Annotated in this window: 46 protein-coding genes (1 of these 46 running past the window's edge); 28 read left to right on the top strand and 18 right to left on the bottom strand. The window is 44.5% G+C overall.

Going from position 1 to position 57,671, the window contains the following annotated elements:
• Positions 1-120 precede the first annotated feature (120 nt).
• The 6 genes from B5D35_RS09435 (at position 121) to B5D35_RS09455 (ending at position 3,685) form a co-directional block, all read left to right on the top strand.
• Positions 121-666 (top strand): ABC transporter permease, encoded by a 546-nt coding sequence (locus tag B5D35_RS09435; RefSeq protein WP_078752336.1) that lies wholly within the window; start codon positions 121-123, stop codon positions 664-666.
• 9 nt (positions 667-675) lie between these two features.
• Complete coding sequence (locus B5D35_RS09440; protein ID WP_198557107.1) at positions 676-1,488, top strand: ABC transporter permease; 813 nt, start codon at positions 676-678, stop codon at positions 1,486-1,488.
• Positions 1,485-1,673, top strand: a complete 189-nt coding sequence (locus B5D35_RS24550) for a hypothetical protein (protein ID WP_198557108.1) — start codon at positions 1,485-1,487, stop codon at positions 1,671-1,673. The genes B5D35_RS09440 and B5D35_RS24550 overlap by 4 nt, the downstream gene beginning before the upstream one ends.
• Positions 1,674-1,676: 3 nt before the next feature.
• Positions 1,677-1,991: an L-rhamnose mutarotase gene (rhaM, locus tag B5D35_RS09445; protein WP_078752337.1), complete on the top strand. Its 315-nt coding sequence runs from the start codon at positions 1,677-1,679 to the stop codon at positions 1,989-1,991.
• A gap of 5 nt (positions 1,992-1,996) precedes the next feature.
• A complete protein-coding gene (locus tag B5D35_RS09450; protein WP_078752338.1) occupies positions 1,997-3,376 on the top strand; it encodes an FGGY-family carbohydrate kinase in 1,380 nt (459 codons plus the stop codon).
• A 123-nt stretch (positions 3,377-3,499) separates the two neighbouring features.
• Positions 3,500-3,685, top strand: coding sequence for a hypothetical protein (locus B5D35_RS09455; RefSeq protein WP_078752339.1), 186 nt, complete (start codon positions 3,500-3,502; stop codon positions 3,683-3,685).
• A 125-nt stretch (positions 3,686-3,810) separates the two neighbouring features.
• Here B5D35_RS09455 and B5D35_RS25490 read toward each other — a convergent pair whose 3' ends face one another.
• From B5D35_RS25490 to B5D35_RS09490, 6 genes are all read right to left on the bottom strand, one after another.
• Positions 3,811-4,089 carry a S24/S26 family peptidase gene (locus B5D35_RS25490; protein WP_078752340.1) on the bottom strand — a complete coding sequence of 93 codons (279 nt, stop codon included), beginning with the start codon at positions 4,087-4,089 and terminating at the stop codon, positions 3,811-3,813.
• A gap of 18 nt (positions 4,090-4,107) precedes the next feature.
• A complete protein-coding gene (gene sodN, locus B5D35_RS09465; RefSeq protein WP_078752341.1) occupies positions 4,108-4,608 on the bottom strand; it encodes a superoxide dismutase, Ni in 501 nt (166 codons plus the stop codon).
• A gap of 219 nt (positions 4,609-4,827) precedes the next feature.
• Positions 4,828-5,232, bottom strand: a complete 405-nt coding sequence (locus tag B5D35_RS09475) for a hypothetical protein (RefSeq protein ID WP_078752343.1) — start codon at positions 5,230-5,232, stop codon at positions 4,828-4,830.
• 139 nt (positions 5,233-5,371) lie between these two features.
• On the bottom strand, positions 5,372-5,815 hold the full coding sequence (locus B5D35_RS09480; protein WP_078752344.1) for a hypothetical protein: 444 nt from the start codon (positions 5,813-5,815) through the stop codon (positions 5,372-5,374).
• A gap of 158 nt (positions 5,816-5,973) precedes the next feature.
• Complete coding sequence (locus B5D35_RS09485) at positions 5,974-6,651, bottom strand: DUF3334 family protein (protein WP_078752345.1); 678 nt, start codon at positions 6,649-6,651, stop codon at positions 5,974-5,976.
• Positions 6,652-6,854: 203 nt separating this feature from the next.
• A complete protein-coding gene (locus B5D35_RS09490) occupies positions 6,855-10,106 on the bottom strand; it encodes an ATP-binding protein (protein ID WP_078752346.1) in 3,252 nt (1,083 codons plus the stop codon).
• Between the two features lie 284 nt (positions 10,107-10,390).
• On the opposite strand from B5D35_RS09490, the gene B5D35_RS09495 reads away from it, so the two are divergent.
• From B5D35_RS09495 to B5D35_RS09510, 4 genes are all read left to right on the top strand, one after another.
• Positions 10,391-10,735, top strand: a complete 345-nt coding sequence (locus B5D35_RS09495) for a DUF3802 family protein (protein ID WP_078752347.1) — start codon at positions 10,391-10,393, stop codon at positions 10,733-10,735.
• Between the two features lie 92 nt (positions 10,736-10,827).
• A complete protein-coding gene (locus tag B5D35_RS09500) occupies positions 10,828-11,544 on the top strand; it encodes a tRNA-uridine aminocarboxypropyltransferase (protein WP_078752348.1) in 717 nt (238 codons plus the stop codon).
• Between the two features lie 150 nt (positions 11,545-11,694).
• Positions 11,695-12,606, top strand: a complete 912-nt coding sequence (gene nagK / locus B5D35_RS09505) for an N-acetylglucosamine kinase (RefSeq protein ID WP_078752349.1) — start codon at positions 11,695-11,697, stop codon at positions 12,604-12,606.
• Positions 12,607-12,807: 201 nt separating this feature from the next.
• Entirely contained in the window at positions 12,808-14,070 is a 1,263-nt protein-coding gene (locus tag B5D35_RS09510; RefSeq protein WP_244556549.1) for a GGDEF domain-containing protein, read from the top strand.
• A gap of 52 nt (positions 14,071-14,122) precedes the next feature.
• Here the strand turns inward: B5D35_RS09510 and B5D35_RS09515 are convergent, their stop codons facing one another.
• From B5D35_RS09515 to B5D35_RS09530, 4 genes are all read right to left on the bottom strand, one after another.
• Positions 14,123-15,205, bottom strand: a complete 1,083-nt coding sequence (locus B5D35_RS09515) for a ketoacyl-ACP synthase III (protein ID WP_078752351.1) — start codon at positions 15,203-15,205, stop codon at positions 14,123-14,125.
• A 253-nt stretch (positions 15,206-15,458) separates the two neighbouring features.
• The gene (locus tag B5D35_RS09520) at positions 15,459-16,829 is read right to left on the bottom strand and encodes an SLC13 family permease (protein ID WP_078752352.1); all 1,371 of its coding nucleotides are present in this window, start codon (positions 16,827-16,829) and stop codon (positions 15,459-15,461) included.
• A gap of 237 nt (positions 16,830-17,066) precedes the next feature.
• Entirely contained in the window at positions 17,067-17,744 is a 678-nt protein-coding gene (locus tag B5D35_RS09525) for a SanA/YdcF family protein (RefSeq protein WP_078752384.1), read from the bottom strand.
• A 124-nt stretch (positions 17,745-17,868) separates the two neighbouring features.
• Complete coding sequence (locus B5D35_RS09530; protein ID WP_078752353.1) at positions 17,869-19,560, bottom strand: NAD-dependent malic enzyme; 1,692 nt, start codon at positions 19,558-19,560, stop codon at positions 17,869-17,871.
• 393 nt (positions 19,561-19,953) lie between these two features.
• Here B5D35_RS09530 and B5D35_RS09535 point away from each other — a divergent pair, with 393 nt between their 5' ends.
• Complete coding sequence (locus B5D35_RS09535) at positions 19,954-22,302, top strand: helicase-related protein (protein ID WP_078752354.1); 2,349 nt, start codon at positions 19,954-19,956, stop codon at positions 22,300-22,302.
• Between the two features lie 42 nt (positions 22,303-22,344).
• Here the strand turns inward: B5D35_RS09535 and B5D35_RS09540 are convergent, their stop codons facing one another.
• Together B5D35_RS09540 and B5D35_RS09545 are read right to left on the bottom strand one after the other, a co-directional pair.
• On the bottom strand, positions 22,345-22,827 hold the full coding sequence (locus B5D35_RS09540) for a YajQ family cyclic di-GMP-binding protein (protein ID WP_078752355.1): 483 nt from the start codon (positions 22,825-22,827) through the stop codon (positions 22,345-22,347).
• Positions 22,828-22,869: 42 nt separating this feature from the next.
• The gene (locus B5D35_RS09545; RefSeq protein ID WP_078752356.1) at positions 22,870-23,943 is read right to left on the bottom strand and encodes a 3-deoxy-7-phosphoheptulonate synthase; all 1,074 of its coding nucleotides are present in this window, start codon (positions 23,941-23,943) and stop codon (positions 22,870-22,872) included.
• A 373-nt stretch (positions 23,944-24,316) separates the two neighbouring features.
• Here B5D35_RS09545 and B5D35_RS09550 point away from each other — a divergent pair, with 373 nt between their 5' ends.
• The gene (locus tag B5D35_RS09550; RefSeq protein ID WP_078752357.1) at positions 24,317-25,120 is read left to right on the top strand and encodes a putative PEP-binding protein; all 804 of its coding nucleotides are present in this window, start codon (positions 24,317-24,319) and stop codon (positions 25,118-25,120) included.
• 195 nt (positions 25,121-25,315) lie between these two features.
• Positions 25,316-26,152 (top strand): CvfB family protein, encoded by an 837-nt coding sequence (locus B5D35_RS09555; RefSeq protein ID WP_078752358.1) that lies wholly within the window; start codon positions 25,316-25,318, stop codon positions 26,150-26,152.
• Positions 26,153-26,377: 225 nt separating this feature from the next.
• On the opposite strand, the gene rsmF is transcribed toward B5D35_RS09555, so the two are convergent.
• The 3 genes from rsmF to B5D35_RS09570 form a co-directional block, all read right to left on the bottom strand.
• Positions 26,378-27,805 (bottom strand): 16S rRNA (cytosine(1407)-C(5))-methyltransferase RsmF, encoded by a 1,428-nt coding sequence (gene rsmF, locus B5D35_RS09560; protein ID WP_078752359.1) that lies wholly within the window; start codon positions 27,803-27,805, stop codon positions 26,378-26,380.
• Between the two features lie 132 nt (positions 27,806-27,937).
• Complete coding sequence (locus B5D35_RS09565; RefSeq protein ID WP_078752360.1) at positions 27,938-30,562, bottom strand: MlaD family protein; 2,625 nt, start codon at positions 30,560-30,562, stop codon at positions 27,938-27,940.
• A complete protein-coding gene (locus B5D35_RS09570; RefSeq protein WP_078752361.1) occupies positions 30,546-31,766 on the bottom strand; it encodes a paraquat-inducible protein A in 1,221 nt (406 codons plus the stop codon). The genes B5D35_RS09565 and B5D35_RS09570 overlap by 17 nt, the downstream gene beginning before the upstream one ends.
• 372 nt (positions 31,767-32,138) lie before the next feature.
• Between B5D35_RS09570 and B5D35_RS09575 the strand changes: the two genes are divergently transcribed.
• The 4 genes from B5D35_RS09575 to B5D35_RS09590 all read left to right on the top strand — a co-directional run bounded on the left by B5D35_RS09575 (position 32,139) and on the right by B5D35_RS09590 (position 36,188).
• Positions 32,139-32,597: a GAF domain-containing protein gene (locus B5D35_RS09575; protein WP_078752362.1), complete on the top strand. Its 459-nt coding sequence runs from the start codon at positions 32,139-32,141 to the stop codon at positions 32,595-32,597.
• A 114-nt stretch (positions 32,598-32,711) separates the two neighbouring features.
• Positions 32,712-33,368 (top strand): RNA chaperone ProQ, encoded by a 657-nt coding sequence (gene proQ, locus B5D35_RS09580; RefSeq protein WP_078752363.1) that lies wholly within the window; start codon positions 32,712-32,714, stop codon positions 33,366-33,368.
• 17 nt (positions 33,369-33,385) lie between these two features.
• Complete coding sequence (gene prc / locus B5D35_RS09585; protein WP_078752364.1) at positions 33,386-35,392, top strand: carboxy terminal-processing peptidase; 2,007 nt, start codon at positions 33,386-33,388, stop codon at positions 35,390-35,392.
• Between the two features lie 139 nt (positions 35,393-35,531).
• Complete coding sequence (locus tag B5D35_RS09590) at positions 35,532-36,188, top strand: lipocalin family protein (RefSeq protein ID WP_078752365.1); 657 nt, start codon at positions 35,532-35,534, stop codon at positions 36,186-36,188.
• A 53-nt stretch (positions 36,189-36,241) separates the two neighbouring features.
• Here the strand turns inward: B5D35_RS09590 and pncB are convergent, their stop codons facing one another.
• Entirely contained in the window at positions 36,242-37,402 is a 1,161-nt protein-coding gene (pncB, locus tag B5D35_RS09595; protein ID WP_078752366.1) for a nicotinate phosphoribosyltransferase, read from the bottom strand.
• Between the two features lie 304 nt (positions 37,403-37,706).
• On the opposite strand from pncB, the gene pepN reads away from it, so the two are divergent.
• The 10 genes from pepN (at position 37,707) to rmf (ending at position 54,578) form a co-directional block, all read left to right on the top strand.
• Entirely contained in the window at positions 37,707-40,316 is a 2,610-nt protein-coding gene (pepN, locus tag B5D35_RS09600; protein ID WP_078752367.1) for an aminopeptidase N, read from the top strand.
• A 59-nt stretch (positions 40,317-40,375) separates the two neighbouring features.
• Positions 40,376-40,603 carry a DUF2835 domain-containing protein gene (locus tag B5D35_RS09605; protein WP_078752368.1) on the top strand — a complete coding sequence of 76 codons (228 nt, stop codon included), beginning with the start codon at positions 40,376-40,378 and terminating at the stop codon, positions 40,601-40,603.
• Positions 40,604-40,758: 155 nt separating this feature from the next.
• A complete protein-coding gene (locus B5D35_RS09610) occupies positions 40,759-45,576 on the top strand; it encodes an NAD-glutamate dehydrogenase (protein WP_078752369.1) in 4,818 nt (1,605 codons plus the stop codon).
• A 59-nt stretch (positions 45,577-45,635) separates the two neighbouring features.
• Positions 45,636-46,646 carry a quinone-dependent dihydroorotate dehydrogenase gene (pyrD, locus tag B5D35_RS09615; protein WP_078752370.1) on the top strand — a complete coding sequence of 337 codons (1,011 nt, stop codon included), beginning with the start codon at positions 45,636-45,638 and terminating at the stop codon, positions 46,644-46,646.
• 137 nt (positions 46,647-46,783) lie between these two features.
• A complete protein-coding gene (locus B5D35_RS09620; protein ID WP_078752371.1) occupies positions 46,784-47,332 on the top strand; it encodes a cell division protein ZapC in 549 nt (182 codons plus the stop codon).
• 728 nt (positions 47,333-48,060) lie between these two features.
• Positions 48,061-50,196 carry a bifunctional 23S rRNA (guanine(2069)-N(7))-methyltransferase RlmK/23S rRNA (guanine(2445)-N(2))-methyltransferase RlmL gene (rlmKL, locus tag B5D35_RS09625; RefSeq protein WP_078752372.1) on the top strand — a complete coding sequence of 712 codons (2,136 nt, stop codon included), beginning with the start codon at positions 48,061-48,063 and terminating at the stop codon, positions 50,194-50,196.
• A complete protein-coding gene (locus B5D35_RS09630; RefSeq protein WP_078752373.1) occupies positions 50,196-50,450 on the top strand; it encodes a glutaredoxin family protein in 255 nt (84 codons plus the stop codon). The genes rlmKL and B5D35_RS09630 overlap by 1 nt, the downstream gene beginning before the upstream one ends.
• The gene (uup, locus tag B5D35_RS09635; RefSeq protein ID WP_078752374.1) at positions 50,437-52,356 is read left to right on the top strand and encodes an ATP-binding cassette ATPase Uup; all 1,920 of its coding nucleotides are present in this window, start codon (positions 50,437-50,439) and stop codon (positions 52,354-52,356) included. The genes B5D35_RS09630 and uup overlap by 14 nt, the downstream gene beginning before the upstream one ends.
• Entirely contained in the window at positions 52,356-54,242 is a 1,887-nt protein-coding gene (locus B5D35_RS09640) for a DUF3466 family protein (RefSeq protein WP_078752375.1), read from the top strand. Before uup ends, B5D35_RS09640 begins: the two co-directional genes overlap by 1 nt.
• Positions 54,243-54,407: 165 nt before the next feature.
• Entirely contained in the window at positions 54,408-54,578 is a 171-nt protein-coding gene (gene rmf, locus B5D35_RS09645) for a ribosome modulation factor (RefSeq protein ID WP_078752376.1), read from the top strand.
• Positions 54,579-54,789: 211 nt separating this feature from the next.
• Here the strand turns inward: rmf and fabA are convergent, their stop codons facing one another.
• The gene (gene fabA / locus B5D35_RS09650) at positions 54,790-55,308 is read right to left on the bottom strand and encodes a bifunctional 3-hydroxydecanoyl-ACP dehydratase/trans-2-decenoyl-ACP isomerase (RefSeq protein ID WP_101210165.1); all 519 of its coding nucleotides are present in this window, start codon (positions 55,306-55,308) and stop codon (positions 54,790-54,792) included.
• Between the two features lie 63 nt (positions 55,309-55,371).
• On the bottom strand, positions 55,372-57,042 hold the full coding sequence (locus B5D35_RS09655; protein WP_078752385.1) for an AAA family ATPase: 1,671 nt from the start codon (positions 57,040-57,042) through the stop codon (positions 55,372-55,374).
• A 264-nt stretch (positions 57,043-57,306) separates the two neighbouring features.
• Between B5D35_RS09655 and matP the strand changes: the two genes are divergently transcribed.
• On the top strand, positions 57,307-57,671 hold the 5' portion of the coding sequence (gene matP / locus B5D35_RS09660; RefSeq protein WP_078752378.1) for a macrodomain Ter protein MatP. Its footprint extends 85 nt past the window's final position; 365 of the gene's 450 nt are visible here — the first part of the coding sequence; the start codon lies at positions 57,307-57,309; its stop codon lies off the right edge, out of view.

Raw genomic sequence — 57,671 nt, forward strand, 5'->3', positions numbered from 1 at the left:
CTTACAGGACTGGGTATGCCTGAAACTCAGTATATTGCTTAAGAACCGAACAACTTTAGGCTGCCATGTCTTCCAACCGAATTAAGCAACAAAGCCGGTGAGTGGGTAAATGCCCATGAGATGAACGCTGTGTTTATCAATACACCGCGTACAGAAATAATGGGAGTCCAGGGTTTTGCTTGGATTTCTCTTGTCATTATTCTTGTCATGTGTTTTTTCACAGAGTATTTGTGCAAAGGCCGTGAAATGTATGCTGCTGGCAATAGTCCAACGGCCGCTTTTTACACCGGCATTGATGTGGGGAAAACACAATTCATTGCGTTTACTATTTCTGGGATGCTTGCCGGATTGTGCGGTTATCTCTGGATTGCACGTTATGCGGTGGCTTATGTCGATGTGGCACTGGGCTTCGAGCTTCAGGTTGTTGCAGCGTGTGTTATCGGGGGAATAAGCATTATGGGAGGGATAGGCTCCGTGCTTGGATGTGTGCTTGGCGCATTGTTTATTGGTGTGATTAACAATGCGCTACCTGTGATAGGTGTATCTCCTTTCTGGCAAATGGCGATTTCTGGCGCTGTTATTGTAATTGCGGTCGTTACCAACTCTAAGGCAGAGCGAAAACAAGGCCGTCTTATTTTGCGTAAAGCCGTTGGAATGAAGGATTAGGAGGCAGCGATGAGTAAACTCAATTCTTCTGAACAATCGGAGACGGCAGTTAAGGGCATTACCTTCAGTGCTAAATTTAAAAGCTGGGAATTCTTTCTGATCGTTATCACAACGATTGTGTTTGTCGTGAACAGTTTCACATCACCTTATTTCTTAGATCCATGGAATCTATCAGATGCCACGTTTAATTTTACTGAGAAAGCGATCGTTGCTTTGCCACTGGCATTATTGATTATTTGCAGAGAGATTGATCTATCCGTTGCTTCAAACATCGCTCTCTGTTCTGTTGTCATGGGACTGGCAGCCCAATATGGCTGGCCGCTGCCAATGATCATTGCTTCAGCATTAGTTGTCGGAACTCTGTGTGGTTTTGTTAATGGTTATGTCGTTACGAAATTTGAAATTCCATCAATCGTTGTGACTATCGGTACGATGAGTTTTTACAGAGGAATTACCTACATCATTTTGGGTGATGAGGTGTTGAAAAATTACCCTGCTAGTTTTGAATTCTTTGGCCAAGGTTATGTCTATTGGATTTTTAGTTTCGAGTTCATCTCTTTTCTCGTTTTAGCGGTAATCTTTTACATTCTGTTGCATCGCACAAACTTTGGTCGACGTACTTACGCCATCGGAAACAACCCGATGGCGGCTTTCTTCTCCGGGATTAACGTTAATCGTCATCGACTCATCCTGTTCAGTCTGGTTGGATTGTTTTGTGGGATCGCCTCATTGATGCTGACTTCTAGGCTGGGGAGTACTCGCCCGACGATCGCGCTTGGGTGGGAACTCAGCATCATTACTATGGTCGTGCTTGGGGGGTGAATATTCTAGGTGGGTCGGGAACCATCGTTGGTGTATGTATCGCAGTGCTTTTAATGGGGCTCGTAACGTTTGGTCTAGGACTTTTGAATGTGCCAGGTATTGTCATGTCGATCGTGATTGGTTTCATGTTGATTGCTGTCATCGCTATTCCAATTTTGTATCGCAAATACAAGGAGCTTCGCTAAGACATGTATCAAGCATTCGTTATGTATTTGAATCCTGATTCCAAGGATGAATACAAAAAGCGCCATGATGAATTATGGCCAGAGTTGGCAGCTCTACTAAAACAACAGGGTATTTCTAATTACCATATATCCCTTAACGAGCAGACTTTACATTTATTTGGCAGCATGGAAGTGCCAGATAATTTCGACGCGGAGAGGCTAAAGCAGGAGCCCGTTATGCAGCGCTGGTGGCAATATATGGCTCCTTTGATGCGTACCAAAACGGGTTCTAACGAGCCTCTTTCAACCTCGCTTACACCAATGTTTTTTCTGGAGTAGCGTCTATGCATCCGGTCATTGTTGTGTTGGATATAGGGAAATCTAATATCAAGGTAAGTGCTGTGTCCATTGAACGTGGGCAATGCATTGCTGTAAAGAAGCGCGAAAACAAGCCTGTATACGGGTATCCCTATCAACACGCTGATATTGATGCTATCTGGACTTGGTTCTGTGAGCAGTTGGCTGAGATGGGTAAGCAGTTTTATGTGAGATACATAACGTGCACGACACATGGAGCGACGGCCGTGTGTTTGTCTCAAGAACAGGTTGCACTTCCTGTACTTGATTATGAATATGACCTGGACAGCAATACAAATACAAAGTACGCCGAGATTCGGCCGCCATATAGCGAAACGCGCTCACCCAATTTAAGTGTCGGACTGAATATTGGGCGCCAGCTTTTTTGGCTATCGAGACAATTTCCTGCTGAATTTAAGAATGTCGATACCATCCTGACCTTTCTACAATATTGGTGTTGGAAACTGTCAGGCGTCGCTTGCAGCGAGGTGACATCGCTAGGGTGCCACACTGATCTATGGAACCCAGAGTCTTCAACACTGTCATCGTTGGTTAAAGGGTTGGATTGGGAATCACTGTTTCCTCCCATGTTAAATGCCGGCGAATCGTTAGGAAAGATTCTGCCTGTTTTATCCAAAACGTTAGGGCTACCTGTTGAGTGTGAAATCTTAAATGGCTTGCATGATAGCAATGCATCCTTAGTACCTTACCTTCTTCGTTGTGAAAGGCCATTTACCGTGATGTCTACGGGCACGTGGGTTGTTATTGCTAATGTAGGGGGCGCAACGGGTTCACTGAGTGAAGACCAAGATATGTTGTGTAATGTGGACGCATTTGGTGAACCTGTGCCCTGTATCCGATTTATGGGAGGGCGAGAGTGGGAGATTCTGCATGCAGCAAATACGGCTGACTTATCCGACTTGAAACAGGTACTTGATAAAGGGGTCTACTTGCTCCCTAGTTTTTCAAGCCAAGGGGGACCATTTCGACATCATAATGGAAAAATCATTGGCGAGTCAGATAGCTTAAATGCACGAGAGAAGACAGCGTTAGCCACAATTTACTGCGCTTTAGTCTCTGATTATTGCTTAACGCGTTTAGGTTGTTCTGGACCGATTCACATCGAGGGCAGCTTTTCGAATAACCCGTTATTCGCCGAACTTCTGTCTGTATTTCGGCAGCATCAATCCATTTACACCAGTAGCGATCAAACAGGCACAACACTTGGCACAGCGAGCCTGTTATCGGAAATAGCCAAACTGAATATGTTATCGCTGAACACGTTCTCTTCCTCTGAAACACTCCCCGTAGAGCAACTATCAGCGTATCGAAAAGCGTGGTTTGAAATGATCAAATCACTGATCTAATCGTTGTTACCACTCAACCACTATTCCGAAAGACGTGGTTTCAGCATGAAATTAATGGGCTAAACGCACATTGATATTTCAATCATTGTTGATGCGTTAGCCTTGTATTAAGGAGTTAGAAAAATGGACGAATTAATTAGCAATAAGAAACATGAAGCGTTGGACGAACGAGAAGAACTCTGCGACGAGATTGATGCATTAATGGATTTGATGCACGTTGAAGGAGAGCTTTCGGAAGGAGCAAAAATTATGATGCGTCGCACACTCGTGAAGTTGGCCAATGCACTCGATGTTCGTCATCAACATTGATGCTTAGATGGCGATTATTCGGGACGTCAAGGGCCATCTTCCAAACCTTAATTCAATTAGCGCCGACAGGGGAATCCTACGCAAGTGAGTCGTATTGATTGTTCGTGGAAAGACCACTTGTTAATTTATTGACATCGAAATACAGACAAAACACGAAAAAGAAGCGTTTTGTCAGAGATAAGACCGATTGCTTTTGGGGAAACGCTTAGCGAGTTTTCCCCGACAAATGTCATGCCTTTATTCGAGGCATGGGTTTGAAGCTTTTTGATAATCCACCCGAAGCGCGGATGATGAAAAAGATAGATGGAGCCCGTCTTTTTGGGCCACCACTGTGGTTCACTGGCGGCGAATACAATGTCGCGGTGACAAATATTGGGAGACATAGAGTCCCCCTTGACTCGCATTATTTTGAACTTAAACACTTAGGACTTGAGGTTAGGATACACAGTTGGCAGTGAAGGGAGATAGGGACAGTCAGCGGTGTAAACCGCAATGTTCTTGGTCGTCCAAAATATCTCAGCAAAGCGATTAACTTTGTCCAACAAAACTAACGCATCATCGCGATTGAGCGTCTGCTTTGCTTTTGAGGCCAACAACATGATCTCGTGGGCCAGTGTATGTATTTCAGGAAACTGATCGAATTGCGGTTGTTTGAAGTAGTCTCCCCAAATGACACATATTTCCTCTTTCACTTTTTTTCCATGAGATTCTTTCTGATCAATTAAACGGCAAAGCATGGATTGCTGGCTAACCGTTAGATTACTGTCTGGTAAATCATCAATGAGATCTATCATGCGAATAATCGATAATGTGGCGACTTGAGCATGAATAGGGTCATATATTTTGCAAGGGATATCGCAATGGGCGGAAACGCTTGGCAGATCAACGTGCTTATCTAATAGCTTGACCAATGAATGCAACATACTATTGACCTCCTGATGTGTTCTTTATATCCATGTAATTGATGATAAGTACGATAATGATGGCCCCAATGGCAAACGGGGCGATCCAGAGGAGATGTATAAATCCAGATAGCCAATGGGAATGGTCATGGCCTTCATGTGAAAACGCAGTAGAGCTGTAAACAAATAATGGAAGAAGAAAGAGTAATCGTGAGTCCATAAGGCTGCTTTCCCTAGATTTTAAGCGGTGTCTTCTAACATTTTTTTTTCGAAAATGTAGAGTTCATTGAGTCCCATCTGATATGCCTTTAACAGCTCAATAAAGAACAATTGCTCAGGAGGCGTGTTATTCAACTGATGCTCTATAGCTGTCAATGGCGTTTCTAGATGGAACCGCGCCAATGGAGCTTGATTTGCGAGCTTATAAACAACAGATAGATTGTGATGACAAGCTAACCACCCAAAAAGTGCGTCTTTCTGGCGAAACACTAAACTTGGTTGGTCATTCAGCATTGTTAACGCGTCGAAATAGCTATCTTCGGCCTCGTTAAAATCTTTCTGTGAGAAAAACAGGTTTCCCGTTCGTATCAGGTGATGCCAATCATTCATAGTGACGGTATTCATGCAAATGATAATCAATATCATTATTGATCGTAATTGGGGAAAGTAAAGTAAATTTTTCGCATACCAAAAAGTAGGGTGTGTAGATTTTCTTGCGGGATAGAGGGGGGAGACTCTGTCAGTCTATGTTCTATGTTCTATGTACGTTTAAAGTAGCTAGGGGTTAGCTAACGTTTAAGTTTGATTGACCGAGCATAAAAGAGATATGTAGCTCAACCAGCATTTCGCTTTCTTTAAGCCAATCGTCAGAACCTTGTTTCTGGCAGAACTCCATCATTGCAACGATCACTTGATCGAGTTTTTTAATACTCCAACGACGGACGTCGACTTCGGAAGAGGAGTGAGAGGCGAGCTGTTGTAATTTAGCGTAGCTAAAATGCAGATAACTGTATGCGGAATCCGTATTAAGTTGAGATTCCTCGTGACGGTGTAACTTAAAGCAGGCGTCGAAGAAGTAGGCCAGTGAGTCACTCTTTTCTGGGGATACTGGAGATGAAAATAACTCCGCGGGTGGGGATTTTATCAGTTGTGCTAATACTGGGTATTGAAGGTTTTCATTGTCATACCAAGCGCTAATGTCTTCGAGCCAATTATCTATGGAATGCATAATGAAGTTCCTCAATGGTAAAAGAGGGATTCTAGAAAACAGTCAGACTTTACTGCTTTGTTTTAATACTGCGCGGCACGAGCTTAAAAGGAAAGAAGCGGCTCCGGCGAAATTGCGAAGAGCCGACTTTAACGTCGTAAATGTTCTAAATCGCTGATTTATATCCCTAGGTCATCGGTAAGAGACGTGGATGCATTGGCGGGAGACTTTGCGGAATTCCCATCGTTTTGTTTAGCGACTTCAGTTTCAAGAATAGAATCAGGATTAACTTCATCACCTTCTTCAAACTCTTCTAGCTGAATGAACTCAGTGCGTTCCATTGAAAGCTCAAGATAGAAAATATTGTTGTTCTCTGTACTAAAGCTGACTCGCCTTGCCTGAGGTCTGTCTATATTGCTGTCGACGGTAACATTGATGTTTTTGTTAATCGCCATCATTTTAGGCTGGTTTTGAGTGATATTTGTATGAAGCGACCGCCTCACTTTACCAGTGAAGTCGCCGACAATTTGGTTCATCAATTCACCGAGAACATCGGCCACTTCGTCAGACGTATGCAAGGTGGCTAACTCTTCCGCGGGAATACCCATATGCGACATGTATTTTTGATAAACCTCTAGCGCAGCTTTAGCTTCAAAATTGATAACAACTAAACCTGAAAAACCGCCATCAAACAAAACAAAACACCCAAAGTCAGGCTTTAGACTTGTTTTGGTGATCTTTTGGACCATCGCGGAGTGGTGTATTGACGTATCAGTAGCTTTTGACAGAACCCCAGTTACTGACTGGCACAGCTTTAGCAAAATGTCTTCTGAAGTGACGATCTTAGTTTTTCTCATAGTTCTTCCACTTGTCTCTAGTATTAGCGTATCGATATAAGTGTGGCACTAAATGTTAAACGCTGCCGAAATATGGAAAATTTCACGCTATTTCAACGAAAATAGAGAGTTATGGATAGAAAGAGGCCATGTTGTTTGGTGGAAAAAAGCGAAGCGACGAGAAAAATCAGCATCGCTTCAATTCTTGGCTATGCCTAGCCGTTTTATTGTTGATGGGTCTCGCTGGCACTTTCTTTTGCCAACGCTTCCTTTAATTCCTTTTGTTTCTTTTCGATGGCATTGATGGATACGGTAAGCTCAATACTTAACCTAATTAGTTCTCGTCCTACACGATTGTCTTGTTCAGAGCTGGCTTGTTCAATTTCAGCACAAATGTCTGACAAGGTACGAGCTCCAATGCTCCGTGATGATGTTTTTAGCTTGTGTGAAGAAGCTTTAAGCTTTTCGAACTCGAAGGGTGCTGATGAATTAGAAAGCTCTTGTAGCTCAGGTAAGCAATGATGGTTGAACTGTTCTAGGACATCGAAATAGGTTTCCTTATCGCCCCAAAATAGTTTTTCAAGGACTTCTGGTTCAAGCTCAGCATTATTTTGTGGCGAAATTTCGGAAAGTGGTTTTGCATACACACTTACCATTCGGTCTGGGCCGACTTTGGGTGTGTTATAAGGCTTGGTTTGAGATATCCATTTATCAATGACAGATTGAATAACATCGATTTCAACGGGTTTCGCAATGAAATCGTTCATCCCTGTTTCAATGCAACGCTCTGCTTCACCAACGAGTGCGTTTGCAGTCAGAGCAACGATAGGTACAAATTCACCTCTATCAGCCTGAATTTCACGTATAGCTCGTGTCAGCTCGTAGCCATCCATATTGGGCATGTGGCAATCTGTTAAGACGAGCGAAAACGCTTCTTTACGATAGGCGCGAAGTGCCTCTTGGCCATCGGATGTCATAACAACGCTATAGCCTAAATAGGTCAGCTGCTTCTCAATAACAACTTGGTTGGTGACATTGTCTTCTGCGACGAAAATAGTGCCACTATTGCAGTTGGATCTTTCTATAAAGTCTTCTTTTCCTTTTGTGTCTAATACGGGGTATTCAGGGCTTTCAAGTCCTACACAAATTCGAAGTCCGCTGAGCAGCATGGACAGTTTCAATGGTGAAGCGTAGATCGCAAACACATCAACACCACCGTAGCGACGAACTGGCAAGCTCATATTCAATTCTAAATATCGAACGTTGGCACTCTTCGCGTGGTTTGGTGGCATAAGTTGGCGAGTTCGTAAATAGTCTCTACAGATGATGACGTGTTTCTTGCTTTCATTCATGAATGATTCGGTATGCAAGTTTTCGAGATTCACGTCGGTGTAGGGAATATTCAGCTCTTTTAAATAAGCATCGATGCTGGTTTTGAGTGCGCCGTTCTCTAGTGTGTTGAGGCAAACGATGTTTTGAAGCGATTGTGCTGCCGCCTTCAACGATTCAATTTTACTGATTTCGGGCGCACTTTGGTCATTGGCGAGACTCAGCACAAAGGACACCGTAAAGGTCGAGCCTATGCCTTCTTCACTTGTCGCCTCTATTTTTCCGCCCATCAACGTTGCTATATTTTGGCAAATCGCAAGACCTAATCCAGAGCCCCAAAAACGGCGGGTAGTGGAGTATTCTGCTTGTGTGAAAGGTTTAAAAATTGCTTGTAACTTATCTTGGCTGATCCCAATACCGTTATCTTTGATAGAAATGGAGAGTGCTCTCTTATCATCAGCGACACGGGATGCGGCAATAGAAACATACACTTCACCTCTATGTGGTTGCCCACCGGAAAACTTAATACCATTACCAATAAGGTTGAAGAGTATTTGCCGTATTCTGGTCGGATCGCCCAAAAGCGAACAAGGTACATTGGGGTGCACGAAGAGTATCAGCGACACATTCTTTTCATTTGCTTCACTGGCTAAATTGTCCATGACCTGTTCGGCAACATTACGCACGCTTAGAGGCACTTTATCTAAGCGCATCTTTCCGGCTTCGATCCGAGAAAAGTCGAGAATGTCATTGATTATGGAAAGTAAAGAGAGAGCGGATTCTCGTACCGTTGTGGTAACACTGAGTTGTGTGGTGTTGAGGTTAGATCGACGAAGAATATCAATCATCCCGATGACCCCATTCATAGGCGTACGGATCTCGTGGCTCATTGCTGCAAGAAATTGAGCTTTTGCCTTCGACGCGGATTCGGCACGCTCTTTTTGATACAGCAGTTGTTCTCTTGCTTGATTCCGAGAAATGATATGGTCCCGAAACGAACTTAACGCATGCGAAATTTGCCCGACTTCGTCAGAGCGATCTTTGTAGTGAATTGGAATTTCGGTGTTTCCATCGGATAGCTTGAGCATGGTATCTGCCAGTCTTGCGATTGGCTGAGTAACCTTTTTATAGATGTACACCGTCAATGCAACGCTGGATAAAATCATGACAGCAAATAGAGCGAAAAAGGTAAGCTGGTTGGTTTTCAGTATTTTGTGAAGACCTGCCATTGAGTTGGCTGCACGGAAACTGGTTTCGCGAGAGAACTCAGTCAACGATGCTTCAAGCTCTTTGTATGCACCGTCATTAATCCTTTGCAGGCTGTTTGTCACGGTCTCTTTGTCATTGGGGTTGTAGCGTTCAAGCACGAAATGAATACGGGAAATTAAGCCTCGGCTTAACTGCTGAATGTGCTTTAGCTGTGCTAATTCTTTCTCATTGATATAGTTGGTAGTGAGGTAACTTAGCGAGTTATAGAAACTACTTTCGTTTTGTGCAAACTCACTCTTGCTTGCGGAAGTATTGGAGAGATAGTAGAAAAGAAGGCCAATCATATCATCGGCTTCTTCTTTCAATAGCAAGTAGTGGTAGCGTCTCTGGTGCGTGTCCAAACGAATATCTTGAATATTATTTTGGTACAGCTTTTGTATGGCTTGATCGAGCTCAGGAGCGAGAACCGTTGTAATGGTGCGTTTCTCTACCATTGCCCATTTTTCTAAGGTTGGGTCGAATTCATTTATAACACCACGCTCTATTTTTCGAACGAAAATATCATAGTTTTCGCGGATACGTTTCAAATGGCTGGAGTCTGGGCCATGAATACGCCTTAATTCACCCAAGGAAGCATCAAATTGGTTTTTATTGTAATGGTAAGAATCGAGAGAATCAGGCTCACCTAACGCAAAACTGAACATGCTACGGTTCATTTCACCGGCATACCTCAGCATGGACACAGAAAGCAAAGCACTCGGGATTTCGAGTTTACTGGTTTTGGTTGTATCTGCACTAGCGCTGTCGTGCATGATATAAGCGGATACCGCCAGTGCCATCGCAATAAGTGTCATTAGCCCCATGATAAGGCCAACTTTACCTACAATGCTTTTGGGGAAAGGAAATTGATTAGCGCGCTCGATCCTTCGCTCTCTCATTACTCGTCCTTGAACTACATCTAACATCGCGCGTGATTTCATCGTGAACAGTGTCTGCGAGAAGACTTCTCTTTCGGTCAAAACACGCTTTTTCTATGAAACGGTTGCTGGTTGCCAGTGGGCTAATCTGCATGCTTCGGCAGAGCATTTATACTGTAGTAGGAGGCGTGCCAAAAGGGGGACTTAAGCGTTAAAAAAGAGACATGCGACGAAATAATGGGTGTTATTATATAAATAAAGACAATATCATAGTTGAAAAGACCTTCTGTGTTTTGGAGAAATAAATGGTCGTTGAATCAGATGGCTACAACGCTCTTATCGAGTATTTTATTGATAACTTGTCCGTATTTTCATCAAAAGATGAAAGAGTGGGTTCTGAAACCATCGATGAACTGGTTCACGAACTTGTTGCCAGCCAAATCATGGCTATCTGTGATCAGAACCAGCGTATGCCTCAGTCGATGAGATTTGAGGTGATGAGTGAAGCTGACAAAATTGTCGCTGACCTAGAAGAGGTGCTTAGCTCTGTATGGAATCAAAAACCCACATACAAGCAAGTGTCTGTTTTAGAAAAGTATATTGGTCTGGTGAAAAATTTATTCGATGCCGCTGTCTCTGAGTGTGCTTAAAAACAACGATTAGCTTTTGAAATCATCTTTAACGCTTGCACCGTAAACTCCCCTGATTACAATGCGTCTTTACATTTCCAAAGGCGCAATTCATGAAACTTCATGCTGTTCATTCCCTATATGATCAACGTCTCGCAGCTTCTACGAAACCTTTTCGTGCTCGCGGAGCTAGCGTAGAAAGATGTAAGTTATGCATGTTGGTGACATCTCTTTGTGTCTGCGAAGAAAAAGTGACTTTAGATACGCTGTCGGGGTTTCTTCTTGTTATGTATGACGATGAAGTCCTAAAGCCTAGTAACACAGGTCGTCTGATCGCTGATACTGTCAATGACACCTACGCATACATTTGGTCTCGCAAAGAACCCAATCAAGAGATGCTAGCTTTGGTTCAAGACCCTAAGTGGCAACCTTTTGTTGTTTTTCCTGCGCAATATGCGGAGAAGGAGCGGGTGGTGTCCTCGGTAAATGTGGTGGAAGGAAAAAGGCCACTGTTTATTATGATCGATGGGACGTGGCAGGAAGCGAAAAAAATATTCAGAAAAAGCCCGTGGATGGCAGATGTTCCGGTACTGAGTATAAAAACATCTGAAGGTTCAAGGTACGGCGTTAGAGAGGCTGCAGGCGAGAGTCAACTGGCAACCGCTGAAGTGGCAGCTAAAGTACTCTCTCTAGCGGGGGATAATCACGCAAGCCAATGTTTGGACGCGCTGTTTGATGTTTTTCGAGAGCATTACATTACTGGAAAAAAACAGAAAACGTTGCCCATCCCCGGAGCACTAGCTCACTACAGAGAGATCGTGAAGCGCTAGCTCGGTGGGTTTTTGCGATCTACCCATCATTTGTGGTGGGAGTTTGAGGTGATTCAAATAGGGACTTTGTCTTGTATCACATTCAATTCCCATATAAAACGCGATAATGCGCACATCGAAAATATGTATTTTGGAACAATGGAGTAAAGGATGTATTACGGCTTTGACGTGGGTGGTACTAAGATCGAATTTGGTGCGTTTGACGAGAAATTGGAACGTCAGGCAACAGAGCGTGTACCAACACCGGGAGACGACTACCAAAAGTTAATCGAGATCCTCGCGGAACTGGTGGCAAAGTATGATGAACAGTTTTACTGCGAGGGGACCGTTGGTATCGGTATTCCTGGGATCGAAAAAGCAGAAGATGGTACGGTGCTGACGGTGAATGTTCCCGCTGCAAAAGGACAAACACTGCGAGCAGACCTTGAAGCGAAAATCGGCCGTAAGGTTGCTTTGAATAATGATGCCAATTGTTTCGCACTTTCCGAAGCGTGGGATGAAGAGTTACAAGACGAAAGCGTCGTACTAGGATTGATCCTTGGCACGGGTTTTGGCGGTGGCATCGTTATCGATGGTTCGGTTGTGTCTGGTAAAAACAACGTTGCGGGTGAGTTAGGGCATATACGAATGCCGATCGATGCTTGGCTACAGTTGGGTGACAATGCACCAATTTTCGATTGCGGCTGTGAGAAGAAAGGCTGTATCGACAATTATTTGTCTGGACGTGGTTTTGAAATGCTGTACACGCATTTCAATGGTGAAAATAAGAAAGCGATTGAAATCATCACTGCGTTTTATGATGGTGAAGAAACCGCGACTAAGTTTGTCGATAATTACTTGGAAATGTTGGCAATGGTCTTTGGTGGTCTGTTTACAGGTATCGACCCTGATGTGGTGGTGCTTGGTGGTGGTCTGTCAAACTTTGAACACATCTACGAGGAGATGCCTAAACGCGTACCTAAGTATCTTCTGTCGATCGCTAATCCACCTAAAATTATCAAAGCAAAACACGGTGATTCAGGTGGTGTTCGCGGCGCAGCGTTTCTAAATATTAAACGTTAACCACGCTATAAATATCAGCGAAGGCGCAGAGTCTGCCTTCGCTGAATACAGTGCGCGTTGATTGGGGTATAGGGTTGCTCATTGGTATAACCATTAGAGGCAACGCTAAAGTAGTATCAACTTAGAAAACATCTGTTGGTTAGTTTGAATCAGAATTTTTCTCGAACTGTGTTCGTCCTTTTTGTTCTTGCGTTTTTTTCATTGGCAGCAGTAACTTGGTTTTATGCTGGTGGAGCGCAGTCAGAATATGTTATTTCTCCTTCTAATTTAGAATTTCGTTATATCGATGACGCGCCGAGTGGCGGTAATACGGTAGGCAACGTTGCGTCAAGTCCTGACGGGAAAGGCGCAGAATTGCAATGCTCATTGGGCGACGCATATAAATGGCCGTATTGCGAAATTGCCATCAGCCTTACAAATAAAATTCAACATGGTATCGACTTGTCTAACTACCATTCAATGGTGATTGAAGCGTCTTACAAAGCGCCAGCCCCTAATCAGAGGTTGCGTGTTTATTTAAGGAACTACAATGAAGATTATTCAAATGGTCATGATCCAGTTTCTTTAAAATTTAATGGTATTGAATATGCGCCATCAGAGGGTATGACTGAAATCACCCTTCCTCTGAATTCATTTCAAGTGCTGTCGTGGTGGATTTCAGATATGGCCGTACCACTCGAATATGCAGGGCCAGAGCTAAACAATGTTCCCCTTGTGGAAATTGCGACGGGCAGCGCTCCCATCCTTGGCGATCACCACCTCACCATTAAAAGCATTCATTTTGAAGGGCTTATGGTGACTGAGGCTGCATTGTTCCGAACGCTGACTTTTATGTGGATGTTCGTCGTTATGATCATTCTTACCGTGAAGTATTGGCAAAGCCGAGAAACTTACGCACGAGAGAGACGACGTGGCGATAAGCTGAAGAAAATTAACACATCGCTAAGACAGCAAAGTGAAACGCTCTCTGTGTTGGCTACGACAGATGCGTTAACGGGCTTACGTAACAGGACTGAAATTTATTCAGCGCTTAACAAGCACCTAAAGGCAGCAAACAAGCAGGTATGTTCAGCACTTTGTTTGGACCTTGACCATTTCAAAGCTGTGAATGATACCCATGGTCATGATATGGGGGACCAGTTGTTGGTTGCAACAGCCCAAATTTTACGAGATGCCACGTCTACGAGTGATATTGTTGTGAGATGGGGTGGGGAAGAGTTCGTTATTTTCTGTCCCTCAAAAAATTTGGCTCAGGCGACGTTCCTGGCAGAAAAAGTTCGTTATTCCTTTGAGAATTTCAATTGGCCGCACGGTGAAACCATGACGTGCAGCGTGGGTATCGCCTCAACGGGGGATCGAAACTTGGCGGAACTGATAGCGGATGCAGATGATGCGTTATATCAAGCGAAGCAATTGGGCAGAAACCGTGTAGAGGTTCATGTTGAAACCCAGCTTGCATCCTGATTTTTGAAAGAAATGGGTTGAGAAGAAGGCAGCGTGAGCTGCCTTCATTGTTTTACTTGTTCGCGTTTTCTTTGCAGTGCTTTACCGCGTCTTCAAGCAACTCAAGGGCTGTTTTTCCAACATCAGGCAGTTTTGCATCGGAAACAGAAAGCGGTGTCGTGCGTGCGCCCCATCGAATGATACCCGCTCCCCATGTTAGCCCCGCTCCGAATGCGGCCATGAGTAACGTACTGTTAGGCTTAACGGCGCTTTCTTCAACGGCTTCGCACAGTGCAATGGGAATTGTGGCCGCAGAAGTATTTCCATATTTATGGATATTCACAAATGCTTTTTCTAGAGGGATTTTAGCGTGGTCGCAAAGCGCTTCAATGATGCGTTTGTTCGCCTGATGTGGCACCACCAAATCAATATCTTCCGCTGTCATCTCTGAGCGAGAGAGTACCGCACCAGCGGCAGAACCCATCCCCTTGACAGCGCGTCTGAAGATCTCTCTACCAACAAAGTTAAAATCAAAATAACCATTGTCTTGGTCAAAGCGTGCCATTGCGGTACCAAATTTAGGGACGGCTAGTACATCGCGACCTTCAGCATCACAGCCTAATTTGGCTTGCAATAGACCGACTTCTTCTTCAGAGCGACTAAGTACAACGGCCCCGGCACCGTCGCCAAACAGAACGGCTGTATCACGCTTACTCCAGTCCAAATACCAACTAAGCCTTTCAGCGCCGATGATCACTGCATGTTGATACGCACCAGCTTGGATCATGCGTGTGGCAGTTTCCAGGGAGTATAGGAACCCGGTACACGCGGCATTTAAGTCAAATGCCGCAGCATTGACAGCGCCGAGCTCTAATTGAACTTTAGATGCGATGTTAGGAATAAGCGTGTCAGGTGAACATGTTGCAACAATAATGAGGTTGACGTCTTCAGGGTTAACGCCTGCAGCGGCCAGTGCATGCTTTGCTGCAACCGTTGACATGTCAGAAGTGTTTACATGGCTGATTCGTCTCGCCTTTATGCCTGTGCGGCTAGCAATCCATTCATCTGATGTTTCGATAATAGTGCTGAGATCGTCGTTCGTTAACTCTGCAGGCGGGAGACATTTTCCCCAGCCCGTTATTTCTGCATATGGCATGAGCATCTCTTATCGTTGTCATTGAAAATTCAGTGTACCCGTGGAGTTAGTATGAAACAAATCGATAAGCCATGTATCTAACTTTGCTCAAAAAATTCGTTTTCTTTCTGTTCGTGTTTTAAACATTTATAAGCAAGATGAAAGTAAAAGCCTTGCTATTTATAGACGGGGTCAGACGGTGCGGTGGCAATGAATTAAAGGGGAATTTGAAGGAAATGAGCCGCATAGATAGCATGCGGCTCATTGAACGCACTTACCAGAACATCCAGGCAAACAGAGAGAGAACCACGATGGCTAGAATGTTCAGGTAGAAACCGACACGCATTATCTCAGACTGCTTTATGTGTCCTGATGCGAATATAATGGCGTTAGGCGGCGTTGCCACTGGTAACATAAAGGCACAAGAAGCCGCAACAGCAATCAATGCAGAAAGCACTACAGGGGAGGGACCAAGTGCTTCGGCGACAGTGGCAAAGACAGGCACGAGTAGCGCCGCACTTGCTGTATTACTCGCGAATTCAGTCAAGAATACAACAAAAGCAACAACGGTCAGCAATGTAAAAAAGATCCCTGCAGATGAAAGAAACGAACTCAGGGACTCTGCCAGGAATACACTGGTGCCCGTTGCTTTCAATACATTGCTAAGACATAAGCCACCCCCAAACAGAAGCAGTACGCCCCAATCGGTTGTTTTTTCGATATCCTTCCACTTTATGACGCGTGTTGCACCCAGCAGAACAATCGCGGACAGAGCAACGAGAGAGTCAAACTTGCTCAATCCACCCAACATTTGGTTAATGGGTTTGCTAAAAATCCAACAAAAAACAGTTAGACCGAAAATGGCCAGTGTAAGGCGCCTTTCGTTGGTCCATTCAATGGGCTTATGGTCAAGTTCGAAGGTGTGTTTCAGATTTGGTTTGGTTAAGACGTACAAAAGCGCGACAGTCAGAGGCAATAATATAATGGTGATTGGAAGACCCAATGCCATCCATTCAGCAAAATTTAGCCCAGTTTCGGCCGCTGCGATAGCATTTGGAGGGCTACCTACGAGGGTGGCAATTCCCCCAATACTTGCGCAGTAGGCGACACCGAGCAAGACAAAGACATACGTGCCGCGCTCAGATTTTGCGTTTACTTTACTTAGCACGCCCAGCACCAAGGGAAGCATCATGGCTGCAGTCGCGGTATTAGAAATCCACATTGACAAGCCCGCGGTAACACCAAACAGCATAAAGACCGCAACGCTCATTTTTCCCTTGGCAACAAGCAGCACTTTGTCCGCAATGGCTTGGTCCAATTTCTGGACATGTAGTGCAGCAGCAAGTGCAAAACCGCCGAGGAAGAGAAAGATGATGGGGTTTGCAAAGTTCGCGAGCGCTGCGGGCGTTTTGAATATCCCTAGCCCAACAGCAAGAAGGGGGACGAGAATCGCGGTGATACTTACATGCAAAGCTTCCGTAAGCCAAAGGATAGCGATAAACGCTAATAGACTTAATCCAATGACGACATCTTTTTCATAAGGTAAAAAGTTTAATAGCAGAGTAAATAAAACGATATCGGCGATGAGAATCAGGCTGTTTCGATTCAACAGCCAATCTCTAACCGCGAGAGTCAGCGCTGTCATAGTGACTTCCTCAACTGTGTATTAGGGGTGTTTGGTTTGCGTTAATTGTTTGTTTTGACGTTGAGGGTATTATTGCGCCAATTGGTTAAGGGGAATTAGCTCAAACGCACAATATTAACAAGGTGTTACGCGAGTGTTTTTATTTGAGAGGTGCCAATTTTTAAATGGGTATTAATCCACCCATTAATGAAGGCTAATCACAACGTCGTGATGATTAGATGTTTGCACGGAGGTGGGCTAGTCAGCCAGAGATGGTTGTGGCGCACTTGATGGCTCGACCAAGATGGATTCTTTGGGACCAAGGAACTTAGGCTGCTTGTTCAGTACATAGATATCGAGGACGGCTTTTACACGTGCGAGTGTTTCTCTTGCGCGGATCTTCAATCCAGATAATCCTGACGGGCTTGGAACGGCAAGGCATATAGCGTCAATGTTGTAGTAGTCCGCGATAAACAAAGCGCGTTCACAATGGAATGCTTGTGTGACCAAGGTAAACTCATCAGCGTCAAACACCCGCTTTGCGCGAATGATTGAATCCAGTGTTCTAAAGCCCGCGTAATCAAGATAAATACGCGATTCTGGAATACCCGCTTTCAGCATATCGCGCTTCATTGTCCAGGGTTCGTTATAGGATCGGTGGGCGTTGTCGCCACTTAGGAGCAATACGTCAACCTTGTTCTCTTGATAGAGTTGCTGAGCGGCTTCTATGCGATACGTATAATACGGGTTGCGTGTTCTGCCGATGTACTTACTGGTACCAAGAACCAAGCCGATGTGACGCTGCGGGATCTGTTCGATAGATGTGTATATTCGGTCGGATGCGTTTAGCGTTACCCATAAATCCATCGCCACGATGGAAGCGATAGACAATATAAAAAAGGCACTGATGGCTAAAAATACTTTTCGCAATGACATCTCGATAAGAAAGGTATTAAAACGGCGCAGAACCAGAAGGTTATACGAAAACGCATGAAATAACAAAAAGAACCTCCACATTACAGCGCAATGCGGAGGCTCAGATGGTCAAACGTTGGACGGTCTAGAATGATGTTCGTTTGTATTGACGATACTTTGGTTGCCAGAAAATAGCATCAATGCGTTCAAGTAGCGCATCTTCAGTGAGTTCCAGTGCGACACCTTGTTCAATCGCTTTTTTCGCAATGGCAATGGCAATGTGTCGAGAAACTGTCTGAATTTCCTCTAAAGCAGGCAGCAAGGGTCCATGACCTTCCTTCGCGAGAGGTGAACATTCTGCGAGTGCTCGGCTTGATTCCATCAGCATTTCATCGGTAACACGTTTTGCGTCGACAGCAAGTACACCAAGTCCGATGCCCGGGAAAATGTAGCTGTTGTTACATTGCGCAATAGCAATGGTTTTACCGCCGTCCAATACAACAGGTTCAAAAGGGCTACCTGTAGCAACCAATGCTTCGCCATTCGTCCAACGGAGAATATCGAACGGTGTTGCTTCGACACGGCTTGTTGGGTTAGAGAGCGGGAAGACAATAGGACGTTCGCAATGGCTGTGCATGGCTTTGATTATTTCTTCAGTGAACAGACCCGGTGCGCCAGAAACGCCAATTAATACTGTAGGCTTCGCGTTGTTAACCACATCAAGCAACGATATGTTTTGGTCTGCCAAAGCCCAATCTTCAATGGATTTTGATTTCTGCACCAATTTCTGTTGGAAATCTAACAAGTTTGGCATTGCATCGATCAATAAACCCCAGCGGTCGACCATGAACACACGAGAGCGAGCTTCTTTATCGCTAATGCCTTCTGAGACCATTTGAGCGATAATGGCTTCCGCGATACCACAGCCAGCAGAGCCCGCACCTAAGAAGGTAATGCGTTGTTCCGAAAGCTTAGTGCCGGCAGCTTTACAAGCCGCAATCAAAGAACCCACAGTTACGGCAGCAGTTCCTTGGATGTCATCGTTAAAGCAGCAAACGCGATCTTTATAACGCTCTAATATTGGCATCGCATTTTTCTGCGCGAAGTCTTCAAACTGGATGAGAGCATCGGGCCAGCGGCGTTGCACGGCTTGAATGAATTCTTCAATAAATTCGTCGTACTCTTCGCCAGAGATGCGAGTATGACGCCAACCCATGTACATCGGGTCAGAAAGGCGCTGTTGGTTGTTTGTACCGACGTCAAGCACTATAGGGAGTGTATAGGCGGGGCTGATGCCACCACATGCGGTGTACAAAGACAGCTTACCAATAGGAATGCCCATGCCGCCGATTCCTTGGTCACCAAGGCCAAGAATACGTTCACCATCGGTGACTACGATAACCTTTACGTTGTGACGAGAGGCATTATTTAGCATTTCATCAATACGGAAACGGTTTGGGTAGGAAATGAATAGGCCACGACCTCTGCGATAAATTTCAGAAAAGTTCTCGCACGCTGCGCCTACCGTCGGTGTGTAGATGATTGGCATCATTTCGGTGATGTGATTATTCACCAGTCGGTAAAACAAGGTTTCATTGGTGTCTTGGATATTTCTCAGATAAATGTGCTTATCCATGTCATTGTCGAAACGCATGTACTGCTTGTAAGCGCGTTCTGCTTGTTCTTCAATCGACTCAATCGCCTCAGGCAACAAGCCTTCAAGGTTAAAGAACATGCGTTCTTCTACGGAAAATGCACTGCCTTTATTCAGCAGCGGAGTTTCAAGCAAAGCAGGCCCTGCGTAAGGGATATATAGGGGGCGTTTTTGATTATGCATGGATGAAAACAACTCAATTTGTTTCAGGACAATAAGACAGGAAAATACAATTAAGGAAGATCATAGGTGAATTGCCCTAAGAGTGTAGTGTTGTTGACCCAAGGTATTCAAGGTGAAAGTGGCTTTGACTCATAAGAGCTTTCAAAACAGTGAAGTTGTCCAATATTGAGGGGTGGATAGCGACACATTTGTACAGAATGTGACATTACCTTTAACGCCGATGCAAATTAAAAGACACGCAAACCACCTGAGTGAGTATGACATCGCGGGGATGAATAATTACCGTGAATACGGCTGTGTTCAGTATTGGTAAGCAAGATGCGTCGGTTCCTGCATATTTCTGGCGTTTCGTTTAAACTACGCAAATCTGACTTTTTACATAAATAAGTAGTAATGACAACGCCTACGCCTTTAAAGCTTCCTCTCGATCCGTTAAAAAGCGATGTCGAAAGCACCATTCAAACAAGAAATATCATCGTTCAAGCCGATACAGGTACAGGTAAATCAACAAGATTACCTGTTTGGGCTATGTCACTGGGAAAAGTGCTTGTTGTGGAGCCTAGACGTGTTGCCTGTACTTCTTTGGCTTCGTTTGTTGCGGAATCCCTAGGCTGTGACGTCGGCTCTGATGTGGGGTATGCCATTAAGTTTGATTATTGTTTCAATGAAAATACCAACATCATATTTGCAACACCGGGTGTTGTTTTACGTTGGTTTTCAGAAGATAAACTGGCGCAATTTCAAGTTGTCATGATTGATGAGTTTCATGAAAGGCGTGCAGAAACCGATTTACTCGCGGCACTATTACTTAAGAATGATAAACATCGGTTGATGATCACATCTGCCACATTGGATAGTGACCGACTTTCCCACTATTTTGACGCAGACGTACTCAAAGCAAATGTCGAGAGTTACGGTGTCACGGTTAGCTACCATGCGCGTGATAGTCAGTTTATGCCGAATGCAAGAGACATTGAACAGCGACTTGTTCCTGTCGCAGAAACTGCAATTGAACGGGGTGGTGATGTTCTTGTTTTCTTACCGGGCAAGAAGGAAATTAACACTTGTCAGGGCCTACTAAAACATCTTGATGCCGACGTGATTCCGTTACATGCATCCGTGTCCGACGCAGACCGAAAGCGAGCATTGGAAATGGGGGAAAGGCAGCGTGTTGTATTGGCCACCAATGTCGCTGAGACGTCGCTGACTATTCCTGGTGTTGTCACCGTTATTGATACGGGATTAGAGCGTAGGACGCATCAGAGAAACGGGCGCACAGCGTTGGCATTGCACGCTATTTCTCAGGCCAGTGCGAAACAGCGCGCCGGCCGTGCAGGACGAATTACGGCGGGCTTTTGTGAAAAACTCTATGGTGCACATGCGCCATTGGAGTTATTTACGCCACCAGAGTTAGAACGAGAGGATCTGATTGAAACCATGCTGGCGGCGGCCTGTTGCGGTTATTGTTTAGATGAGCTTGCGTTTCTTTCATCGTTACCCGAAAAATCACTAAAGTCTGCCAAAGAACGTTTGTTGAACATGCGCTCTATCGACGACGAAGGTCACGTGACAGAGCATGGACGTTTGCTATATCCGCTACCAATAGACTCGATATTTGCACACCTTATTACTGGGATGACGACCAAAAGCAACCGCGAAGCCATGTGCGACTTGGCAGCGGTACTGCAAACACCAATGCGGGTTTGGCAAAGACAAAGCGGCGACTTGGCATTCGACGCATATAAAGAGTGGAACAGTACGCTGTGTGACGTTGTCACAAGCGTGGCAGTGATTAGAGGTGAACAGCCAGATGAAGTTGTTGTTGATACGTTAGCGTTGAATGAGGCGCGGGTACTCAGTGCATCGTTAAGAGAAGCGCTGGGATTGCCGCAATGGGAAGCAGCATCTCGATTTGACCGCGAGCGCTTTCTCCGAAACGTCATTGAAGCCTCGGCTGAACTCATTTATGTACGAAGAGAAAAGCGTCAACAAGCGTTTGGTAATGGTAGCTGTGAAGTCGTATTGAGCCGTGACAGTGATTTTCCTGCAGATCCACAAGCCGCGATTGTGTTTGACCAATTTCACTTAGCGGGCAAAGGAAGCAAACAAACAACATCTTACGCTACCTGTCTTGCCCCGATTTCGTTCAAGTGGATTGGAGAGGCGGGCTTAGGTGAGTGGGTCGTTGTTGAGCATCAGAAAAGAGATGGTGTATTACTGGACTGTAAGCAACGCGTTTATGCTGGAAGAGTGATTGAAACGACCCAACAACAAGCAGAAGGCCAGGGGTTAATTCTTGCCATGTGCCATCAGATATTGAATGGGGAGCTGTTTCCAGGTGTGGGGGCGGAACTTATTGAAGCTGTCGCGTATTGGAATTTGTTCCAACAGTTTGAAGCCAAACAGCCAGAACCCACGATTGACGTATCCACATGGTTATGTGACCGCCTGATAGCGTTGGGCATTGAGTCTCAAGATGATATTGAATTAATTGACGAAAAAGATTTAACGTTTGAGGGTATACCCGACTGGGAACTTAAAGACTTTGTGTTGAAATATCCGTTGCGACTAACATTGGCTGAATTGCACGTCTCTGTGGAATACAACAAGATCAAGCGAACAGTGATTGTTCATCATGAAAAAGGAAGCAGAAAGGATGGCCCAAAACGTTGGGAGTTACCGCAGTGGAAGGGATGGAAAATACAATATAAAAAGGCGAGCCGCGTTATCACTATTATCTAAGCTAAAACGCCCGAAGAGGGCGTTTTAACGATAAGTCGATGATTAATCGCGGAAGTTTTCGAACTGGAATGGTTGACCTAGTTCAGCTTCACGAACAAGTTGCATCACTTGTTGCAAATCATCTCGTTTTTTACCCGTAACGCGAACTTGTTCGCCTTGGATCTGGGCTTGAACTTTGATTTTTGAGTCTTTAATCATCTTAACGATTTTTTTTGCAACCGCTGTTTCAATACCATTTTTGAAATGTACATCGGCATAGCATTGCTTACCAGAATATACGAAATCCTTTGGCTCCATTGAGCGAGCGTCAACGCCACGTTTGGCCAAGTTACCGCGCAATATTTCCAACAACTGGTTGACTTGGAAGTCAGACTCAGAGGTAACTTTGACCACTTCCTTTTTAAGTTCGAAGCGTGCTTCTACATTGCGGAAATCGAAGCGAGTACCGAGTTCACGTGTAGCATTATCTACAGCGTTTGATAATTCAACGCTGTCAATTTCCGATATGATGTCGAAAGAAGGCATTATTTTTTCCTGATTGTTACCTGAAAAATTAACCGAATAATATCACAGAGCTGCTGCTTTTCCATTTCGCTGTCTAACGGCGTCAGACAGCATTTGAAGCATGGCTTCTGTATCTTCCCAGCCCAGACAAGGGTCAGTAATAGACTGCCCGTAAGTCAGTGCGTCGATATTGTCTTTGTCTACCGCTTGGTTACCTTCGGTAATAAAGCTTTCTGCCATAATACCTGCAATATAACTGTCGCCATCTATGATTTGTTGGCAGATATCAGCGGCGACATCCATTTGGCGTCTGTGCTGTTTTTCACAGTTGGCATGGCTAAAATCGACCACTAACCTTGGAAATAGGTTGAATGATGAGAGATTCTCAGCAGCATTGGCGACATCTGCGCGCTGATAGTTTGGTTGATGTCCACCGCGCAAAATAACGTGGCCATGTGGGTTACCGCTGGTGCGATAAATCGTCATTTGCCCTTGTTTGTTCGGGGAGCAGAACAAATGGGATGTCTGACTAGAGCGAATCGCATCAATCGCGATCTTGATGTTACCGTCGGTGCCATTTTTAAAGCCAACAGGACAAGACAGGGCTGATGCCATTTCACGGTGGATTTGTGATTCGGTCGTCCGCGCACCAATCGCGCCCCATGTGACAAGATCGGCGATGTATTGGCCGGTGATCATATCAAGAAACTCGGTCGCGGTTGGCATGCCAAGTTTGTTCACATCAAGTAGGAACTGGCGTGCTTTAAACAAGCCTTCTTGTAGCTTGCAGCTCCCATTCAGTTCAGGATCGTTGATCATGCCTTTCCAGCCAACGACAGTACGTGGCTTTTCGAAATAGGTGCGCATGACGATGTGCAGCGTATCCATATGTTGATCGGCGAATGCTTTTAATCGTGCGGCGTAATCTAAACCCGCTTTAGGGTCATGAATTGAACAAGGGCCAACAACAACCAGCAAACGGTCGTCACGTCCCGTCAGAATGTCTTCAGTTTTTTTGCGCGCGTCACCAACGTGCTTTGCCACGCTATCAGTAATTGGAGAGGCTGCCTCTACTTCTGCGGGCGTTGGCATCGTGTCAACGGCTTGCGTTCTTAATTCGTCGGTTTTAATAGGCATGGACACTGCCTTCCTTACATCGTCTTTGTTGCGAAGGCAGTAAGATAACAAAATTTCGTTCACATAAAAGTAGCGATGTGATCTTTCAGCAATTTATTCTCTAAGTTGCTTTAGTTTTGTTCGCCTTCTGTCGTTTTGATGGAATATTGTTCCTATGTGATAGACCGTATGTAAATTTAATATTTTCACTTGTAACGGTTTGATGGTGTGGGTATGTTTTGTAGTAGATGGACGAAAATCAGGCGGTTGCGAGTTACAACCTCATCGTTATCAAAAAAAATGAGCCTTATATACCCAAACAACTTGAAGATGCAGGATTCAGCGAGATTGGGTATAGGCATGTCTGTTTTTTTCTAAGTAGTATTGGTGCGTTATGTCTCAAATGGATTTGAAATCTTCACTCTTGCTTAAGCATTCATCTCAATTGGATGCTGCTGAAGCCCAAATTGGACTGGTCGCACTTAGCGGGCTCTATCAAGAGCTCGTGGGTGAACATCCTTCAGTCCTTTCTGATATAGAAAGTGCAACACAGAAACTCGTTGCTACACTCGTGAAAGCAAGCAACGCGAATGGTGGCAGGTCTCTGCGCATCTTATTAAACGATGAGAGTGCACTCTATTTTGGCGCTCTAAAAGGTGGTGAAATTGAGCCCGCTGAAGCGAACCCAGCGATGGGACTTCGTGGTGTTTCACGTTTTGCTAGTGAGGTGGGTAAGCCGGGCTTTATCTTTGAATGTCAGGTATTGAAAAGGGCGATGGAGAAAGAAGGCATTGCCGTAGAAATTGTTGTTCCTTTCATCCGTACGTCCAGTGAAGCGGCGACGATGATCGATTTACTGGCAGAGCAAGGGCTTTGCCGTGGTGCGAAAGGACTGAAAGTATCACTTGCCTGTCAGGTACCTTCCAACGCACTTTTGGCAGAGACACTATTGGCGTATTTCGATGGCGTTGTGGTTGATGTCGATTGCTTGGCAAGTTTCACGCTAGGTGTGGACTATCGCTGCTCGGCTTTACCCTATAGCTTCTCAAAACATAACGAAGCCGTGCGAGGTTTGATTTTGGATACAATCAAAAAGACGCAGTCCGCAGAAAAACCCGTGCTTGTTTTGCTAAATGAGGAAGACAAGAAGGTCATAGAGCTCGTAGAAGGTGCGGGTGTAGAGTTGATTTTCAAATAGGGACATCGGCTAAAACACGAATAAACGCCACTTGAAGTGGCGTTTTTGGTTTTTGTCGAATGAGATAAACTGCTTGTCTGCGTTTGAACAGAACAATAAAAAGGCAATCACACTTGAGTTCAAAAATTACTGCACCGCTCTCGGCGTAAATCTCGTATACTGCGCCTAATTAAAAAAGAGTGAGTAAAAAGGTCAATGATTAAGATCGGTCAGGTGAACACCCTAACAGTGGTCAAAGAAGTGGAATTTGGCATCTTTGTTGATGGTGGTCGTGAATACGGCAATATTCTTTTGCCAAAGCGCTACGTGCCAAAAGGAACACTGTTAGGTGACGAAATTTCTGTGTTCATTTATTTCGACTCTGAAGACAACATCATTGCGACCACTGAAAAGCCATTGGCTGAGGTTGGTCAGTTTGCCAAATTGAACTGCGTTAGTGCTAACCCTGTCGGCGCATTCCTTAACTGGGGGCTTCCGAAAGACTTGTTGGTACCTTTCAGTGAGCAGCGTATCCGTATGCAAGAAGGAAAATCTTACCTTGTATACCTATACCTTGATAACGCCTCAGGTCGTATCGTTGGTTCAACCAAATTCAACAAATTCCTTGATAAAACACCAGCACGCTATGAAAAGGGTGAGCAGGTTCATATCACTGTGGTTGAAGAAACAGAGTTGGGCTACAAATGCGCAGTGAATGACATGCACTGGGGTTTACTGTTCAAAACAGAAGTGTTTGGTAAATTGTTTGTAGGCAATAGTTTGAAAGCCTACATCAAACAAATGCGTGAAGACGGAAAAATTGACTTGGCGTTGCAAAAGCTGGGTAAAGGCAAGGTGGATGACCTGTCTGAGAAAGTAATCCGTACCCTTGAAAAGAAAGGCGGTTTCCTTCCAGTGAATGATAAGAGCAGCCCAACACAAATTTTTGAACTGTTCCGTACCAGTAAAGCAACGTTTAAAAAGACCATTGGTGGTCTTTATAAAGAGCGCCGAATTCGAATTGAAAAAAACGGTATTTACCTAATTAAGTAAATCAAAAAATTTAAAGAGGCTGCCGATGGCAGCCTTTTTTGTGACTGTCAGTAAGCTTGAGCAAGTATAGATAAAAAGAGCCCGGAACGATTCCTGGTTCCGGGCTTAGGGGAATGGCTCGTAAGAGCCTTGCGCTAACTGGTTTAAATGGAGATTTGTAACACTTCAAACTTTAGTTGGCACAAGGTGGTGAGCGCGTTTCAAGCGTGAGACTTTTAAAATCAATCACGCAAGAAATAGGTTAACGTCTCTAACTAGTTCTCTTGGAAGGCCATTTTTAATTCGGTTGCCAACCCATTTACCTATCCCGATAGGTTGTTGGCGATAGCAGATAATGATTTCACCTTTAATTGGCGTTATTTCTGGTCGAACATCTCGACCCATATACCACTCTTTAGCATCATCAACTGATAGCTCAACGCAGTTTGCTTCCTTGCCAGTCGCTAATGCCATTACCGTTTCATGTTGCCAGCGGTAACCATTTTTATGTGTTTCTGCAAGCTTCAAACCAATACGGTCAAATTTAATTTCCGGCAGAATATCTTCGATTGCCTCAGGGAACATCCATACTTCTTTGTCGCGAAGCCAAATATTTGAAGATTTGGGGATGGTCAACTGTAAGCTGTCTTTAAGGGCCTTTGCAGCAGCATCAACATCTTTCGTGCTTGCTTTTTGGAAAGGGAAATTGCGCGGACGCTTTTTCACCATCTCGCTACCTACGCTTTGCGTTTTTCTGATCCGCGCGACAAAGAACCCTTCGCTGTCAAAAATCTGAGGGAATACGTGCAAGAAACCTTCTTCAGTACATGCGTCTCCAGCATTTTCGAAGAGTTGATTGAGCGGTTCGAAGGCAACAGCATCACCAAACAATGATTTGATGTGATGACAAACATCCTGATTTTCTTCACGGCTGAGCGTGCAGGTTGAATACACGATGATCCCACCTGGCTTTAGTGCGTGAAAGGCGCTTTCTATCAAATCCTTTTGTGTATTCGCAATATCATTGATGGACTCAAGGCTCCAGTTTGCAAAGGCGTCTGCATCTTTACGAATTGTCCCTTCGCCCGAGCAGGGGGCGTCTAACAAGATGGCATCGAAAGTTTCAGGTAGCCAACCGCCAAACACGCGGGCATCGAAATTGGTCAGCGCAGAGTTATAAACTCCACAACGAAGCAGGTTTGCGTGCAGTACTTTTACTCGGCTTGCCGAATACTCGTTGGCTACCAATACACCACGGTTCTCCATTGCTGCCGCGATTTGCGTTGTTTTAGATCCCGGCGCCGCGGCCATATCGAGTACGCGCGATAACTCGCGATCTTCGTCAAACAAAGCGGTAACAGGCAGCATTGAACTAGCCTCTTGGATATAAAAAAGTCCAGACATATGCTCGGCGGTATTGCCAAGAGGGACTGAACTGTCAGTCTCTTCAATCCAAAATCCGGTTTCACACCAAGGAACAGGAGACAGGGTCCATCCCTTTTCCGCTGCACGTACTTTAAAGTCATCAACGGAGATTTTGAGCGTGTTAACGCGGATGCTACGGCGCAGAGGGCGTTTACATGCTTCGATAAAATCGTTCATTGATAGATGAGAAGGCAGGGTGTGTTCCATGTGTTTAAGGAACAACTCCGGAAATACGATATTTGGATGCACCAGAAAGGTCTCGCATGAAGTTCTATTGAACCGCGAAGTTTATAACGTTACACATAGCTCTACAAGGCGCGGTGGCAAAGCATAAGAAAGGCGTTTTGATGATTTCAAAACGCCTTACTGAGAAGTGTTAAATTAGTAGGATGGGATTGCCGTACGCCAGAGTTCCCATTCATCTTTTGGAGAACTGTGCAGTAAGTAGTGCTGATCAGAACGCGCGGGTTTTGCTAGTTCGACACTTTCAGGTGTCGCGAAGGCGATGCCTCCTTTGATAACGCTTTCTAATGTGCCGCTTTTCACCGTCGCCCCGGTCAAACCAATAGAAACATCAATGCCTGAATCGTTCCAGAAAACAGTATTCTGACGGACAAGGTGTTTGTAGGCGTCACTGACCTTAATTTCAATCAGTACACGATCGGCAAATCGACCAAGTCGTACATCCGTGACTGAGCCAACTTCGAAATCCCTAAATAGGATAGGGGTGCCAACAGCAACTGAACCGCGCGTTTCACTTTCCAGTACAATGGTTAGGCCACCAGCGTATTCTGCGGCGTTGTGCAGCGTGAACGCTTTACGCTTGTTTCCTTTACCTGGAACAACAGAAATGTAGGCACCAAATAACGAATCCAGGTTTTCTGTTTTTGTTAAGCTCAACGTAGGTTGAGCTACCCAAAAATAGCTGGTCGCTTTCGCAATTCGTTCCGCATATTCGGGATAAATAATGGCAGACACGACAACGCCATCCGTTTCAAAATCCGGTTTAAGTTGGGTTACTTCACCAATATCAACACCTTGATAACGAATGTTGCTTCCTTCGCTAAGACCATTTGCAGTTGTTGAGGCGAAGGTAATCGCGAGGCCGAAGTTCTGTGCGTCGCTTAGGCTATCGTAGAGGATCCAGTCTCGGCCCTTTTTGTTGTCGATACCTTTAATATCACCAAATGCGATACCGCCAGCAACGATGGACTTAAGAGAGCCTGTATTGACTTCTACGCCGGAAAGACCTGCCTTTATATCAACACCAGATTGGTTCCAAAAAACCGTGTTCTGATTGATAAGGTGTTTGTAACGGTTTTCGATATTAACAATGACTTCAATATTCTCTTTCATTAAAGAAAAATTGGAGACTTTGCCAACTTCAAAGTTTTTGTACATGACAGGGCTACCTTCGGACACGGAAGGGAGTTTGTTAGCGAGCAGTTTAAATGTGGTCACGCCTCGCTCAGTTTCTTTGGCATTTCGGGCTTGAATCTCAGACTTAAACAGAGGGTAGTTTTCGGCGGCTCCTTCTGTTCCTTCGCTGGTGAAACTGATCGCCGGATCCGCGATTTGAGATACTGCTGGAACGGAAAACTCTACGCCTTCTGATGTAATCTGGCCTGTGACGCCACCGAGAATATAGAAGCGAGACTTACTCTTCACGAGATGCTTGTGATTAGGATAGATCACCAATTCCAGTTCGACGTTGTCGGCATTGAGTTTCGTCGTATTGATGAAGCCAACTTGTAGGCCACGGTAAAGGACTTTGGTGTTCTTACCTAGACCCCATGAATTATCGGCGTCTAGCGTCACCTTTAGCGCGTTCGGGTCATCAGCAATGATGGACTCTTTTGTTTTTGCAGAGAACGTTCGAGCATCCTCGCCTTTACCAGGGTGTAGCGATAGTGTGTTGCCAGTGATCAGGTTCCCAAGGTTCTTAAAACCACTTAAGTTAAGTTGTGGTTTTTCAATTATAAACTCACTCCCTGATTTCAGCATCCAGGCCATCTCGGGGTTAATATTTGCTGTGGCAATTGTGCCGGAGAAGTCGGCGTTGAATTCAATGCCATTAAGCCTTCCTACCTCTAAACCTTGATAAAGAATGGCGGACTGAGGATTTCGAATGCCGTGATCTGGCGGTAAATTTAGCTCGACGGTAATGCCACGGTCTGTATCGTTAATCGATTTATAGAGCGTAAATGTTGCAAGATCCTCGGCTTGTTTACTGCCATCGGGAGAATCAAACGCAATACCCCCTGCAATCACAGAGGCTAGGTTTTCCACTTGCACATCAAGACCATTGAGACTGATATCGGCATTGATACCGCTAACGTTCCAGAACTTTGATGCTTTTGTTACAAGAGAGGCATGTTCTTTTTTGACTTTTAGTGACAGGGTCACGCCACTTTTGTCTTTATTGAGTTGATAGTCGTAGACTTCACCAACCAGAATTTTTTTAAAGTAAACACCTGAGCCAATACTTAGAGAGCCTAAGTCAGGTGCTTCGAGTTGTATATGCAGGCTATCGTCGTCAAAAGCGTCTTTGGGGGGCTCATCGGCGGCGATGAAAGTGGTTCGCTCTGCGCCAGAGCCAGGCTGTACGGCAATATAATTACCAGATACCAACGCATCAAGGCCGCTTATGCCTGTGATTGATGCTTTCGGTCGCACAACCCAAAACACTGTGTTTTGGCTAAGAATTTTCGTTGCCTCAGGGTAAATATCAGCTTCGGCGTAGATACTTTTCAAATCATCTGAAAGCGTGACACGACGAATCATACCGACTTCCAAACCTTGATATCGTATCGTTGTTCGTCCGGCCTGAATGCCTTGTGCGTCAGTAAAATAAATTTGAATGCGCTCACCCGCTTCATTGACGGAGCGGTAGAGTAGCCAACCAGCTAAAACAAAAGCGAGAAGGGTGAAAATCCAAAGCGGAGAAATGCCTCGGTCCTTCTTAACGGTAGGCTCAATCACTTGAGAATCATTTATGTTGCTCATACTTGTCCCAAATAAGTCGAGAGTCTAAGCTTTCTGCGGATATCATTGTTAAAACAACAACTAATCCGAAAGCAATGGCACCGGGGCCCGGTGTGAAATCGAGAAGATTACCTCGGTCAATTAATGACACCATGATTGCGATCACGCAAAGATCCATCATTGACCATTTCCCTATCCATTTAACAAAGCGATAGAGTTTCATACGCTGACTGCGACCACTTTCAATTCTGAAATGGATACAAATCAGTATGTAAGCGAGACATACAATCTTTACAACCGGTACGATGATACTGGCGGTAAAGATGATGATTGCTATGCCGTACATTCCTTGTTTAATCAAGGCAGCAACGCCCGAAAATATGGTGTCTTCTAACCGTTTACCATTCGTGATAAGAATGGAAATGGGGTAGAAATTCGCAGGGAAAATGAAAATAACGGCGGCAAGTAGCGAGGCCCATGTTTTTTGAATACTTTGATGGAATCTCGGCTCTAGCTGAGTATTGCAGCGACTGCAATGCACATGTGAATGACATTGGGCTAGCCCGCAGTGATTACAACTGATGACCTCGCCATCGCCGTCTGGTCTTTCTGTGTCCAGAGAGGATTCTTGCCCCCGCTTTTCGCTGTAGGCGTCCCAGTAGCGTTTTGGCGATACGCGAGATAAGAGAATCGCAATGAGCACTTGAAGTAACACAAAACTAAATAGGCCTTGTCCCACCATAATGTCCGCATAATCTCGAACCTTGAATGCAGCGATGGCAAGGCTAACGAGGAAGACATCAATCATTACCCAATGGCGAACGACTTTAATGGCATATGTTGCGATATACAGCGTTTTCGCATTGGTATTGTGAAGGGAAAGGTGAGAAGCAAAAATCGCAAATAGATAGACCAGGGGGCAAAACGCCGTACAAAAAATAACAAGCGCACCCACAAAAGGAAACGAGTCGAGCAAGGTGATGGCACCACTTGTAACAGTGGTGGAAATGTTAACCGCGAACAACTCAATGTTAAGTAAAGGGAAAAGTTGCCCCGGAATGAGAAGCGCAAGTGCTGCAAAGGCGATAGCCAGTTCACCAGAAAGGGTGAGAGATGAGCGTTTGATGACTCTTGCACCGCATTTCGGGCAGCATGCACTTTGGCCAACAGAGACCGGTATCTTCTTTAACAGTAAATCGCAAGAAGAGCATCTAAGGACGTGCATATTCTTAACCTTGCAAAGATCGCATACGAACCTATAACAGTTTACATCTCTTGTAGAGATAACTAGTAGGGCTGTCTCGCGGACTAGATAAGTCTTGGAAGACGCGCTTTTTTATTGAGATCTACAGACAAAGGTACTGATGAGATCGCATGCTCGCTAATTATAGGTGGCTATCTTAATCAAACTGTTAGTTTTACACACCTTTTTTCCATGCTTTGCTCTTTATGCCCTGAAAAGAAAATCACTTTTTCCTAATGAGTGACCAAAATACAAGCAAGGCGCACATAAAACGTTCGTCAACTTAAGGCAGCATTGAATAAAGCGCCATTCCGTTTTAAGGTTGCACACGATTTGTATGTAAGCAGTAGTCTCATGGAAAATAAAGCCGATTTTTATACATTGCTCACTCGCCAAGCCGTCGCATTGGTAGAGGGAGAGCCCAACTTAATCGCAAACCTTGCGAATGTTAGTGCGCTGTTGTTCCAATCACTGCCAGACCTAAACTGGTCTGGTTTTTACTTGGATGATGGCGAAATGCTGGTGTTGGGTCCTTTTCAAGGTAAGCCAGCATGCGTGCGTATTCCCTATGAGAAAGGTGTGTGCGGAAGTGCCTTTACGCAGAAAAAGGTGGTAAGAGTCGAAGATGTTCATCAATTTGAAGGGCATATCGCATGTGATGCAGACAGTAATTCAGAAATTGTTTTACCTTTGTATATAAAAGAGAAACTCGTCGGTGTGCTGGACATAGATTCACCAATTTTAGCAAGATTCGATCAAGATGATGAAACAGGTCTCACTTTATTGGTCAATGAATTGCAAAAACACCTCTAAATTTAAGCTTCTTTGTGGTTTTTCACGCAGAGGTATCTATAATACGCAGCACTTAATTTGTTAACCCGTACACTCTCTATTGTGCGCTCGTAACACAAAGAGACAGGAAGAAAGATGGAAAACACTGAAAAACTAGCCAACAGCAAGCAAGTTATCGCCTACATTGCTGAACTTTTCCCTAAATGCTTCACATTGGAAGGTGAAGCCCGTCCTCTGAAAATCGGCATTTTTCAAGATCTGGCTAACCGCCTTGCTGATGATGCTAAAGTCAGTAAAACTCAGCTACGTGCAGCACTACGCCAGTATACATCTTCTTGGCGTTACCTATACGGTGCGAAAGCTGGTGCGATCCGCGTTGACCTAGATGGCAACGATTGTGGAGAGCTTGAGCAAGAGCATATTGATCATGCTCAAACTGCACTGGCAGAAAGCAAAGCGCGTGCAAGTGAGCGTCGTAAAGAGCAAGCTGCGAAAAATGGTGATAAAAAGCCAGGCGCGAAAGAAAAAAGAGCACCAAAAGCAAATAAATCAACAGCTAACCCTTCAAAATCTCGACCAGCTAAGGCAAAAAATACTAAGCTAGATAATAAGCCTGCTGAACCACGTCGTGAACTCAAGGCTGAAGACATTGTCGTAGGTAAAGACGTAAATGTTAATATGGGCAATGGCAACATGCCTGCTACGATTGTAGAACTTAACAAGGGCGAGGTGCGCGTTCGTTTAAGCAATGGCCTGACCATGCTAGTGAAAGCGGAGCACCTTAGTTCATAAAGGAGAAACCTCGACGCATGATTTGTCGATTCCGCTTTTCCGCGATTGCTGCTAGCTTAATGCTAGCGGCATCCGCTCAGGCCTTTGAGGCCAAATTTGACGCTGCTGATATTCCTACTCTGGTTTCTGAACCTCAGCACAAAACTGCGAGCAAAAGAATCACTCGCCGTTTTGAAAAATCTCACTATAAGCAATTCTTACTTGATGACGAATTTTCATCTGAAGTTTTTGAGCGCTACTTAGAAACACTTGATTTCAATCGACTGTTTTTTACCCAAAATGACATCGATGAACTCTCGAAGTGGCAACTCCAATTCGATGATCAACTTCGTTCTGGTGATACAACCGCTGCGTTCGATATTTTCAATAAGTCGCTACTTCAACGTTTTGACCGTTACCAGTACGCATTAGCGTTATTGGATAATGAGATTAAATTCGATGTTGATGAAAGTATGCTTGTTGATAGAAGCGAGCAACCGTGGGCTAAAAACCAAGAAGAGTTGAATGAGCTCTGGCGTAAGCGCGTTAAAAACGACGCATTAAACTTGAAGCTCGCAGGTAAAGAATGGCCGGAAATTCAAGAAACACTTTCTAAACGATATAACAATGCTATCAAGCGTTTGACGCAAACGAAAAGTGAAGATGCTTTCCAGCTTTACCTTAATGCGTTTGCTCGTGAAGTTGATCCACACACAAGTTATCTTTCTCCGCGTAATGCAGAACAATTCCAGTCAGAAATGAACCTTTCGTTAGAAGGGATCGGTGCTGTTCTTCAAGTCGAAGATGATTTCACCGTGATTCGTTCACTGGTTGCAGGCGGCCCAGCATCGAAGTCGAAGAAGCTGTCACCGGGTGATCGGATTATCGGTGTCGCACAAAGCAAAGATAAAGTTGTGGATGTCATTGGATGGCGCCTTGACGATGTCGTTCAGCTGATTAAAGGTCCTAAAGGTAGCACTGTGAAACTTGAGATATTGCCGGAAGGGGCAAACTCCAAGAGTTACACTGTCACGCTCGTAAGGGACAAAATTCGGTTGGAAGATCGCGCTGTTAAATCTGAAGTGATTGATGAAGGGAACGCCAAAATTGGTGTTATCTCTGTCCCGAGTTTCTACGTTGGCTTAGCCGAAGATACGAAGAAAGAAATCGCTAATCTGAAGAAAGATAAGGTTAACGGTATTGTTATCGATCTTCGTAACAATGGTGGCGGAGCATTAAGTGAAGCATCGGCATTGACGGGGCTGTTTATCGAAGGCGGGCCAGTCGTGCAGGTTCGAGACAGCTATGGACGCGTAAAAGTAAATAGTGATAGTGATAATGCTATTTATTACGATGGTCCGTTAACAGTGCTGATTAACCGTTACTCAGCATCGGCGTCAGAAATTTTCGCTGCTGCATTGCAGGACTATGGAAGAGCCGTCATCCTTGGTGAGCAGTCGTTTGGCAAAGGTACCGTTCAACAACATCGCTCGCTGAATCATATTTATGATCTCTTTGATAAACCATTGGGTCATGTTCAATATACGATTCAGAAATTCTACCGCATCAACGGTGGTAGTACGCAGAATTTAGGTGTTGTTCCGGATATTCCATTTCCAACGGCAGTTGATCCCGAAGAAACCGGTGAAAGTGTTGAAGAAAACGCACTACCATGGGACAGCATTACACCTGCTGCCTATGAAACGGTTAATCACTTAACACCGTTGGTGAAGGATCTTGGTTCTGCGCATCAAACTCGAATCAATAAAGACAAAGAGTTTGGTTTCATTCTCGATGACATTGCAGAGTACAAAATTGTCAAAGATGACAACGATGTTTCTCTGAGTGAAAAAGAGAGAATTCAAGAGCGTGAGGATGCGGATAAAAAACGCCTCGTTCGGTTAAACGAACGTCAGGCATCGCTAGGTAAACCTTCATTTAAAAATTTGGATGATGTACCAAGCGACTATGAAGAGCCTGATGCTTATTTGGATGAAGCTGCCCTGATCACATTAGACATGGCAACACAGCTTCAACGCGGCTGATACTCAGTGAAAACGACAAAAAGGCGAGCATAATGCTCGCCTTTTTTCAATGGTTAAAATATCATTTATACTATTAACAATCTCGTAACTCGTGATCTTTGTCTAAAATATATTAAACAATACGAGTTAGGGGAAGCGCATGAAAAAACTGCTCAGTCTCGCCTTGGTCATCTTCTTTCTGGCTACACCTGTAAAGTCTCAAGATCTCACTCAACTCGATTTCCCATTGCTTATTGGTGATTGGTACTGGTTTAGCTCAGATCAGTCCACATCGGCATCTGGTGAAAATGCCTACAAAGCGATAAATATCAGCTTTAATTCAGATTTTCGATTCAGTGTGAAGCTTTTAAAACGGGATGGTTCGGTGGAAGAGGCGGTGGGTGTTTATGATCTAGACGAATCGACTTTAGTCTTGAGTGATGATTACGGAGAGACTCAACGTCACTTCTACAAACTCAATCACAATCAACTGTCTCTTCAAGGTGCGCAGTTCACAAAAGTATTGCCAAACAATTTATCGGGCACTTGGCATAGCAATGTTATATCGGGAAAAGATGTTGATGAACGTGTCTCAGATTTAGCGTTGGTACTGCGTCCTGATTTTTTATTCTCCGTTAAAGTGTCTGGTGTCGAAGGACGTTCAGTTACTCATCGTGGCGTTTACTATTTAGAAGATGATCATCTCGTTTTAATTTATAGAGGTGGGCAGCAAGATTCTGTCTTTGAGTTGCAAGCCGATACGTTAAAGCTAAGCAATAATCAGTTTGGTATGGAAGCGGTATTGGAAAGAAACTAGCCACGAACATTGAATTTCTTTGATAATAAAAAGGACGCATTGCGTCCTTTTTATTAGATATTGAATGCTTTTCTCAGCTCGTTTAAGTATTCGTTATCCTGACAGATGGATTTTCCAGGCTCGTCAGAAATTTTGGCAACGGGTTTACCGTTGCAAGTAACGAGTTTGATAACGATATTTAGGGTTTCGACCGTTGGAAGGTGACACGTCAACTGTGTTCCAATACCAAACGAAGTATTGATTCGTCCAGTAAAGTGGTGATGAATGTTAACCGCTTTTTCCAGCGTTAATCCGTCAGAAAAGATCAGGACTTTGTCTAAAGGATTAATGTTTTGGCTTTCGTAATGGGAGATAGCTTTCTCTCCCCAAGCAATCGGATCACCACTGTCGTGACGTAAGCCAATGAATTGTTCACTTAGATGTTTGTTAAAGTCATTCAGGAAAGCATCCATATTGATGCAATCGGTGAGGGCGATACCAAGTTTGTCTGGATATTCTTGTAGCCAACGATGCAACGCAAGTTGTTGAGAATCGGCCAGATCTCCAGCCAATTGTTGATGCGCTTGGAACCACTCGTGAGCTTGGGTGCCCACGGCAGGAATACCGTGTTTCATTGCCAACTTCAAGTTTGAGGTGCCAACAAAATGATCACAGTGATTGACTAGATGAGAAACGATAGCTTGGTGTACGGCTTTAGAAAAACGACGTCGTGTTCCGAAGTCTACAAACTGAAAGTCTTTTTCAATGTTGGATAGTGACGCTAACTTAGTTTCTAAAAGCTCAACGGCTTGAGTGGGCGTTGCCTGTGAATATAAATCGTTACAACGTAACTCACAGATAATCGCAAGTAGTGGTACTTCCCACAGGATGACGTCTATCCATTTGCCTTCAATGCGAATGGCGAGTTGATCATTCTCGATAGAAACAGAAACCTGATCAGCGTTAAGAGAAAAGCCTTCTAAAAAAGAGAGGTAATCGGCTTGGTATAATCCCAATCCTGATAAATAGTTAATCTCTTGTGCTGAGAAGCGGAGGCTAGCTAATGACTTAATTTCTTGTTCTACAAGGTTTTTTAGTTCAGCGAGGCTCTCATCGCTTCGGCAATGAAACTCAGCAGCAACATCGACTTCCGGATAGTGATGGAATATCGCTTGTTGCATATTTAGTTTGTAGGCATCCGTGTCTAATAGTGACGTAATAATTGGCTTAAGCATGCCTTAAAAAGTACCTCTGAAACGTTTTAGCTGAGATCTTCAATTTACTACCCAGAGTAATGCAATCTTGGGCATAAGAGTGCAAATTTAACGCCAAATGGCGCGGTTTAGTCAACCCTCAAGTAACCCCATTTTCATAGGAAAATATGGGATGTTTGGGGTTAATGGGTTACGCCTTATGCAGGGAGTTAGTAGCAATGCGTTATGTTTATGAGTATCTTAGTTAATTATCTCACATAATTAGCTCTCTCTGCATTTTCTTTTTGACCGAGAGCATTGGCGTGAATATTTGAAGGAAACTGTCATGGCACAACAACCACAGGCGAAGTATCGTAAAGACTACAAAGCCCCTGATTTCACAATTACCCAAATCGAATTAGACTTTGATCTTCGCGAATCACACTCTGTTGTGATTGCAAAAAGTCAGGTGAAACAACTTACTGCGGGCAGTGACACGTTAACGTTAGACGGTGAAGGGTTGACACTTCGCCGCGTAGAGATTGATGGCACAGAATGGTCACATTTCGAAGAAAACTCGGAAGGTCTTACTCTAACCAATCTACCTCAAGAATTTACACTGTTGATAGAAACAGAAATTGACCCAGCTGCAAACACCTCACTTGAGGGGCTTTATCTGTCTGATGGTGCCTATTGCACACAGTGTGAAGCTGAAGGTTTCCGCCGCATTACTTACTATTTAGACCGCCCAGATGTTCTGGCAACGTTCACCACAAAAATCACTGCAGACAAAGTGGCTTTTCCATTCTTATTGAGTAATGGCAATAAGGTTGGACAAGGTGAAATTGAAGGTGGACGTCATTGGGTGCAGTGGGAAGACCCGTTTGCAAAACCGAGCTATCTTTTTGCGTTAGTCGCCGGTGATTTTGATTTGCTGCAAGATGTTTTCAAAACGCGTACTGGTCGCGATGTTGCTTTAGAGATTTTTGTCGATAAAGGCAACTTGGACAGGGCGGCTCACGCGATGACGTCTTTGAAAAACTCCATGAAGTGGGATGAAGATCGTTTTGATCTTGAATACGATCTCGATATCTACATGATCGTCGCTGTTGATTTCTTCAACATGGGCGCTATGGAAAATAAAGGCTTGAATGTCTTTAACTCAAAATTCGTTTTGGCAAACTCTGAGACCGCCACGGATACTGATTACCTGGGTATTGAGTCTGTCATTGGTCACGAATACTTCCATAACTGGACAGGTAACAGAGTAACGTGCCGTGATTGGTTCCAACTGAGCTTGAAAGAAGGCCTGACCGTATTCCGCGATCAGGAGTTTTCTTCAGATCTCGGTTCGCGAGCTGTTAATCGCATAAACAATGTTCGAATTATGCGTGGCCCGCAGTTTGCAGAAGACTGTAGCCCTATGGCTCACCCAATTCGACCAGAAAAAGTTATAGAAATGAATAATTTCTATACGTTGACCGTTTATGAAAAGGGTAGTGAAGTTATTCGAATGATGCATACACTGTTGGGCGAAACAAATTTCCAAAAGGGTATGAAGCTTTATTTCGAACGTCATGATGGGACGGCTGCGACCTGTGAAGATTTTGTCAAAGCAATGGAAGATGCCTCTGCTATCGACCTTGGTCAGTTCCGTTTGTGGTATAGCCAATCAGGTACGCCAGAGCTAACGGTATCGTCGGCTTATAATTCTGAAGATAAAACGCTGACGCTTACCGTTAATCAACACACGCCACCAACGGCAGACCAAAAAGAGAAAGCACCGTTACTTATTCCTTTCGACATTGAACTGTATGGCGAAGAGGGTCGCGTTATTGAGTTACAGTGTAACAATGAAAAAGTAAGTAACATTCTACATATCAACCAAGAAACACAGCAGTTCGTTTTTGAAAACGTTAATCAGAAGCCAGTTATTTCGATGTTGCGAGAGTTTTCTGCACCCGTAAAACTGGCGTATGAGTACAGTGATGAAGAATTAGCTTTCTTGATGGTGCATGCCCGGAATGAGTTTGCTCGTTGGGATGCAGGTCAAATGCTTTTGGCCAAACACATTAAACAAAATGTTTTGCGTATTCAAAAGGGTGAGGCATTCATTTTGCCTGGTGATGTTGTCGATGCATTCCGCGGCGTATTACTTGATGGCTCACTGGATGCTGCACTTATTGCTGAAGTATTAACACTGCCAAGCGAAAATGAGATCGGTGGCTGGTTTGGTGTGGTGGATGTGGATGCCATCAATCAAGTTCGACTCGCAATCAAAAAACGATTTGCTACCGATTTGTCTGATGAGCTAACTGCTGTATACAACACTCTAAAACAAACAGAGTATACGATTGAGCATACAGCCATTGGCCAGCGTAGCTTACGAAATGTATGTTTGGGGTATTTGGCACATATTGAAAATGGCGAAGAGTTGGTTCGCACGCATTTTGATCTCGCTAACAACATGACCGACACAGCGGCTGCACTGGCTGCTGCGAATCACGCTGAACTTTCTGTTCGCGCTGATTTGATGAAAGCATTCAGCGACAAGTGGACACATGACGGTTTGGTGATGGATAAATGGTTTATGCTTCAGGGCATTAACCCTGCGATCGGTGCATTAGCGAATGTGAAGGAACAGATGTCGCATAGTGCGTTTAGCTTGAAAAACCCAAACCGTACACGCTCACTAATTGGGTCATTTTGTAACAATAACCCTGTGCATTTTCATGCCAAAGATGGTTCAGGGTATGAGTTTATAACCGACATTCTGATCCAGCTGAACACGTCTAATCCGCAAGTTGCCTCACGCTTGATTGATCCATTGCTCAAGTTCGGACGCTTCGATAAAGACAGACAGGCTTTGATGCGTAAATCTCTTGAGCGATTGGCTAGCCTAGACAACCTTGCAAAAGATCTATTCGAGAAAATTAACAAGGCGCTGGATGCCTAACCTTGAATAAATTTTGAAATTGAGTATTTTAAAGCCGTCTTCAATAGGGCGGTTTTTTTATGAATTCGAGTGTGTATTTCTTTCGAGTAGATATTTCTTATCATGTCTTTCAGCAACATTACGCGGGCATCGCGGCAAATGTGGTTGTAACGACAGACCATGGGCTTACCCTACAACTGCCGGCTTCTCGCCTTCGTCCATATTTAAGTCAACAGGGTGTAAAGGGAAGATTTCGTTTGATCGTAGATGAAAACAACCGTTTTAAATCGCTAGACAAAATGGTTTAAACCGAACGTCAATCACATATCTAAAAAGTCTTGGTGGATTAACGTTTTTTAATGTAACGTTTTTATTAACAACGCCGTAAACTACTTCATAAGTCGCAAAGACTGATTAACCTCTATACTCATAGCGATTACATATTAAATAAGTGGAGTAAGCCATGACCGCGCGTGACCCTATTGTGCCGGTGTTGCTTGAGAAAGTTTATCATCTGATTGCTGAGAAACTGGATAAAAAACAACAACCGCTTGTAGAGACATTGGCAAAAAGGATTTTAGGACCTATCTCTGATGATGATCTTCAGGAAAGAAATGAGTCCGATCTTTATGGAGCAGTAATAAGTCTCTGGCACCATTTGAATAACTATGATCAATCCACCATCTTCGTAAAAGTCTTCAATCCTACGCTCAGCGGTAATGGCTGGCAGTCCACTCACACTATCGTTGAAATACTTACTCCTGATGCTCCATTTTTAGTCGATTCGGTTCGCATGGCGCTGAATCGATTGGATATCGCTACGCACCTAATGCTCAATGGCCCACACCGTATCGTAAAAGATACGAAGGGTAACGTTATCGAAATTGGTGGTGATAAAGGCGAAAAACAAACTGTCTTTCATATCGAAGTCGATAAGATGACAAGTAAAAAGGAAATGTCGGCTTTAGAGAAAGAGCTGACAGAGACCTTAAATGATGTCGCTCTAATTGTGAATGATTGGCAGCCAATGCAAGCACAGGTTAGCAAAATCATAGCGACACTTAAAAAAGAAAAACCCGTTGTTGAGAAAGAACGGCAGGGTGAGGCAATTGAGTTCCTAGAATGGATCGCTTCCCATAACTTTACTTTCATGGGTTATAAGTATTACGAACTCAACGCAATTGAAGGCGATCATATTCTTGTTGCGTCGAATGAGCCAGGTTTAGGCCTTGCGAGAAAACTTGATTTAAAACGGCCTGGATTGAAGCTTTCTGATATGCCTGAGTCGGCACGTGCGACTGCGCTCAGAAAAGAAATTTTGATCATCAATAAAGGTAGCAGTAAGTCTCGCGTTCACCGTCCCGCCTATATGGACTATATCGGTGTTAAGTGCTTTGACAGAAAGGGTAATGTGGTCGGCGAACACCGCTTTCATGGGCTGTATGCTTCATCGGCATATAACCAGTCCACCAGCAATATTCCAGTCTTGCGTAATAAAGTAAACCGGATCCTTGAGATTAGCGGTTACTACGAAGGATCGCATTCGTGGAAAGCACTGGCAAATATTATAGAGAACTTCCCTCGCGATGAGCTTTTCCAAGCTACCGAAATGGAAATGCTCGATATAGGAATGGGCATAGTTCAGGTACAAGACCGCGACATGCTGCGCGCATTTGTTCGTCGTGATCCTTTTGGTCGATTCTTCTCTTGTATGGTGTATGTCGCAAGAGAGCGATACAACACAGAATTTCGTCGCGCCACACAGCGTATTTTGAAGAACTATTTTGGGTCAGAGCAGGACGTGGAGTTCAACACTTTCTTCTCGGAAAGCCCACTGGCAAGGACGCATTACATCGTGCGTGTCGAGAACAACAACTTTGATATCGACGTGAAAAAATTAGAACATAATCTCACAGAGGCAGCGTCATCGTGGGATGATCGTCTGCAAGAAGCGGTTATCGCTAATTTTGGTGAGAACAGTGGAACGCCAATCGCCAAACGTTATTTGCGCGCCTTTCCACGTTCTTATAAAGAGGCAATGCTGCCGGGCTCTGCGGTGGCGGACATTGAACGTCTCGAAAACCTTAGTGAAGACAAAAAGCTTGATATGCTTTTCTATCGTCCTCAGGAGGAGCCGACTTCGTCATGTGCAGTGCGTTTGAAACTGTTCCAAAAAGATGAAGCTATCCATTTATCTGATGTTATGCCGATGCTCGAAAACCTAGGTCTTCGTGTTATTGGTGAGGCCCCGTATAAAGTAGAAACAACATCCGGTGATACATACTGGATCCTTGATTTCTCGATGCTGCACTCCGCCAGCAAGGGGTTTGATCTTTCCGAAGCACGTGATCGATTCCAAGAAGCATTTGCGGGTATTTGGCACGGTCGTTTAGAAAGCGATGGGTTCAACCGACTTGTGTTGAATTCAGGATTAAGTGGCAGAGAAGCGACAATTCTTCGTGCTTATGCACGTTACATGCGTCAAGTCGCTTTCCCATTTAGCCAGTCATACATTGAGGAAACACTGGCATCGCATGCTGATTTAGCGCAATTGCTGGTTGATTTGTTTAATAAACGTTTTGACCCAGCCAAGAATAGTGACAAAGAACAGACCAAAATAATCAACAAGATCGTGGAAGAACTTGAGCAGGTTGAGAGCTTAGATGATGATCGGATCATTCGCCGTTATATGGGAATGATCCTTGCGACATATCGCACCAATTATTTCCAAAAAGACAAAGTAACGGGCGCACTGAAAGATTATATTTCGTTCAAGCTGCAACCGAAAAAAATTCCAGAAATTCCTAAGCCAATCCCAGAGTTTGAGATCTTTGTTTATTCTCCGGATATCGAAGGCGTTCACTTACGTGGTGGTAAAGTGGCGCGTGGCGGTTTGCGTTGGTCTGACAGACAGGAAGATTTCCGTACTGAAGTGCTTGGTCTTGTAAAAGCGCAACAAGTTAAAAACACGGTTATTGTGCCCGTTGGTGCAAAAGGTGGGTTTGTCTGTAAGAAGCAACATCAATTTACAGGTCGAGATGAGATTTTTGCAGAAGGTCAGCGTTGCTATCGCATCTTTATTAAAGGCTTGTTGGATATCACCGACAACATTATTGAAGGCGAGTTAACACCACCATTGCATGTGGTAAGACATGATGATGATGATTCCTACTTAGTTGTAGCGGCTGACAAAGGGACGGCAACGTTTTCTGACTTGGCTAACTCAATCTCAGAAGAATATAACTTCTGGCTAGATGATGCCTTCGCGTCCGGTGGCTCAAATGGCTATGACCACAAAGCCATGGGGATCACGGCTAAAGGCGGGTGGGAATCGGTTAAGCGTCACTTCCGTGAAGTTGGCATTAACTGTCAGGAAACCGACTTTACGTGTGTTGCAGTGGGAGACATGGCAGGCGATGTATTCGGCAATGGCATGCTGTTATCGAAACATATTCAGTTGGTCGCGGCATTTAACCACATGCATATTTTTATCGATCCAACCCCGGATTCCGCGAAGTCTTGGAAAGAAAGGGATCGCTTGTTCAAGCTGCCTCGATCCAGTTGGGAAGACTACAATGCCAAACTGATTTCAAAAGGTGGCGGTATTTTCTCGCGCCGTTCTAAATCCATAGAGCTGACGCCAGAAATACAGAAAATGCTTGGCGTGCGGAAGCAAACCATGACACCTAACGAGTTGATCAAACAGATCCTCAAATCTAACGTTGATCTACTTTGGAATGGCGGCATCGGTACGTATGTGAAATCGGAATCCGAGACACATACGGAAGTGGGTGACCGTGCGAATGATGCACTTCGTGTCAATGGAAATGAGCTTGGTGCAAAGATCGTCGGTGAAGGTGGAAACCTGGGCATGACCCAACTTGCCCGTATTGAGTTTGCCATGAGCGGAGGTCTCGTTAATACCGACTTTATTGATAACGTTGGTGGTGTTGACTGCTCAGACAACGAAGTTAACATCAAAATATTATTGAATAGCTTGGTCGCTGCTGGGGATCTCACGTACAAACAACGCAATGAATTGCTTGTACGCATGGAAGATGAGGTATCTGATATTGTTCTTGAAGATGCGTACTGCCAAAGCGAGTCAATTTCGGTCACGTCTGAACAGCAAGTGGCGCTGTTGAAAGAACAAATTCGCTTTATTCATTATTTGGAAAAAGAAGGCAAGTTGGATCGTCAACTTGAATACTTGCCAGACGATGAAACGTTGGCGGAAAGACAACTACATCGTAAAGGTTTAACGAGACCAGAAATTGCGGTGTTGGTGGCCTACGGCAAAATGGTCTTGAAAGAGCAACTGGTTACAGAGCAAATTACGCAAGATGATCACTTTGGCAAGTTTCTTCCAGCTTACTTCCCAACAGAGTTACAACGTAACTATCGCGAAGCAATGGAAACGCATCCTCTGCGCGGAGAAATCATCGCAACTAGCCTGGCTAATCAAATGTCTAACGACATGGGCTTCAATTTCGTCACGCGCATGCAAGACGAAACGGGCGCACGAGTCGGTGATATAGCGGCGGCTTACGCCATTGCTCGTGAAGTTTTTGAATTTGGTAAAACGTTTGAAGATATCCGCGCACTTGATAACACGCTGCCAGCTCAAGTCCAATACGCTGTTATGTTCCGTTGCCGTCGTACACTGCGTCGCGCAACGCGTTGGATCTTACGTAATCCAATGAAAGAGAAGGGCATAGAGCAATTGGTTGCTTTCTACAAACCTGCGGTGAATAACATTGCAGATAATCTAGAAACATATTTGGTTCCATCAGAAATTAAGGAACATGAGCAGCAAAGCAAGGAATACACCGACAAAGGTGTGCCGAAAGTGATTGCAGATAAAGTCGCCCGACTGAGCAGCTTGTTTGCAGGTTTGGATTTGGCGCAGGTCTCTGATCAAATGGACAAGCCTTTCGATGTAGTGGCTCGTCTCTATTTTGTATTGGGCGATACATTATCCCTTCATTGGTTCCTAGAGCAAATTACCAATCAACCTGTGGAAAATCACTGGCAGGCGTTGGCTCGTGCCTCGTTCCGGGAAGATCTCGATTGGCAACAACGCGTGTTGACCGCCCATATTCTTGAGGGAATGAACAAAGGAGAGTCTGCCGAACTGGGTTTAGAGTCTTGGATGGTGGAACATGCGGTAAGTTTGGGACGTTGGGAAAGCATAGTCGCAGAGTTTAAAGTCGGTACAGCGCATGAATTCGCAAAATTCTCCGTTGCTTTGCGAGAACTTACGCTTTTAAATTTGAATTGAGTGTACAAACCATTGATAATACAGCCCCGTTTATTCGGGGCTTTTTTTTTGGAGGTTACATGATGTACCGCCTCGCCAGATCGGCAATATTCCAGTTGAACCCAGAGCATGCTCATGATCTGGCAATGAAAAATTTTAAACGCTTTACTGGCACTCCTCTCGATATTTTTTATCGTCAGAATCTTCCTCCTCGTCCTGTTCAAGTAATGGGGTTGCATTTTAAAAATCCTGTTGGTCTTGCTGCTGGTCTTGATAAGAACGGTGAATGCATAGACGCTTTTGGTGCTATGGGCTTTGGCTCTATCGAAGTCGGGACTGTTACACCGCGTCCACAAGACGGTAATGATAAACCACGTTTGTTCCGTATCATCCCGGCGGAAGGGATCATCAACCGTATGGGTTTTAATAACCTCGGTGTTGATGTCTTGGTCGAGAACGTTAAAAAAGCAAAGTACGACGGTATTATTGGTATCAATATCGGCAAGAACAAAGATACACCGATTGAAAATGGTAAAGATGATTACCTGATTTGCATGGATAAAGTCTATGACCATGCAGGCTACATCGCTGTAAATATTTCTTCGCCAAATACTCCGGGTCTGCGCTCATTGCAATATGGTGATGCGCTGGATGATCTTCTCTCCTCATTGAAATTGCGCCAAAAAGAATTGGCAGACGCACGCGGTAAGTATGTTCCGCTGGCTCTGAAAATTGCGCCGGATATGAGTGAAGAGGAGTTAGTTCAAGTGGCTGATTCTTTGGTTCGACATGGTATCGATGGTGTCATTGCAACGAACACAACACTTGATCGTTCGCTGGTGGAGGGCATGCCTCATGCACATGAAGCGGGTGGATTGAGTGGGCGTCCTGTTCAAAGCAAGAGCACAGAAGTGATTCGCCGTTTGCATCAGGAACTGAATGGTAAACTTCCAATCATTGGAGTAGGCGGTATTGACTCTGTCATGGCTGCGAAAGAGAAAATGATGGCTGGTGCCGAACTGGTTCAGGTTTACTCGGGATTTATTTATCACGGTCCGCGCTTGGTTAAAGATATCGTCAGAAACATTTAACCGGTAAAAACACAGAAGTGCCGAGAAAGGGGAATATTATTTCCCCTTTTTTTTTGATTTTTCGCGATTAAACTTCCGAAAAAGCACCTTAATTTCAGTGGTCACGGACCGATTCTCTGCAGGCGCAGGAGCGAATTATGTTGAAACCCAATAATGCATGGAAATGGTACTTCGACAAAGAAGCACAACTGCTAATGCTAGATTTGGGTGAAGATATGGTTTTCCGTGTCGCCATGGAAAAGAAGCATCTTATCCCCGATGCGTTCGTTGATACCCCATTTTCAGTCGATGACGCATCTCTCTTTCAAGTTTACAACGAAGCACTCAGTGTTCTACCGCTTTCTAGCCCACGCAGGGCAGAACTCGTCTTAAACGCAGTGGCAGCAAACCGCTTCCATAAACCGTTACTACCAAAGAGTTGGTTTTTCAAATCGATAGAAGGCCATGTGACGCCAGCTGCAGGCTCTATCGTTGAGTTACAAACCGACTTTGGCAGTGAAGCTTATTTGGTGATTGAAAACTCCGGTTGTGCATCTTTGTGTATGCATGCGGGAGAATCGCCTTTGGCTCTGTCAGAATCAAAACAAATGCGGTTCTGTGAAGCGATAAAAGTAATGAATGACCGACTATCAATCTACGAAGAACAATATGATAGTGGCAGTGGTCAATATGCGTTGGTAGGCTGATACAGCAATGTATCAGCCTTTTTTCTCCTTAGGGTAGAACTACATTTCAATACCCACACTTCTCTTTTGTACTGTTCTTATCTTCTTGTGTACCTCGTGAATTACACCTTTCGTTCCAGATAAAACCCCAGCCTTTAACGCACAAAAACCGTCCGAAATGGTGAGTGGTTAGCCGAATCATCCATCATTCCCTTGAATACCCAGAGTGATACTCATCACAGAAACGCACCTAAATAAGCGTATATAGGCGGTAGAATCCTACGGAAAATACGCATTTACGCGCCAAATTTAGAAACAATAGCAATAACTTTTCCTCATTTAACTTGAAGAAAACCATTGTGGTATATACCAAAAATAATCACTTTAATTAATTCCCATTGGGAAACTATCAGGTTTGGACATTTGTATTCCTTGTTATCCCTCTTCCTTGAAAATAAGCCTCTGTGGATAAGTGTGCGCTCACTCTGATGCCAGTGAAACCTTCAGATGTTGAGTTGTTATACCTACTGCGTTAGAAAACAGGCCATGAAGGAATTTGTTTCCGTGTGGAAACCACTGTGTGGGTGTGGATAAGTGCGTTTTTTCTACAAAAGGAAGCAAAGCTGAAACCTTGATGGGTGTTTTTGTGTAGCAAACGGATGACTAAGCGAAGATTAATCCTACTAGGTAGAGCGCAGCACGGGGATTTCAGTTATAATCGCGCGCAACATTCCTCAGTATCCATATCCATGAATCAATATTTAGCAATTACCTCCCGCGGCCTTGAGAACCTGTTAGCAGAAGAACTAGAACAACTGGGTGCAAGCAGTGTTAAAGCCGTAAACGCCGGTGTGCGTTTTCGCGCGGATGAGAAAACCCTTTACACGTGCTGTTTATGGAGCCGCACGGCATCGCGTTTTATCCTCGTATTGAGTGAATTCGCTGTTCGCGATGACATGGACCTGTATCTTGGTGCTACGGCAATTAACTGGCCCGAGTACTTTAGCGAAAATAAACGCATCGTCGTCGACTTTAATGGTACGAACAACGAGATCCGCAATAGCCAATACGGTGCGCTTAAAGTAAAAGACGCGATTGTAGACCGTTTTGTAAAAGCCGATCTTGCGCGTCCAAGCATCGACAGGGAACAGCCTGATCTGCGTATTCATATGCGTCTTTCTAGAGAGCAAGGCTTGTTGGGTATCGATATGGTAGGCAGTGGCCTTCACCAACGTGGTTACCGTACAGAAGCAGGTGCTGCACCTCTACGTGAAACCAACGCGGCGGCACTTGTGAAGAAAAGTGGCTGGACGTTTGATAAGCCATTGCTCGATCCGATGTGTGGTTCAGGCACGTTATTAATAGAAGCTGCAATGATGGCCGCGCAAGTAGCTCCGGGCCTTAAACGTAAACGTTGGGGTTTTGAATCGCTAAGATCTTTCAAACGCGAAGAGTGGATGGAAGTACATGCAGAAGTGACCTTTAAATCGAAGAAAGGGCCTGCCAAATGTGAGTCTCGTTTCTTCGGCTTCGACAATGACAGTCGAGTTCTAGAAACCGCAAAAGCGAATGCACGTCGTGCAGGTGTTGCCGATCTTATCCAGTTCGAACTTGCTGATGCAGCGGATTTGACTAAACCAGAAGGTTTTGAAGAGGGCGTCATTATTTGTAACCCGCCTTATGGCGAGCGTTTAGGTACAACGCCGGGTTTGATCGCGCTATACACCCAACTTGGCGTACAGCTTAAAACACAATTCAAAGGTTCAGTTGCGTCCATCTATTCTGGTTCCGATGAGTTGCTGAGCTGCTTGCGTATGCGAGCAGAAAGCACCTACAAGCTTCGAAACGGCGCGCTTGATTGTGTGATGAAGACTTATCAAATCACCGCTCGTGGTGAGGTGACAACGTCACTAGAAGGGCGTCAAGCACCTGTTGCGGATGTTGCACCAGAGTTTTCGAATCGTCTTCGCAAGAACATGAAGAAACTTGAGAAGTGGGCGAAACAGCAAGGCATTGAATGTTACCGTTTGTACGATGCAGACTTGCCTGAATATAACGTTGCGATTGACCGTTATGCTGAGCAAATCGTGATACAAGAATACGCGCCACCTAAAACTGTACCAGAAGAGAAAGCACGTCGTCGTTTATTGGATGTCGTTCGCGCAACAATTATGGTTACAGGTGTGAATGCAAACAATGTTGTGCTGAAAACCCGTGAAAAACAAAAGGGCACGAGCCAATACCAAAAGCTGGGTGAAGCGAAACGTTTCATGCAAGTGCAAGAATACGGTGTTGAGCTTGAAGTTAACCTTCAGGATTACTTAGACACAGGTCTGTTCTTGGATCACCGTTATACCCGTAAGATGCTGGGTGAAAAAGCAAAAGGTAAGGATTTCCTTAACTTGTTTGCATATACAGGTACAGCGACTGTTCACGCGGCTGTTGGTGGCGCAAAATCAACGACGACGATTGATATGTCCAAAACCTATCTGGCTTGGGCTGAACGCAATATGAAGCTGAATGGTAAGGAAGGGCGTCAGCATCAATTCATTCACGCAGACTGCCTGAAGTGGCTGTCAGAAGATAAGGGCCAGTACGACCTTATCTTTATCGATCCGCCGACTTTTTCTAACTCAAAACGTATGGAAGATACGTTTGACGTTCAGCGTGATCACATTAAGCTAATGGCAGATTTGAAACGTTTGCTTCGTCCAGATGGCGAGATTGTGTTTTCAAACAACAAGCGTCATTTCAAGATGGACATGGAAGAGCTGGATGCATTGGGCATGAAAGCTCAAAACATCACTAATCGCTCCATCCCTATGGACTTTGAACGCAACAAGCACATTCATAACTGTTGGATTATCACTCACAAGGAAGGTTAATGGCCTTAGTCCTTTACAGCACGGAAGGCTGCCATCTTTGCGAAGATGCGAAGGCATTGTATGAAGCAGTGGGTAAAACCACTGCTATACACCTTGTAGACATTGCCTTCAATGACGAACTCTTCTCTCGTTACGGTGTCACAATCCCCGTACTTTCTCATCAAAATATAAGCGGCTCAGTTGTCGATGAACTGAGTTGGCCTTTTGATTATTCCGAATTAGAAACCTGGTTAGTGAAACATGGCATTAATTAATATCACCAACGCACAATTGGCGTACGGAGATAACCCTCTTCTCGATCATGCAGAATTTGTACTTCAACCTGGCGAGCGTGTCTGTCTTGTAGGGCGAAATGGCGCAGGTAAATCAACGATGATGAAAGTCATCCATGGCACCGTACAACTGGACGATGGAAGTATTACCCGTCAACAAGATCTGAAAGTGTCGCGCTTGGAGCAGGATCCTCCACGGGATGCAGCCGGTACGGTTGTCGATTACGTCGCAGAGGGGCTTGCTCAAGTCGGCGCCCAGCTGAAAGAGTACCATGAGCTATTGGCCGTGATTGAAACGGACCCTAGTGAGAAGAACATCAATCGTCTTGCTCGCGTTCAAGAGCAATTAGACCACTCTGGTGCTTGGCGTTTTGAAAACCAGCTGACGATGGTCTTGGATGCGTTAAAGTTGGATGGCAACAAACAGCTATCTGAACTGTCTGGTGGTTGGCAGCGTAAAGCGGCCCTTGCCCGTGCATTGGTATGTGAACCAGATGTACTTCTGCTTGACGAACCTACAAACCATTTAGATGTTGCTACCATCCTTTGGCTGGAAACCTTCTTGAAGGATTTCAAAGGTGCCATCATCTTCATTTCGCACGACCGTGCATTTATTCGTTCTATGGCAACACGTATCGTCGACTTAGATCGCGGAAAGTTGTCGTCATGGCCAGGTGATTATGAGAAGTACCTGGAAGGTAAAGAAGAGATGCTGCGTGTTGAAGCGGAGCAAAATGCAGAATTTGATAAGAAACTGGCTCAAGAAGAAACGTGGATCCGTCAGGGTATCAAAGCACGTCGTACGCGTAATGAAGGTCGTGTTCGCGCCTTGAAACAGCTTCGTAGGGAGCGCTCCGATCGCATCGATGTGATGGGCAATGCCAACATCCTTCTTGATGAAGCGGTGAAATCCGGAAAAATTGTTTTTGAAGCAGAGGATATTAGCTATCAGTGGGATGGCAAGTCACTGATTAATGATTTCAGTTTTAATGTCATGCGTGGTGATCGTATTGCATTGGTTGGACCAAATGGCTGTGGTAAAAGTACACTGCTGAAATTAATGCTAGAACAACTTCAGCCACAATCAGGCAATTTCCATGTCGGAACCAAACTTGAAGTGGCCTACTTTGACCAGTACCGCGAAAAGTTGGACCCTGAAAAAACAGTGGTTGATAACTTGGCGGAGGGCAAGCTTGAGGTAGAAGTAGGTGGCCGTAAGCGCCATGTACTTGGTTATTTACAAGATTTCTTGTTCCATCCTCGTCGTGCGCGTACACCTGTCAAAGCTCTTTCGGGTGGCGAGAAAAACCGCCTGTTGTTGGCTCGTCTTTTCCTGAAACCGTGTAACCTTCTTGTTCTTGATGAACCAACGAATGATTTGGATATCGAAACGTTGGAACTTTTAGAAGAATTGCTTGCCAACTATCAGGGTACTTTGTTGTTAGTGAGTCACGATCGACAGTTTGTTGACAATACAGTAACGCACAGTTGGATTTTTGAAGGTGACGGTCTTATTCGTAAATTTGTTGGTGGTTATCACGATGCAATGCAGCAACGTGAAAATTACATAAAGACAATAGAAGTGGAAAGCCCTAAACCGAAAGAAATACCGCAAGTAGAAGAGCCTAAAAAACAAGCGAACAGCAATAAATCAGGCAAAAAACTGTCTTATAAGTTGCAAAGAGAGCTTGAAGCCCTTCCACAGCAGATTGAAAACTTAGAAAATACAATCGCGCAATTACAGGAATCGGTGAACGATCCTGCGTTCTTCCAGAAAAGCAACGAAGAGACGCAATCTGTTCTGCAGAAACTGAGTGAAGCTGAAGCAGAACTGGATACCACGTTTGAGCGCTGGGAAGAACTCGAAGAAATGCAAAAGGAATCGTAATGCAGTTCAATACATTCAAATTATCAGCGATCGCTTTGGCGGTCGCTAGCTTGCCAACAATTGCCAATGCCGCGGTATATTCCGTTGAAAGGGCAGATACTGTGGTAGGCACATCTAGCACGGAGTCTTCAAAAGCCACGGCTATTTCTCCTGACTCCTCTAAAGTGGGTTATGAAGTGTTATCAGGTCCAGAGGGCATTGATTACTCTCAAGAGTTACCGTTCTATATAGATAACGAACACTTCATTAATAGCTGGAATGACCTAAATAGTTATTGTGACGATAATCTTGGGTACGCAACATGTGGTAACTGGGCGGATGAGCAATGGTATGGTCTTAAACCTTCAGGCGAAATCTGCGATAGTCAAGATTATGATGCTAATGTTTGCCAAGGCGGCTTGAAGTCAGAGATCGAGGCTTGGGATGATGGCTACACCAGCAATAGTAAGGCGTATACAGCCGCAAGAGTTAACCCATTTGGTATAAATGGTGTATCAACCCCTCCAACGGGCACAAAAATTGAAAACTCTACTAATGTAATCATCAATGAAGTTGATGATTCAGGGAATGTTGTTGGAGTATCAAGCAGTCCATACTATAAAGATTTGCATTACGCTCGCGCATTTAAGATTCGTGGGTTTAATGGAAGTACTGAATTATTGCCGCCAAGTGCGATCAGCACCGTGATTACTACCATTGGTCAAACGAATGCAAGTGGAGCAATTTCTCTTGATCCTCTTGGTGGTATCTTTGTTGGTGAAACACTGACATTTGGCTCTGCGTCGGTGGCCAATATGGTGGATCCGGCTGACAGTAACACCTGGCCTGAAGACGTAAACGTTAATTTGTCAACGTGCTCAACTACTGCAAGTTATGATAATCAAGCCTGTCAATACTTTCAATTTGCCAATCAGGCGTCTGCCTGGGTTACAAATTTCAGTGACCCATCCAATGCTAGAGCAATCACAAACTTTCCAAATGGTACGTATCGTAGTGGCGACGAAACAGCACAGGCATCAGTTCAAGGTGCATCATTCGTAAACTCTGCGACTTCACCAACTTTAGTCGGTTTCAGTACGTATGAAAGGAATGGTTTTTTCACTCGTGCCGTTAAATTTACCCCCATTGCTGACTTTAACAATTGTTTGACTGCTCTGGGCAATGGTACGGCAACTCAAAACTGTTGGACAATGGATTTGATTCCAGGCATTGATATTCGAAATGGAAATAATGACCTTGTATACAGTTACACGATAGCAACTGATATCAATGATAATGGTAATGCCATTGGTGTGGTAAAGAATTACAATGCACAAAATGGCTCTTACGCGGAAAATGTATTTGTCAACAAGGACTCCACAACGACTGTTCTTGGTTCATCTCAAAGCAATTTGTTTTTCTACGGTTACAACGCAACAGCTGCAAGTATCAACAATGAAAATGAATTGGTTGGTAAAGTTGATGTTGAAAACGTTCAGGATCGTATACGTAGACAACGTGGATACATCTATTTGAATGACAATGCGCAGTATCTAGCTACAACGTTTAACAATACGCGCGGCTGGCTTCTGGATGACCTGACGAACGACGGTAATGCTTTTGGTGAAGCGAACAAATACCGTATAGCAGAAGCTTTTGATATCAACGACAAAGGTGATATTGCAGCTTCGGCCTTCTATTGCTCTGCGGGCTATAGCTCTACAGCGCAAAATGCTTTGTGCAGTGTTACAGAAGAGCTGGTGGCGGTGAAATTGACCCGTAATAACAGCGGTTCCATTACGCCACGTACCGAAATCAACGAGCCAGTTAAACGCAGCGGAGCTAGCTTTGGTCTCGTAGGCCTTGGTTTACTTATCTTGGGTGGATTGTGGCGTCGTAAAAAGTAAGGCTCATTTTTGGCTCATCTTCACAAATTTTTAGCGGATGGGCCATTTCTCTCTTGATTAATTTTCGACCATGTTTGACTCTTAATAAGTGCGGTTCATAAAAGATCAACTTGAATGAAACTGCACGGTAAAGAATCATCCACCTAAGGATAAGAGGGCGGAAATATGAAGAGACAGAAGCGAGATCGTTTAGAGCGAGCACAGGCGAAAGGCTATCAAGCTGGTATGAGCGGTCGATCCTCTGAAACATGTCCCTATCAAGCCACGGACGCGCGAAGCCAATGGCTAGGAGGCTGGCGCGATGGCCGAGATACTAAAGCCACATCCATGAAGTGATCCCATCTTTCCAAACTATTAACGTTAAGCCCCGAAAGGGGCTTTTACATGCCCACTTAATGCACTATAACTGTATTTTTTGTGCTCAATTTTGTTTTTATACTGCTTTTGTATACTCGTATCTAAGGGCGATGAAAGCGAGGGAGGACAGCGAAAACTCGCAGGCGAAAAAAAACCGCCAAAATGGCGGTTTCATTGAAATAGACTTTCTTTAGAAAGAAGATGTGTCTTTGAAAAGACCCACTTTTAGGTCTTTCGCTACGTAGATCTCTTTACCGTCTACTAGCACTCGACCATCCGCTAAGCCCATCACCAATTTACGGTTAATAACGCGCTTCATTTGGATTTCATAAGTCACTTTCTTCGCCGTTGGCAGAATCTGACCCGTGAACTTAACTTCACCAACACCCAGAGCGCGTCCTTTGCCTTCGCCGCCCATCCAACCTAGGAAGAAACCAACGAGTTGCCACATAGCATCTAAGCCGAGACAGCCTGGCATTACTGGGTCACCTGGGAAGTGGCAATCAAAAAACCATAGGTCAGGAGTGATGTCCAACTCAGCGATGATAAAACCTTTATCAAAATCACCACCTTCATCTTTGATCTCCGCAATGCGGTCCATCATAAGCATATTAGGGGCTGGAAGTTGAGGACGACCTGGTCCAAAAAGCTCTCCTTGGCTTGAAGCTAATAGGTCGTCTCTGTCGTATGAGTGGCGTTTCATTAGTATTATACTGCTCCTGCGAAAAGATAGGAGCAGATTAGCGTACACGTGTACGCTAAACAACTCGGATCAGTGGTGGTTTAACCAGTTTTTAAGCTTATTTATTAAGGATGTGTGACGATGCTCACCGTGGTGAAAAATATCAATTCTGTTCGCAATTTTATCCAGTAGCGTTTCTGTCTCGTTTTCTTCGTCACCACTGAAAGGTAGCCCAGTGATCAGTGGGAAAGCTTCCTCTACGTGTTCTACGGCCCATATGTGGAACTTGCCGTCACGCATTGCATTTGCCACATCTTTGTTTAAACAAAGGGCATCCAGATTCGTGTTTGGCAAGATAACACCTTGCTCGCCAGTTAAACCTCGGTGTTCACAAATGTGGTAAAAGCCTTCGATTTTTTCATTAATACCACCCACAGCTTGAACGCGGCCAAATTGGTCAACAGCACCTGTAATCGCGATGCTTTGATTAATGGGTGTTTGAGAAAGAGCACTGACGAAAGCGCAGAGCTCCGCGAGGGATGCACTGTCGCCATCTACTTCACAATAGGACTGCTCAAACACAATGGAGGCGGAATAAGGCAATGGCTCATCTAAGTCGAGCGCGGCACTGACAAACGCCTGCATGATCATCATGCCTTTTGCGTGAATGTTACCGGCCAGTTCTGCTTTGCGTTCCACATCTGAAATATCGCCATCACCAAAATGAACAACACAAGAGATACGTGCAGGCTCGCCATATGCCATAGGGTGGCCTGGCATTTCAATGACGGTTAGGCCGTTAACCTGACCGATATGTTCACCACGGGTATCAATGAAGACTTGTCCTTTATGAATGTCATCTACAGCGCGTAATGGCAGATAGGATTCACGGTAGTACTTTGCATCAATTGCAGTTTGTACATCTTCGTCCGTAATTTCTGATCCTGAAGCGTGAAAATCAGCCTCTCGTAACAGGCTTTGAATCCACAGAGGGCAAAGTGGCATACGCGACTGATCTTCGCTGTAACGGGCGCCCGCCTGCATAAAGCGTTTTGCTGCTCCGGAAGTCAGTGGTTTAACGCGATAACGTTCTTGGAAGCCTTTTAGGACTGACAGATAGCTTTCCGCTGTTTCGTCAGTAAGATAAATGTCTTGCTCGTATTCTGTATAAATCGCAAGTTTGTGTAGTTCAGGCTCGCCAGACTCAAAGTCAGCCATTAGCGAACGATCGCCTAGGATAATAACGCGTACTGAAACGGTTTCAGGCTCGGGCAACTCGCAGTAGACGTCCGGTTTCGCGCTTTTCCAAGGAAGTGTGTTTGTGGATAAAACCGACTTTAAACGGCTCCACATATTTGGATGGCTTACAATAGACGTTAACGATATTAGCAAGACGCCACCGTTGGCTTTGTGAAGAAGGCCTTCGGCTTTGCGTGACGTTGTCACATCATCTTTGTTGGGATAAACTGTGCCAAATAGTTGTATCTCATCAACAAGTTCGGCTTCAACAACCGGCATGTTCGACGAGGATGTGCAGTCGTCGACAACAGATTTTAGAATTGAAAAGTAATCTGCAACGTCTGGTGCGGTAACGAGAAGCAAACGGGGGAAGTGATGTTCGTGAACCAATCGCTGAACACTGTTTATCAAGCGTGGTTGTATCGCGCACGGAAAAGCTGATTTCAATGAAGCGTAATTTTCAATGTGCTGCTCAACGTGAGAAAACTGAGGAACAACGGACTGCCAGGATACTTCTTGCATACGTTTGGGATTCAACTTTGTATTAATCGTCATTGCCGCAAGTATAAAGGAATCTGTAGTTTCAAAATAGCGAAGATAAACACCTGTAAGAAATCGGGAAACATTTGGGCGAGAAAGTGCACTCATCAGCGTCACGAATTCGAGGTAAAAGGATCAGTGATCGCAATATTACCCCTTCGCGGTTTGATTAAAATATCATCTACTGTTACGCTGTAACTGTATTTCAATGTGTATTTGGCTCTTAACAATAACAATCGAGTTATTATGAAATATCAACAACTTGAAAATTTGGAAGCGGGTTGGAAATGGACCTACCTGGTTAAAAAGCATAAAGAAGGCTTTAACGTCACTTGTTATGTGGATACCAGTGAGATAGATGCGTCAGTGAAGGCTCTATTAGCATTAGAGCATGAGCCGACAAAGGTTATCGAATGGATTCAAGAAAACATGTCGCCAGCTCTGGATGTGAAGTTAAAGCAAGCGATTCGTGCTAAACGTAAGCGTCATTTTAATGCGGAGCAAGAACATACGCGCAAAAAGTCTATCGACCTTGATTTCCGTGTGTGGGAAAAGCTATCAAGTAAGGCTCAAGATCTTGATGCAACGCTTTCAGACACCATCGAGTATTT

Origin of the sequence: Enterovibrio nigricans DSM 22720 (assembly GCF_900167155.1) — a bacterium.
GTDB classification, from domain to species: domain Bacteria; phylum Pseudomonadota; class Gammaproteobacteria; order Enterobacterales; family Vibrionaceae; genus Enterovibrio; species Enterovibrio nigricans.

What these genes read in the sequence shown, in the direction of transcription:
- rhaM (WP_078752337.1), top strand. Translation starts at nt 1,677, where the DNA reads ATGTATCAAGCATTCGTTATGTATTTGAATCCTGATTCCAAGGATGAA.
- B5D35_RS09550 (WP_078752357.1), top strand. Translation starts at nt 24,317, where the DNA reads ATGTCTCAAATGGATTTGAAATCTTCACTCTTGCTTAAGCATTCATCT.
- B5D35_RS09555 (WP_078752358.1), top strand. Translation starts at nt 25,316, where the DNA reads ATGATTAAGATCGGTCAGGTGAACACCCTAACAGTGGTCAAAGAAGTG.
- B5D35_RS09655 (WP_078752385.1), bottom strand. Translation starts at nt 57,042, where the DNA reads ATGCAAGAAGTATCCTGGCAGTCCGTTGTTCCTCAGTTTTCTCACGTT.
- B5D35_RS09530 (WP_078752353.1), bottom strand. Translation starts at nt 19,560, where the DNA reads ATGCATAATCAAAAACGCCCCCTATATATCCCTTACGCAGGGCCTGCT.
- uup (WP_078752374.1), top strand. Translation starts at nt 50,437, where the DNA reads ATGGCATTAATTAATATCACCAACGCACAATTGGCGTACGGAGATAAC.
- sodN (WP_078752341.1), bottom strand. Translation starts at nt 4,608, where the DNA reads ATGTTGCATTCATTGGTCAAGCTATTAGATAAGCACGTTGATCTGCCA.
- B5D35_RS09435 (WP_078752336.1), top strand. Translation starts at nt 121, where the DNA reads ATGAACGCTGTGTTTATCAATACACCGCGTACAGAAATAATGGGAGTC.
- B5D35_RS09535 (WP_078752354.1), top strand. Translation starts at nt 19,954, where the DNA reads ATGACAACGCCTACGCCTTTAAAGCTTCCTCTCGATCCGTTAAAAAGC.
- B5D35_RS09610 (WP_078752369.1), top strand. Translation starts at nt 40,759, where the DNA reads ATGACCGCGCGTGACCCTATTGTGCCGGTGTTGCTTGAGAAAGTTTAT.
- B5D35_RS25490 (WP_078752340.1), bottom strand. Translation starts at nt 4,089, where the DNA reads ATGCGAGTCAAGGGGGACTCTATGTCTCCCAATATTTGTCACCGCGAC.
- B5D35_RS09485 (WP_078752345.1), bottom strand. Translation starts at nt 6,651, where the DNA reads ATGAGAAAAACTAAGATCGTCACTTCAGAAGACATTTTGCTAAAGCTG.
- B5D35_RS09575 (WP_078752362.1), top strand. Translation starts at nt 32,139, where the DNA reads ATGGAAAATAAAGCCGATTTTTATACATTGCTCACTCGCCAAGCCGTC.
- rlmKL (WP_078752372.1), top strand. Translation starts at nt 48,061, where the DNA reads ATGAATCAATATTTAGCAATTACCTCCCGCGGCCTTGAGAACCTGTTA.
- rmf (WP_078752376.1), top strand. Translation starts at nt 54,408, where the DNA reads ATGAAGAGACAGAAGCGAGATCGTTTAGAGCGAGCACAGGCGAAAGGC.
- B5D35_RS09540 (WP_078752355.1), bottom strand. Translation starts at nt 22,827, where the DNA reads ATGCCTTCTTTCGACATCATATCGGAAATTGACAGCGTTGAATTATCA.
- B5D35_RS09480 (WP_078752344.1), bottom strand. Translation starts at nt 5,815, where the DNA reads ATGCATTCCATAGATAATTGGCTCGAAGACATTAGCGCTTGGTATGAC.
- B5D35_RS09515 (WP_078752351.1), bottom strand. Translation starts at nt 15,205, where the DNA reads ATGCCATATGCAGAAATAACGGGCTGGGGAAAATGTCTCCCGCCTGCA.
- B5D35_RS09490 (WP_078752346.1), bottom strand. Translation starts at nt 10,106, where the DNA reads ATGAGAGAGCGAAGGATCGAGCGCGCTAATCAATTTCCTTTCCCCAAA.
- prc (WP_078752364.1), top strand. Translation starts at nt 33,386, where the DNA reads ATGATTTGTCGATTCCGCTTTTCCGCGATTGCTGCTAGCTTAATGCTA.
- pyrD (WP_078752370.1), top strand. Translation starts at nt 45,636, where the DNA reads ATGATGTACCGCCTCGCCAGATCGGCAATATTCCAGTTGAACCCAGAG.
- B5D35_RS09475 (WP_078752343.1), bottom strand. Translation starts at nt 5,232, where the DNA reads ATGATATTGATTATCATTTGCATGAATACCGTCACTATGAATGATTGG.
- B5D35_RS09590 (WP_078752365.1), top strand. Translation starts at nt 35,532, where the DNA reads ATGAAAAAACTGCTCAGTCTCGCCTTGGTCATCTTCTTTCTGGCTACA.
- pepN (WP_078752367.1), top strand. Translation starts at nt 37,707, where the DNA reads ATGGCACAACAACCACAGGCGAAGTATCGTAAAGACTACAAAGCCCCT.
- B5D35_RS09545 (WP_078752356.1), bottom strand. Translation starts at nt 23,943, where the DNA reads ATGCCTATTAAAACCGACGAATTAAGAACGCAAGCCGTTGACACGATG.
- B5D35_RS09500 (WP_078752348.1), top strand. Translation starts at nt 10,828, where the DNA reads ATGAAACTTCATGCTGTTCATTCCCTATATGATCAACGTCTCGCAGCT.
- pncB (WP_078752366.1), bottom strand. Translation starts at nt 37,402, where the DNA reads ATGCTTAAGCCAATTATTACGTCACTATTAGACACGGATGCCTACAAA.
- B5D35_RS09640 (WP_078752375.1), top strand. Translation starts at nt 52,356, where the DNA reads ATGCAGTTCAATACATTCAAATTATCAGCGATCGCTTTGGCGGTCGCT.
- proQ (WP_078752363.1), top strand. Translation starts at nt 32,712, where the DNA reads ATGGAAAACACTGAAAAACTAGCCAACAGCAAGCAAGTTATCGCCTAC.
- nagK (WP_078752349.1), top strand. Translation starts at nt 11,695, where the DNA reads ATGTATTACGGCTTTGACGTGGGTGGTACTAAGATCGAATTTGGTGCG.
- B5D35_RS09455 (WP_078752339.1), top strand. Translation starts at nt 3,500, where the DNA reads ATGGACGAATTAATTAGCAATAAGAAACATGAAGCGTTGGACGAACGA.
- B5D35_RS09440 (WP_198557107.1), top strand. Translation starts at nt 676, where the DNA reads ATGAGTAAACTCAATTCTTCTGAACAATCGGAGACGGCAGTTAAGGGC.
- B5D35_RS09450 (WP_078752338.1), top strand. Translation starts at nt 1,997, where the DNA reads ATGCATCCGGTCATTGTTGTGTTGGATATAGGGAAATCTAATATCAAG.
- B5D35_RS09495 (WP_078752347.1), top strand. Translation starts at nt 10,391, where the DNA reads ATGGTCGTTGAATCAGATGGCTACAACGCTCTTATCGAGTATTTTATT.
- B5D35_RS09630 (WP_078752373.1), top strand. Translation starts at nt 50,196, where the DNA reads ATGGCCTTAGTCCTTTACAGCACGGAAGGCTGCCATCTTTGCGAAGAT.
- B5D35_RS09605 (WP_078752368.1), top strand. Translation starts at nt 40,376, where the DNA reads ATGAATTCGAGTGTGTATTTCTTTCGAGTAGATATTTCTTATCATGTC.
- B5D35_RS09620 (WP_078752371.1), top strand. Translation starts at nt 46,784, where the DNA reads ATGTTGAAACCCAATAATGCATGGAAATGGTACTTCGACAAAGAAGCA.
- B5D35_RS09520 (WP_078752352.1), bottom strand. Translation starts at nt 16,829, where the DNA reads ATGACAGCGCTGACTCTCGCGGTTAGAGATTGGCTGTTGAATCGAAAC.
- B5D35_RS09525 (WP_078752384.1), bottom strand. Translation starts at nt 17,744, where the DNA reads ATGTCATTGCGAAAAGTATTTTTAGCCATCAGTGCCTTTTTTATATTG.
- B5D35_RS09565 (WP_078752360.1), bottom strand. Translation starts at nt 30,562, where the DNA reads ATGAGCAACATAAATGATTCTCAAGTGATTGAGCCTACCGTTAAGAAG.
- B5D35_RS09570 (WP_078752361.1), bottom strand. Translation starts at nt 31,766, where the DNA reads ATGCACGTCCTTAGATGCTCTTCTTGCGATTTACTGTTAAAGAAGATA.